This window comes from Janthinobacterium sp. GW456P (genome assembly GCF_002127655.1).
In the GTDB taxonomy this organism is placed as follows: domain Bacteria; phylum Pseudomonadota; class Gammaproteobacteria; order Burkholderiales; family Burkholderiaceae_D; genus Janthinobacterium.
Window position 1 is genome coordinate 1 of record NZ_NEHB01000039.1, and the last position, 57,671, is coordinate 57,671.

General features: G+C 62.0%; 44 protein-coding genes and 1 pseudogene (1 of these 45 running past the window's edge). 28 read left to right on the forward strand and 17 right to left on the reverse strand.

Translation table 11 applies throughout. The features are described from left to right. Positions 1-231: 231 nt before the first annotated feature. Complete coding sequence (gene uraH, locus CBW66_RS25505; protein WP_086140153.1) at positions 232-585, reverse strand: hydroxyisourate hydrolase; 354 nt, start codon at positions 583-585, stop codon at positions 232-234. Positions 586-706: 121 nt separating this feature from the next. On the opposite strand from uraH, the gene puuE reads away from it, so the two are divergent. From puuE to CBW66_RS25555, 10 genes are all read left to right on the forward strand, one after another. Continuing rightward, on the forward strand, positions 707-1,660 hold the full coding sequence (gene puuE, locus CBW66_RS25510; protein ID WP_086140154.1) for an allantoinase PuuE: 954 nt from the start codon (positions 707-709) through the stop codon (positions 1,658-1,660). Positions 1,661-1,759: 99 nt separating this feature from the next. After that, positions 1,760-3,226, forward strand: a complete 1,467-nt coding sequence (gene xdhA / locus CBW66_RS25515) for a xanthine dehydrogenase small subunit (RefSeq protein ID WP_086140155.1) — start codon at positions 1,760-1,762, stop codon at positions 3,224-3,226. A gap of 10 nt (positions 3,227-3,236) precedes the next feature. Beyond that, positions 3,237-5,582, forward strand: a complete 2,346-nt coding sequence (xdhB, locus tag CBW66_RS25520) for a xanthine dehydrogenase molybdopterin binding subunit (RefSeq protein WP_086140156.1) — start codon at positions 3,237-3,239, stop codon at positions 5,580-5,582. A gap of 9 nt (positions 5,583-5,591) precedes the next feature. After that, a complete protein-coding gene (gene xdhC, locus CBW66_RS25525) occupies positions 5,592-6,671 on the forward strand; it encodes a xanthine dehydrogenase accessory protein XdhC (protein WP_086140157.1) in 1,080 nt (359 codons plus the stop codon). 9 nt (positions 6,672-6,680) lie between these two features. Further along, positions 6,681-7,997, forward strand: coding sequence for a guanine deaminase (gene guaD, locus CBW66_RS25530; RefSeq protein WP_086140158.1), 1,317 nt, complete (start codon positions 6,681-6,683; stop codon positions 7,995-7,997). A 43-nt stretch (positions 7,998-8,040) separates the two neighbouring features. After that, complete coding sequence (locus CBW66_RS25535) at positions 8,041-9,543, forward strand: adenosine deaminase (protein WP_086140159.1); 1,503 nt, start codon at positions 8,041-8,043, stop codon at positions 9,541-9,543. A gap of 792 nt (positions 9,544-10,335) precedes the next feature. Continuing rightward, complete coding sequence (locus CBW66_RS25540) at positions 10,336-13,752, forward strand: TonB-dependent receptor (RefSeq protein ID WP_086140160.1); 3,417 nt, start codon at positions 10,336-10,338, stop codon at positions 13,750-13,752. Between the two features lie 108 nt (positions 13,753-13,860). Next, the gene (locus tag CBW66_RS25545; RefSeq protein WP_230492371.1) at positions 13,861-15,570 is read left to right on the forward strand and encodes a bifunctional UDP-sugar hydrolase/5'-nucleotidase; all 1,710 of its coding nucleotides are present in this window, start codon (positions 13,861-13,863) and stop codon (positions 15,568-15,570) included. A gap of 16 nt (positions 15,571-15,586) precedes the next feature. Beyond that, positions 15,587-16,816 (forward strand): phospholipase D-like domain-containing protein, encoded by a 1,230-nt coding sequence (locus CBW66_RS25550; protein ID WP_086140161.1) that lies wholly within the window; start codon positions 15,587-15,589, stop codon positions 16,814-16,816. 8 nt (positions 16,817-16,824) lie between these two features. Next, positions 16,825-17,895, forward strand: a complete 1,071-nt coding sequence (locus tag CBW66_RS25555; protein WP_086140193.1) for a S1/P1 nuclease — start codon at positions 16,825-16,827, stop codon at positions 17,893-17,895. 35 nt (positions 17,896-17,930) lie between these two features. Here CBW66_RS25555 and CBW66_RS25560 read toward each other — a convergent pair whose 3' ends face one another. Next, entirely contained in the window at positions 17,931-18,695 is a 765-nt protein-coding gene (locus CBW66_RS25560) for a DeoR/GlpR family DNA-binding transcription regulator (protein ID WP_086140162.1), read from the reverse strand. An 85-nt stretch (positions 18,696-18,780) separates the two neighbouring features. On the opposite strand from CBW66_RS25560, the pseudogene CBW66_RS29570 reads away from it, so the two are divergent. Beyond that, a pseudogene (locus tag CBW66_RS29570) lies at positions 18,781-19,365 on the forward strand (NUDIX domain-containing protein); the annotation flags it as partial. Between the two features lie 420 nt (positions 19,366-19,785). On the opposite strand, the gene CBW66_RS25570 reads toward CBW66_RS29570, so the two are convergent. From CBW66_RS25570 to CBW66_RS25605, 7 genes are all read right to left on the reverse strand, one after another. Next, complete coding sequence (locus tag CBW66_RS25570; RefSeq protein ID WP_034754516.1) at positions 19,786-20,757, reverse strand: ABC transporter permease; 972 nt, start codon at positions 20,755-20,757, stop codon at positions 19,786-19,788. A gap of 4 nt (positions 20,758-20,761) precedes the next feature. Next, positions 20,762-21,841, reverse strand: a complete 1,080-nt coding sequence (locus CBW66_RS25575) for an ABC transporter permease (RefSeq protein WP_086140163.1) — start codon at positions 21,839-21,841, stop codon at positions 20,762-20,764. Next, the gene (locus CBW66_RS25580; RefSeq protein ID WP_086140164.1) at positions 21,838-23,367 is read right to left on the reverse strand and encodes an ABC transporter ATP-binding protein; all 1,530 of its coding nucleotides are present in this window, start codon (positions 23,365-23,367) and stop codon (positions 21,838-21,840) included. The genes CBW66_RS25575 and CBW66_RS25580 overlap by 4 nt, the downstream gene beginning before the upstream one ends. A gap of 81 nt (positions 23,368-23,448) precedes the next feature. Beyond that, positions 23,449-24,444 (reverse strand): BMP family protein, encoded by a 996-nt coding sequence (locus tag CBW66_RS25585; RefSeq protein WP_086140165.1) that lies wholly within the window; start codon positions 24,442-24,444, stop codon positions 23,449-23,451. A gap of 514 nt (positions 24,445-24,958) precedes the next feature. After that, positions 24,959-25,861, reverse strand: coding sequence for a LysR family transcriptional regulator (locus CBW66_RS25595; protein WP_086140167.1), 903 nt, complete (start codon positions 25,859-25,861; stop codon positions 24,959-24,961). A gap of 85 nt (positions 25,862-25,946) precedes the next feature. Continuing rightward, positions 25,947-26,867 carry a pseudouridine-5'-phosphate glycosidase gene (locus tag CBW66_RS25600; RefSeq protein ID WP_086140195.1) on the reverse strand — a complete coding sequence of 307 codons (921 nt, stop codon included), beginning with the start codon at positions 26,865-26,867 and terminating at the stop codon, positions 25,947-25,949. Between the two features lie 12 nt (positions 26,868-26,879). Next, positions 26,880-28,049: a carbohydrate kinase gene (locus CBW66_RS25605; RefSeq protein ID WP_086140168.1), complete on the reverse strand. Its 1,170-nt coding sequence runs from the start codon at positions 28,047-28,049 to the stop codon at positions 26,880-26,882. A gap of 366 nt (positions 28,050-28,415) precedes the next feature. Between CBW66_RS25605 and xapA the strand changes: the two genes are divergently transcribed. From xapA to CBW66_RS25640, 7 genes are all read left to right on the forward strand, one after another. Next, complete coding sequence (xapA, locus tag CBW66_RS25610) at positions 28,416-29,255, forward strand: xanthosine phosphorylase (protein WP_086140169.1); 840 nt, start codon at positions 28,416-28,418, stop codon at positions 29,253-29,255. 118 nt (positions 29,256-29,373) lie between these two features. Next, positions 29,374-30,567 carry a phosphopentomutase gene (locus CBW66_RS25615; protein ID WP_086140170.1) on the forward strand — a complete coding sequence of 398 codons (1,194 nt, stop codon included), beginning with the start codon at positions 29,374-29,376 and terminating at the stop codon, positions 30,565-30,567. Further along, entirely contained in the window at positions 30,564-31,523 is a 960-nt protein-coding gene (gene deoC / locus CBW66_RS25620) for a deoxyribose-phosphate aldolase (protein WP_070219318.1), read from the forward strand. The genes CBW66_RS25615 and deoC overlap by 4 nt, the downstream gene beginning before the upstream one ends. A gap of 42 nt (positions 31,524-31,565) precedes the next feature. Then, positions 31,566-33,917, forward strand: a complete 2,352-nt coding sequence (locus tag CBW66_RS25625; protein WP_086140171.1) for an aldehyde dehydrogenase family protein — start codon at positions 31,566-31,568, stop codon at positions 33,915-33,917. Between the two features lie 76 nt (positions 33,918-33,993). Then, positions 33,994-35,316, forward strand: coding sequence for a thymidine phosphorylase (gene deoA, locus CBW66_RS25630; RefSeq protein WP_086140172.1), 1,323 nt, complete (start codon positions 33,994-33,996; stop codon positions 35,314-35,316). 100 nt (positions 35,317-35,416) lie between these two features. Further along, positions 35,417-35,824, forward strand: a complete 408-nt coding sequence (locus tag CBW66_RS25635) for a cytidine deaminase (protein ID WP_034754695.1) — start codon at positions 35,417-35,419, stop codon at positions 35,822-35,824. A gap of 4 nt (positions 35,825-35,828) precedes the next feature. Continuing rightward, a complete protein-coding gene (locus CBW66_RS25640) occupies positions 35,829-37,046 on the forward strand; it encodes a nucleoside deaminase (protein ID WP_170933030.1) in 1,218 nt (405 codons plus the stop codon). Position 37,047: 1 nt separating this feature from the next. Here CBW66_RS25640 and CBW66_RS25645 read toward each other — a convergent pair whose 3' ends face one another. The 4 genes from CBW66_RS25645 to CBW66_RS25660 form a co-directional block, all read right to left on the reverse strand. Continuing rightward, positions 37,048-38,211 carry a dipeptidase gene (locus CBW66_RS25645; RefSeq protein WP_086140174.1) on the reverse strand — a complete coding sequence of 388 codons (1,164 nt, stop codon included), beginning with the start codon at positions 38,209-38,211 and terminating at the stop codon, positions 37,048-37,050. An 11-nt stretch (positions 38,212-38,222) separates the two neighbouring features. After that, a complete protein-coding gene (locus CBW66_RS25650) occupies positions 38,223-38,645 on the reverse strand; it encodes a VOC family protein (protein WP_086140175.1) in 423 nt (140 codons plus the stop codon). A gap of 160 nt (positions 38,646-38,805) precedes the next feature. After that, a complete protein-coding gene (locus CBW66_RS25655) occupies positions 38,806-39,075 on the reverse strand; it encodes a hypothetical protein (protein WP_086140176.1) in 270 nt (89 codons plus the stop codon). A 142-nt stretch (positions 39,076-39,217) separates the two neighbouring features. Further along, positions 39,218-39,700: a hypothetical protein gene (locus tag CBW66_RS25660; protein WP_034754565.1), complete on the reverse strand. Its 483-nt coding sequence runs from the start codon at positions 39,698-39,700 to the stop codon at positions 39,218-39,220. A gap of 310 nt (positions 39,701-40,010) precedes the next feature. On the opposite strand from CBW66_RS25660, the gene CBW66_RS25665 reads away from it, so the two are divergent. After that, positions 40,011-40,946 (forward strand): choice-of-anchor A family protein, encoded by a 936-nt coding sequence (locus CBW66_RS25665; protein ID WP_170933029.1) that lies wholly within the window; start codon positions 40,011-40,013, stop codon positions 40,944-40,946. Positions 40,947-40,959: 13 nt separating this feature from the next. Here the strand turns inward: CBW66_RS25665 and CBW66_RS25670 are convergent, their stop codons facing one another. Both CBW66_RS25670 and CBW66_RS25675 read right to left on the reverse strand, forming a co-directional pair. Beyond that, positions 40,960-41,658: a TetR/AcrR family transcriptional regulator gene (locus CBW66_RS25670; protein ID WP_086140179.1), complete on the reverse strand. Its 699-nt coding sequence runs from the start codon at positions 41,656-41,658 to the stop codon at positions 40,960-40,962. 10 nt (positions 41,659-41,668) lie between these two features. Then, the gene (locus CBW66_RS25675) at positions 41,669-43,138 is read right to left on the reverse strand and encodes a PLP-dependent aminotransferase family protein (protein ID WP_230492370.1); all 1,470 of its coding nucleotides are present in this window, start codon (positions 43,136-43,138) and stop codon (positions 41,669-41,671) included. Positions 43,139-43,338: 200 nt separating this feature from the next. Here CBW66_RS25675 and CBW66_RS25680 point away from each other — a divergent pair, with 200 nt between their 5' ends. The 7 genes from CBW66_RS25680 (at position 43,339) to CBW66_RS25710 (ending at position 53,107) form a co-directional block, all read left to right on the forward strand. Beyond that, positions 43,339-44,655 (forward strand): aspartate aminotransferase family protein, encoded by a 1,317-nt coding sequence (locus tag CBW66_RS25680; RefSeq protein WP_086140181.1) that lies wholly within the window; start codon positions 43,339-43,341, stop codon positions 44,653-44,655. A gap of 8 nt (positions 44,656-44,663) precedes the next feature. Beyond that, positions 44,664-46,166: a CoA-acylating methylmalonate-semialdehyde dehydrogenase gene (locus tag CBW66_RS25685; RefSeq protein ID WP_086140182.1), complete on the forward strand. Its 1,503-nt coding sequence runs from the start codon at positions 44,664-44,666 to the stop codon at positions 46,164-46,166. A gap of 46 nt (positions 46,167-46,212) precedes the next feature. Next, the gene (locus CBW66_RS25690) at positions 46,213-47,580 is read left to right on the forward strand and encodes an NAD(P)-dependent oxidoreductase (RefSeq protein ID WP_086140183.1); all 1,368 of its coding nucleotides are present in this window, start codon (positions 46,213-46,215) and stop codon (positions 47,578-47,580) included. After that, positions 47,580-48,860 (forward strand): NAD-dependent dihydropyrimidine dehydrogenase subunit PreA, encoded by a 1,281-nt coding sequence (gene preA / locus CBW66_RS25695; RefSeq protein ID WP_205701190.1) that lies wholly within the window; start codon positions 47,580-47,582, stop codon positions 48,858-48,860. The genes CBW66_RS25690 and preA overlap by 1 nt, the downstream gene beginning before the upstream one ends. A 109-nt stretch (positions 48,861-48,969) precedes the next feature. Beyond that, positions 48,970-50,454: an NCS1 family nucleobase:cation symporter-1 gene (locus CBW66_RS25700; RefSeq protein WP_086140185.1), complete on the forward strand. Its 1,485-nt coding sequence runs from the start codon at positions 48,970-48,972 to the stop codon at positions 50,452-50,454. A 16-nt stretch (positions 50,455-50,470) separates the two neighbouring features. Beyond that, positions 50,471-51,862 (forward strand): dihydropyrimidinase, encoded by a 1,392-nt coding sequence (gene hydA, locus CBW66_RS25705; RefSeq protein ID WP_086140186.1) that lies wholly within the window; start codon positions 50,471-50,473, stop codon positions 51,860-51,862. A gap of 9 nt (positions 51,863-51,871) precedes the next feature. Beyond that, the gene (locus tag CBW66_RS25710) at positions 51,872-53,107 is read left to right on the forward strand and encodes a Zn-dependent hydrolase (RefSeq protein ID WP_086140187.1); all 1,236 of its coding nucleotides are present in this window, start codon (positions 51,872-51,874) and stop codon (positions 53,105-53,107) included. A 2-nt stretch (positions 53,108-53,109) separates the two neighbouring features. Here CBW66_RS25710 and CBW66_RS25715 read toward each other — a convergent pair whose 3' ends face one another. Next, the gene (locus CBW66_RS25715) at positions 53,110-54,864 is read right to left on the reverse strand and encodes an allantoate amidohydrolase (protein ID WP_086153685.1); all 1,755 of its coding nucleotides are present in this window, start codon (positions 54,862-54,864) and stop codon (positions 53,110-53,112) included. A gap of 73 nt (positions 54,865-54,937) precedes the next feature. Continuing rightward, entirely contained in the window at positions 54,938-55,876 is a 939-nt protein-coding gene (locus CBW66_RS25720) for a LysR family transcriptional regulator (RefSeq protein ID WP_086140189.1), read from the reverse strand. A gap of 131 nt (positions 55,877-56,007) precedes the next feature. Here CBW66_RS25720 and CBW66_RS25725 point away from each other — a divergent pair, with 131 nt between their 5' ends. Beyond that, the gene (locus CBW66_RS25725; protein WP_086140190.1) at positions 56,008-57,240 is read left to right on the forward strand and encodes a urate hydroxylase PuuD; all 1,233 of its coding nucleotides are present in this window, start codon (positions 56,008-56,010) and stop codon (positions 57,238-57,240) included. Beyond that, positions 57,237-57,671, forward strand: the 5' end (the start) of a protein-coding gene (locus CBW66_RS25730) for a M20/M25/M40 family metallo-hydrolase (protein ID WP_086140191.1). The gene runs 798 nt beyond the window's last position; the window shows 435 of its 1,233 coding nt (coding positions 1-435); the start codon lies at positions 57,237-57,239; its stop codon lies beyond the right edge, outside the window. Before CBW66_RS25725 ends, CBW66_RS25730 begins: the two co-directional genes overlap by 4 nt.

The following is a 57,671-nucleotide window of genomic DNA, read 5'->3' on the forward strand; positions in this document are numbered from 1 at the left end:
ACCCCTTCCCATCCCGAACAGGACCGTGAAACAACTTTGCGCCGATGATAGTGCTGCAACCAGTGTGAAAGTAGGTTATCGTCAGGCTTGTTATTCGCAGTAGAGAAAAACCCGATCAGCAATGGTCGGGTTTTTTTTCGTCTGGCGGTTTGTGGTGCTTGTTTGGCGCCGCTGGTGTTCGTCGGCTTACGCGCGCAGCGCTAATCCGACAACATTGTTGGTATCGTGGGATCAGCTGCCGCGGTAAGTGGAATACGACCACGGCGATACCACCAGCGGCACATGGTAGTTCTCATCAGTATGCGCGATGCCAAATGAAAGCGTCACCAGGTCGATGAAGCGGGGCGATGGCAATTCCACGCCCTGAGCGGCGAAATAGTCGCCAGCATTAAACACCAGCTCATACTGGCCAGCCTTCATACTGTCGCCTTCCAGCAATGGGGTGCTGCAGCGGCCGTCGCTGTTCGTCATATCCATCTTCAATAACACTTTGCCTTCCGGCGCGACTGAAAACAGGGCGACCTTGACGCCGGCTCCCGGCTTGCCGTGGGCGATATCGAGTACATGCGTGCTGAGTTTTCCCATTTGCTATCCTGTATATAGGGTGAGTGAATGTGCTTATCGTGTAAATCATATACCGGTGGCTGCGCGCGGCTATATGATTGGGCATATAGCCAACATTGTCCTCCTATAGGCGCGCCTCCGCATGAACAATTACGAATATTATCCACGCGACTTGATCGGCTATGGCCGCACGCCACCCCACCCTCAATGGCCGGGCAAGGCCCGCATCGCGCTGCAATTCGTCCTCAATTACGAGGAAGGGGCGGAAAACAGCGTGCTGCATGGCGATCCCGCGTCGGAAACGTTTTTATCGGAAATGATCGGTGCGGCCGCTTTTCCTGCGCGCCACCTGAGTATGGAGTCGATTTACGAATACGGTTCGCGCGCCGGGCTCTGGCGCTTGCTGCGCATGTTCGAGGAGCGGCGCCTGCCGCTGACGGTGTTTGGCGTATCGATGGCCTTGAAACGCAATCCCGAAGCCGTGGCCGCCTTCCAGCAAATGGGCCACGAGATTGCCTGCCACGGCTTGCGCTGGATTTCCTATCAAAACATGGATGAAGCGACGGAACGCGAACACATGCGCGAGGCCGTGCAGATCATCCGCGAATTGACGGGATCCGCCCCGCAAGGCTGGTACACGGGGCGCGATTCGCCGAATACGCGCAAACTGGTGGTCGAGCATGGCGGCTTCCGCTACGACGCCGATTATTACGGCGATGACTTGCCATTCTGGGAAAAAGTGGCGTACACGGATGCCGCCGGCATGCCTGCCGTGCAGCCGCAGCTGATCGTGCCTTATACCTTGGACACGAACGACATGCGCTTTGCCGCCATGCAGGGTTTTAATTCGGGCACGCAGTTTTTCGATTATCTGAAGGATGCCTTCGATGTGCTGTATGCGGAAGGCGATCCGAACGGCTTGAATCAGCCGAAAATGCTGTCCGTGGGCCTGCATTGCCGTCTGGTGGGGCGGCCCGGACGGGCTGCGGCGCTGGCGCGCTTCCTCGACTATGTGCAGGGCCATGAGCAGGTATGGATCACGCGCCGCATCGATATCGCCGAACACTGGCATGCGACGCATCCGTTCCAGGAATGAGTTTTATTGAGATAGGATGATAAGTAAAATCAGTCTTTGCATATAGTCGCCGCATATGCCGGTGTTAATCTCCTATACTGGGACTATACCGAGGCCAGCATGTCAGAACCGATCCGCTTTTACTACCGTGGTGCCGTACAGGAAGTGCGCAACGCCGCCCCTACGCAGACTGTGTTGCAGCACCTGCGCGAGGATTTGCATTGCACGGGCACCAAGGAAGGCTGCGCCGAGGGCGATTGCGGCGCCTGCACCGTCGTCATCGGCAGTCTGGTGGACGGCCAGGTCGAGATGAAGGCCGTCAATGCCTGCATCCAGCTCACACCTACCCTCGATGGCAAGGCCCTGTTTTCCGTGGAAGACTTGCAGCAGCCCGATGGCGCCCTGCACCCGGTGCAGCAGGCGATGGTTGAATGCCACGGTTCCCAGTGCGGTTTTTGCACGCCCGGTTTTGTCATGTCCTTATGGGGCATGTATCTGGAGAAAAACGGCGAGACGCCCACGCGCGGCGAAATCGACGATACGCTGTCCGGCAATCTGTGCCGCTGCACGGGCTACCGGCCCATCATCGATGCAGCCAAGCGCATGGGCGAACTGCCGCATGTCATCTTCGACCGCGACGCGTTACGCGTGCAATTGCAGGCGCTGCAGCGCGGCAGCCTGAGCACGTATGAACATGGCGGTCAGCACTTCCACGCGCCGCGCAGCATCGAGGAACTGGTGGCCTTGCGCGCGGACAAGCCGCAGGCGTGTCTGCTGGCCGGTTCCACCGACGTGGGCCTGTGGGTGACCAAGCAACTGCGTGATCTGGGCGACATCATTTATCTGGGCAACGTCGCGGCGCTGAAAACCATCGCCGAGGACAATGGCAAGCTGCAGATTGGCGCTGGCGCCAGCCTGAACGATGCGTATGCGGCGCTGCGCGAGCATTATCCGGAAGAATTGTCGGAACTGTGGCAGCGTTTTGCTTCCTTGCCGATCCGCAACGCCGGTACTTTGGGCGGCAATGTGGCGAATGGTTCGCCCATCGGCGACTCGATGCCGTGGCTGATTGCGCTGGGCAGCGATATCGTGCTGCGTGGCCCGGCCGGACAGCGGATCATGCCGCTGGAAAATTTTTATCTCGCTTACCAAAAGAAAGACTTGCAGCCGGGCGAATTCGTCGAAGCCGTGCGCGTGCCCTTGCCCCGTGCCGGCGTGCATTTCCGCACATATAAATTGGCCAAGCGCTTTGACCAGGATATCTCGGCCGTGTGCGCCGCGTTCGCCTTCCAGCTCGATGGCGAGCGTATCGTCGAGGCGCGCATCGCCTTTGGCGGCATGGCCGCTACGCCGCAACGCGCCGCGCGAACGGAAGCATTTCTGCGCGGACAGGCGTGGAATGAAGAAAATCTGACCATCGCCATGCGCTTGCTGGCCGACGATTACGCGCCCCTGTCGGACATGCGCGCGTCGAATACCTATCGCATGACGACGGCGCAAAACCTGTTGCGCCGCTTCTGGCTGGAAACCCGTCCCGGTGCGCCATTGCCCCCGACGTCCCTCAACGCCTACGCTTGCCGCGCCTGAAAGGACCAGCATGAACCATCCTGCCACGCCCGAACTGCAAGCGGCCGCCTGGAGCGCCGTGGGCAAGCCCAGCCCCCATGAATCGGCGCAATTGCATGTGCTGGGGCAAGCCACCTATACGGACGATATCGCCGAACTGCAAGGCACCTTGCACGCTGCGCTGGGCTTGTCGCAAAAGCCGCACGCGCGCATCACGGCCATGGATTTATCTGCCGTGCGCGCCGCTACCGGTGTCGTCGCCGTCTACACGGCGCAGGACATTCCAGGCACCAATGATTGCGGCCCCATCATCCACGACGATCCCATTCTGGCTTTTGATCTGGTGCAATACGTGGGCCAGCCCATCTTTATTGTTGTGGCCGATACGCACGACCATGCGCGCCGCGCCGCCCGCCTGGCGCAGGTGTCGTACGAAGAATTGCCTGCGATTATGACGCCGCAGGCGGCCAAGGCCGCGCAATCGTATGTGCTGCCGCCCATGCAACTGACACGCGGCAATTACCAGGCCGCATTCGAGAAGGCGCCGCACGTGGTCAAGGGCCAGCTGTATGTGGGCGGCCAGGAACAGTTTTATCTGGAAGGACAGATTTCCTACGCCATCCCGAAGGAAGCGCAGGGCATGCTGGTGCTGTGTTCGACCCAGCATCCGAGCGAGATGCAGCACGTGGTGGCGCATGCACTGGGAGTGCATTCGCACAACATCACCGTCGAATGCCGGCGCATGGGCGGCGGTTTCGGCGGCAAGGAATCGCAGTCGGCCCTGTGGGCGGCGGCCGCATCGATCGCGGCAGCCAAACTGAGGCGCCCCGTGAAACTGCGCGCCGACCGCGACGACGACATGCTGGTGACGGGCAAGCGCCACTGTTTTTACTATGAATACGAAGTGGGCTACGACGACGACGGTCAAATCCTGGCCGCCAAGGTCGACATGACCACGCGCGCCGGCTATTCCGCGGACCTGTCCGGTCCCGTCGCCACGCGCGCCGTCTGCCATTTCGACAACACCTACTATTTGTCCGACGTGGATATCCGCGCCGCCTGCGGCAAGACGAATACCCAGTCGAACACGGCTTTCCGGGGCTTCGGCGGTCCGCAGGGCGCCATCGCCATCGAATACGTCATCGATGAAATCGCCCGCCATCTGCAACGCGATGCGCTCGATATCCGCCTGCTTAATTTCTATGGCCGCAACGAGGTGGAAGGGCGCAACGTCACGCCGTACGGACAAAAAATCGTCGACAATGTGATCCATGAGCTCGTTGCCGAACTGGAAGAGAGCAGCGACTACCGCGCGCGCCGCCGGGCCATCGATGCGTTCAACGAAGCTAGTCCCGTGCTGAAGAAGGGCCTGGCATTCACGCCCTTGAAATTCGGCATCGCCTTCAACGTCACGCATCTGAACCAGGCCGGTGCCCTCGTGCACGTGTATGTGGATGGCTCCGTGCTGGTCAACCATGGCGGTACGGAAATGGGGCAGGGCATCAATACCAAGGTGATGCAGGTGGTGGCGCACGAGCTGGGCCTCGACCTGGACAGGGTGCGGGCCACGGCCACCGACACCAGCAAGGTAGCGAACACGTCGGCCACGGCGGCTTCTACCGGCGCCGACCTGAACGGCAAGGCGGCGCAGGATGCGGCGCGCCAGATCCGTGAACGCCTGGCCTATTACGCGGTCAAACTGTACGGTGGCGACGCTGACACCGTGCGCTTCTTCGACAACCATATCCACGTCAACGGTCATGTCGTGCCGTTTGCCGAACTGGTGCAGAAGGCGTATTTGGCTAGAGTGCAATTGTGGTCAGACGGTTTTTATGCCACGCCCGGGCTGTCGTGGGATGCGAAGACGATGACGGGCCATCCGTTTTCGTATTATGCGTATGGCGCGGCGGTGGCCGAAGTGGTGGTCGATACCCTGACGGGCGAGTGGAAACTGTTGCGTGCGGATGCCTTGTACGATGCGGGCCAGTCGCTCAATCCCGCGATTGATCTGGGTCAGGTGGAAGGGGCGTTTATCCAGGGCATGGGCTGGCTGACAACAGAGCAGCTATGGTGGAATGCGGCGGGCAAGCTGATGACGCATGCGCCATCGACGTACAAGATTCCCGGCATTTCCGATTGCCCGGAAGATTTTCGCGTCAAGCTGTTCCAGAACCGCAATGTGGAAGACAGCATCCACCGTTCCAAGGCCGTGGGCGAGCCGCCGTTATTGTTGCCGTTTTCGGTGTTCTTTGCCATCCGCGACGCCATTTCCAGTGTCGGCCATCACGCCGTGCAGCCACCGCTGAATGCACCGGCCACCAGCGAGGAAATCCTCAAGGCGGTCATGGCCGTCCAAGCGGCGCATGCCGGCGCCTAGGAGCAGAAGATGAGCGACTGGCTGACGGCGATGGAGAATGAGGCGCAGGCATCCGTGCTGGTGACGGTCGCCCTGGTGGAAGGTTCCGGCCCGCGGGAGGCGGGGGCGAAGATGCGCGTCACCCTCGATGGTCAAATGGACACCATCGGCGGCGGCCACCTGGAATTGCGCGCCGTGGAAATGGCCAAGACCATGCTGGCCACAGGCGACACCCGCGTGCGGCTCGAGCGTTTTGCGCTGGGCCCCAGTCTGGGGCAATGCTGCGGCGGCGTCGTCCACCTGGCGTTCGAGTATGTCGATGCCAGCCTGAAAGAGTCGCTGGCCGTCTTGCGCGAACGCCGCCAGCAGGACAGCTGGCGCCTGACGGCGCTCGATGGCGAACCCGCCTCTGCGCTGTTCGATGCTGACGGTAGCTTGATCGCCGGCACGCCAGGCCAGGCGCCCGATACGTTTTCACGCGAACGCAGTACCCATGTCGCGCAGGGGCGTGAAGGGCGGCGCTGGCTGGTCGATCCCTGCCTGGCGCCGCGCGCGCACCTGACCCTGTTCGGCGCCGGCCATGTGGGCGCCGCCATCGTGCGCGCGCTGGCCCACTTGCCCTGCAATATCACCTGGGTCGATGAGCGCGAAGACATGTTCTCCTCGGCGTTGCCTGCGGGTTTGCCTGATAATGTGCGCCTTGCCGCCACCGACACGCCCGAGGAATTTGTCGCCATGGCGCCGCCGGGCGGCAGTTTTCTCGTCATGACCCATAGCCATGCGCTCGATCAACGCTTGACGCAAGCTATCATGGAGCGCGCGGATGCGGGTTGGTTCGGCTTGATCGGTTCGTACACCAAGCGCAAGCAGTTCGAGCACCGCCTGCGGGCGCGCGGCGTGCCGGACGAGCGCATTGCCGCCATGGTGTGTCCGATCGGCATGCCCGGCATCCGCAACAAGGCGCCAGCCGTGATCGCCGCTTCCGTTGCCTGTCAGTTACTCATGGTGTGGGAAGAAGCGGCCGCTGCCGCCCTGGCCGCACCGCTGCGGCTGGCCTCTGCCAGCACGCCACCGCGCCGCCAGCCACGCGCCGCCATTCACCCGTTATAGAAAGAAGTCATGCCGATTGTTCCTGCCACATTGCAAGCTTACCGATCCAGCTTGCTGCACTTCCACGCCGATCCTGCTGTCAAAGAGGAGGCGCACGCCTGGCATGCGGATGGCTTGCTGATCGTGGCCGACGGCAAGGTCGTGGCGGCCGGCGATTACGCGCAGCTGCAACCGACTTTGCCGTCAGGCACGCATATTGTCGATTACCGGGGCAAGCTGATCGTGCCCGGCTTTATCGATACCCATCTGCATTTCCCACAGACGGAAATGATCGCCTCGCCCGCGCCGGGCTTGCTGCCATGGCTGGAAACGTACACCTTCCCTACCGAGCGCGCGTTTGAGGATCCGGTTCACGCGCGCAATGTGGCCGAGTTTTTCCTCGATGAACTGCTGCGCTGCGGCACCACGACGGCCATGGTGTATGGCAGCGTGCATCCGCAATCGGTCGATGCCTTCTTTGGCGCCAGCGAGGCGCGCGGCTTGCGCATGGTGGCGGGCAAGGTCATGATGGACCGCAACTGCCCCGGGTTCCTGCGCGACACGGCCGAGTCCGGCGCACGCGAAAGCGAAGAGCTGATCCAGCGCTGGCACAAGCACGGCCGCTCGCTGTACGCGATCACGCCCCGTTTCGTGCCGACGTCGACGAATGAACAGATGCATCTGGCGGGCGAGCTGGCGCGCGCCTATCCTGATACCTATCTGCAAACCCACGTGTCGGAAAACGAGGATGAGTGCCGCTGGGTGCGCGAACTGCATCCGCAGGCGCGCAGTTATCTCGACGTGTATGACCACTACGGCATGCTGCGCCCGCGCGCCATGTTCGGCCACTGCATCTGGCTCGATGAGCGCGACCGCGCGCGCATGGCGGAGACGTCTTCGGCGGCCGCAGTTTGTCCTACATCCAACCTGTTTTTAGGCAGCGGCCTGTTCGATTTCGAGCGCGCCGATGCGGCGAAAGTGCTGTTGTCGCTGGCCACCGATGTGGGCGGCGGTACTTCGTTCTCGATGTTGCAAACCATGAACGAAGCCTATAAAGTAGCACGCTTGAAAGGCAGCTATCTGCCCGCCTTGCGCATGTTTTACCTGGCGACCCTGGGCGCCGCGCGCGCCATGCAGCTGGAAGGCACCCTGGGCAATTTCGCCGCTGGCACGGAAGCGGACTTCATCGTGCTCGACAAGCAGTCGACGCCGCTGCTCGAGCGCCGCACGGCCGGCTGTCAAAGCCTGGAGGAATTGCTGTTTGCCTTCGCGCTGCTGGGCGATGACCGCGCCGTGGCCGCCACCTATTCGGGCGGGCAATGCGTGCATGTGCGGGGGCAGGGCTGACCTACCCGTTGTTCAACACGAATTATCCTGAGCGAGAACGCGAATGCACAAGAAACTCACTGGCCTGGCGCTTGGCGCCGCGCTGGCATTGACCGGAACGGCGCAAGCCGCCAAGGCCGTGGCCACTTCGTCTTCCAACGAAGCGGCCACGGCACGCCATTTTGCTGCCCTGGTTAGCGGTGCACAGCCGAAGACAGCCGAGTTGAGCCTGTTCTTTTCCATGATGCCCAAGGGCGGTGATTTGCATCACCATTACTCGGGCGCCATCTACGCCGAGCAATTTCTCGACTGGGTTGACAAGGAAAACTATTGCGTCAACAAGACGACCTACCGCATCGAAAGCAACAAGGACGTCGTCGCAGCCGAGCGCGCCAAGCCGGCCGCGCAGCGCAGCTGCCTGTCGTCCACGGAAGTGTTTGCCGACGCGGGCCTGTATGCGGAATTGCTGCAGCGCTGGTCGACCAAGGATTTCTATAACCATGGCGCCATCCAGACGCCGCCGGACCGCACCTTTTTTGACACCTTCGGCTACTTCGGTCCCGTTGCGTCGACGAATACGGCCGACGGCCTGAAGACCCTGAAGCAGCGCGCCATTGCGGAAAACCTCAGCTACATCGAGACGATCTTCGAGCTGTCGCCCTTCGTGCAAAACGCGCAGTTCGACCAGCAGGTGCTGGCGCCGGGCTTGCCGCCGGCCGCGTTGCAAGCCGTGCTGGCCAAGTGGACAGCCAGCCTGGAGCAGGATGCCAGCTTCCAGAAAAGCATCACCGCCTACAACGACAATGTGAACGCCAGCAGCGCCGGCATCGACGATGCGAACTTCACCATGCGCTACCAGGCGTATGTGCTGCGCTTCCTGTCGCCATCGCAAGTGTTCTCGTCCATGGTGGCCGCGTTCAAGGCAGCGAGCCTCAATCCGCTGCTGGTGGGCGTGAATATCGTGGGTCAGGAAAGCGTGAACGTGTCCATGCGCGATTACAGCCTGCACATGGAAATGTTCAAGTTCCTCAAGATAAAATATCCGAACGTCAAGATCGCCCTGCATGCGGGCGAGCTGGCGCTGGGCATGGTGCCGCCGGAAGGCATGGCGTTCCATATCGCCGAAGCCGTCGATGTGGCGGGCGCCGACCGTATCGGCCACGGCATGGATATCGCCTACGAGCACAATGCGCTGGCGACCATGCAAAAGATGCGCGAGCGGGGGATCCCCGTGGAAGTAAACCTGACCAGCAATGATTACATCCTTGGCATCAAAGGACAGGCCCATCCGGTTACCCTGTACCGCAAGTATGGCGTACCCTTCGTCATCTCCACCGATGACGCGGGCGTGTCGCGCAACACCTTGTCGAATGAATACGTGCTGTTTGCCAGCCAGTACAAGACCGACTATGCGGAAATCAAAAAGCTGTCGTATAACAGCCTGCGTTATTCCTTCCTGGCGGAAGCGGACAAGCAGCGTTTGCTGAAAGCGCTCGATTCCCGTTTCACCCGGTTTGAAGCGCAAATTGCGGCGGCCGACAAGGCAGGCAAGAGTGGCAAACCGTAAGTTGCACGAAGTTATCAACTGATACTCTCAGGGCGGCCGGATCTTCCGGCCGTTTTCCATTTCTACCTTCCCTCTCTCTCAATGTGTTTTTGTTAATATTGTGGCGGCCATGCGACACAATTAACGGCAGATACACGACTTTATCCAATTTCCTGGATGAATCAATTTCAAGTACATATTGCTCATTTATAATCTCGCGCCATAAGCCCGAACGCTGTCAGCACGATATCAATCCAGCTAGTTACCCTATGCTATTTATATTTTAAATATATAAATATGTAAAAAAAATCGTATTTGTCATCCATTTTTTGATGATGCATAGTGAGATGAAGATGATATTAAAAAGTCACAATTCATCTGGGCGATATCGTAAGAAGATGGGTATTTGCAGTAAATAAAGGTGAGATGCAGAATGAAACAAACAGTCGCGCAGCTAAATGACGACATTCTTCTGCATTTTGCCGCCGTGTCACAGTCTTGAAATATTTAACAATTACACTCGCGGCTTGCCATGTTAGCCGGCTCAGCATGTCGGGTGAATGACACAGATGCTAGCGCTCCGTGTTGTACGGCCAGGAAACATCGGTTTCCGTCGTTATTGCTTGAATTGCCATGGCTGTGATGTGTGGAGAGGCGTTTTGTGATGGTCTAGTCAGGACCGCAGCCAGTCCCGCCGGCGTAACAGTTGCAGCATCGTAAAGAGGAGATCTTGTGTTTGTGTTGCTGTGCGGCGCAGCCGGATGGTGGGCAATCCAGGATGTTCAAAAATAATAGTCTTTTCTGGGGTTAAAGATGATCAATCACAAGCGACTTCGGCTAACGCAAATCGCGTTCAGCCTGTCTATTGCACTGGCGGCGGCACCATCGTTCGCACAGAACACTACGTCGGCCATCAGCGGACGTATTTCGGCCAATGACGGCAAGCCTGCAGCTGGCGCCCAGGTCAATATCGTTCACGTTGAATCTGGCTCCGTCAGCAACGTGACCACCGATGCCGAAGGCCGTTATGTTGCACGTGGCTTGCGCGCAGGCGGTCCTTATACGATCACCATCACAAAGAATGGCGAAGTGGAAAAACGCGAAGGCGTCTTTATCCAGCTGGCTGAAACGGCCAGCGTCGATGCCACCTTGGGCGCGCAGATGCAAGTGGTGAAAGTCAGCACGAACGCCATCCGCAACCAGGTGTTTAACCGCAACAACATGGGCGCCGGCACCAATATCAGCCCGACCGAACTGGCAACCCAGGCATCGATCTCGCGCAGCTTGCAGGATTACGCCCGTGCTGACCCGCGACTGTCGCAAACGGACAAGGAACGCGGCGAAATTTCCGTCGCAGGCCAGAACTCGCGTTACAATTCGATGACGATTGACGGCGTGGCCGTGAATGACACCTTTGGCCTGGAAGCTTCCGGTACGGCTACTGGCAAACAACCGATCTCGATCGAAGCGATCCAGTCGGTGCAAGTGAACGTGGCCAACTATGACGTGACGCAAAAAGGCTACACGGGCGCCAACATTAATGCCGTGACCAAATCCGGTACCAATAAGGTCAAGGGCAGTGTTTATTACGTGTTCCGCAATGACAGCACCGCTGGTGACCGTTACAACGACACCACCGGCGCTTACTACGCACCGCCAAAATCGAAGGACACCACCAAAGGCATCACCCTGGGCGGCCCGCTGATCGAAGACAAACTGTTTTTGTTTGCTAACTACGAAGAAACCAAGAGCTCGCGCGGCGCGCCAGCCTTCGGCCCGGTCGGCAGCGCGCAGACCAACGTGGCGATCACCCAATCGGCCATCGATGGCGCCATCGCCATTGCCAAAGATAAATATGGTATCGATATCGGCAGCTCGGCCATTCCTAGCGGTTCGGCATTCACGGCCAAGGAAAAGCTGCTGAAGCTGGACTGGAACTTGACTGATACCCAACGTATCATGCTGCGTTACGCCAAGACCGAGCAGGCTGAACCTATTTACACGGGTTTCTCGCCGACGGGCCTGTCGTTGAGTTCTTACTGGTACAACCAGGAAAAGAACCTGGAAACGCTGGTTGGCCAATGGACGGCTGAATGGACGCCGACGTTCTCGACAGAAGTCAAGGTATCGTCGCGCAAGTATGATAGTGTGCCGAAAAACAATGCTTACCTGCCAGCCATGGGCTTGCAGTTTTCGGGTGCGTTGCCGGATGGCGCGCCAGCCAGCTTGGCTACCGGTAACCGTTTCCTGAACTTTGGTACCGAGCAAAGCCGTCAGATGAACGTGCTGGGCACCAAGACTAAAGATTTTTATGCGGCCGGTACCTGGGCGCTGGGCGATCACGAAATCAAGTTCGGTACGGATTACAGCAAGAACGATGTTTACAATGCATTCTTGCAAAACGTTAACGGTAATTACACCTTTGGCTGTATCAACAGCAGCGCCAAGGTTACGTATTCGTTCGGTGCTATCGATTGCGGCAACAAGGCAACGACCGCAGCGCAAATTCAGGCTGCCGTACTGGAAAACTTCAGACTGGGCCGACCAAGCTCGTATAGCTACCAGGTTCCACAGCCGGGCCGCACGTTGGCTGACGCCACTGCAACGTTCTCGCTGAAAAACATCGGCTTGTTCGTACAAGATACCTGGGACGTCAGCAAGCAGCTGACCATCAGCGCGGGCTTGCGCATCGATGGTACCCGCATCGGCGAAAAACCTATCTACAATCCGACTGCGGCGCTGCCAACGGTCGCGCGTACCAGCCAGTTCGGTCGTCAAACTGGCGGTTTTGGTGTGGACAATACGCGTACCATCGATGGTGAAAACCTGTACCAGCCGCGCGTCGGCTTCAACTACAAGTTTGACTCGGCACGTCCGACGCAAGTGCGCGGTGGCTTTGGCCTGTTCCAGGGCGCGGCAGCCAGTGTCTGGTTGGGCAATCCCTATCAGAACACCGGCATGGCCACGCAAAACTACACCTGCTCGTCTTCGGCCGGTACCTGCCTGGACACGCCTGGCTTCTTCAATCCAGATCCAACCAAGCAACCTACCAATCTGGGTCCAGTGATCCCGGCGATGAAAGTTGACTTGCTGAGCACTGATTTGGCGCAACCTTCGGTTTGGAAAGCCAACTTGGCATTCGAACACGAACTGCCATGGATGGGCCTGATCGTAGGTGCTGAGTACCTGCGTCTGCAAACCAAGAACTCGATCTACTACCAAGAGTTGAATTTAGGTGCGCCAACGGCAACCGGTAGCGATGGCCGTCCTCTGTACTATGGTGCGAATGCGTACAAGGCGTCGTGCTGGAATGCTTCGGGCAGCTTGATCGGCGGTTCATCTTGCAGTGCCTTGACCAAGGCGGGCAGCAATGCTGCGTTTGGTCAGGTTTTGATGGCCACGAACACCGACAAGGGCGCATCGAACGTGCTGACCCTGTCGCTGCGTAGCCCGCTGCGCGAAGGCCTGTCGTGGGGTTCGTCGTACACCTACAGCGATGCCACGGAAGTGTCGCCGCTGACGTCGTCGACCTCCAGCTCGAATTGGGGCGGCCGTGCCGTCTTCAACCCGAACGAAAACGTCGCGTCGAACTCGAACTACATGGTCAAGGACCGCTTCACGGCAAACGTCAACTGGCAAAAACGCTTCTTCGGCGAATACAAGACCACGTTCGGTCTGTTCTATGAAGGCCGTAGCGGCAAGCCATACAGCTGGACCATCAACAATGACTTGAACGGTGACGGTCTGGCCGGCAATGACTTGATGTACATTCCTAAAGCACCAGGTTCGGGTGAAGTCGTGTTTGCGGGCGCCACGCCAGCTGCACGTGCCGCCAACGAAGCAGCGTTCTGGAGCGTCGTCAATGCGAATGGCGACCTGCGTAAAGCCAAGGGCGGCGTGATTGGCCGTAACGAAAGCTTTGCACCATGGACCAACAGCTTCGACGTGCGTCTGAGCCAGGAAGTGCCAGGTCTCTTCAAGGGCCACAAAGGTATCTTTACTTTCGATATCCTGAACGTTGGCAACATGCTCAACCGTAAATGGGGCCGCATCAATGAGGTGGCCTTCCAGCCGGCCGGCGGTCAAGTGCGCAGCTTCGTCGACTACGTCGGTATGGAAAACGGCAAGTATGTGTACAACACCCGCGCTGTGGTGGAAGACTTGGAAACACGCCAAGCCAAGGGCGAATCGCAATGGGCACTGCAAGCAACGATCAAGTACGAATTCTAATGTCGTAGTTGCCTTTAGTTTGGCATGCTAAAAACGGCTGGTGGCGACACCAGCCGTTTTTTTTATAGGCAAGATCGTTTAACCTTTCCCTTTTTACATATTGATCCCATGGCTCACTTCCTACGCACTCCGGTCGCCACTGCGGCCCTGATCCTCAGCCTGTCCGGCTGCAGCAATTTAGCGTCCGCGCCACAGCTTGCGCCGAACGGCCCGATTGAAGTGAACCTGGTCGCCCTGAACGACTTCCACGGCAATCTCGACCGCAGCAAATTCACCTACACGAGCGTCGCCGATGCCGAACGCAAGACGGTGCAGGCCGGTGGTATCGATACCTTGTCCGGCGCATTGACGGCGTGGCGGCGCGAAGATGCGCAGCTGATTTTTGTCGGCAATGGCGACCTGGTCGGCGCCAGCCCCGCCATGTCGGCGCTGTGGGCTGACGAACCGAGCATCGTCGCCATGAACATGCTGGGCATGCAGGCCAGCTCCGTCGGCAACCATGAATTTGACCAGGGCAAGGCGGAATTGCTGCGCCAGCAGCGCGGCGGCTGCGCGTCGTCGCGTGCCGACAAGGCCTGCAAGTTCACGCCCGATTTCAAGGGCGCCAGCTATACCTATATGGCGGCCAATGTCATCGACACGCAGACGGGCAAGTCCCTGCTGCCGGCCTACCGCATCGTCGAGGCGCATGGCGTCAAGGTGGGGCTGATTGGCGCCGTGCTCAAGGATACGCCGTCCGTGGTGACGGCGGCCGGCATTGCCGGCCTGCGGTTTGGCGACGAGGCCGACGCCATCAACGCCACCTTGCCGCAATTGCGCGCGCAGGGCGTGGGCGTGTTCGCCGTGCTGCTGCACCAGGGCGGCGAGACGGTAGAGGCCGTCGACCAGCCCGACTGCAGCCAGTTGAAGGGGGAAGTGGTCGACGTGGTGAAACGCCTCGACCCGGCGATCCAGCTGGTCATCAGCGGCCATTCGCACCAGGGTTATCTGTGCCGTGTCGATGGCCGGCTGGTGACGCAGGCGCAGATGGGTGGGCACATGCTCACGCGCATCAAGCTCAAGGTCGATCCCGTCAAGAATGCTGTCATCGATGCCAGCGCGCAAAACGTCGTCATGCTGCCAGGCCAGTATGAACCGGACCCGGCCGTTGTGGCTTACCTGGACTCCGTGAAACAGCGCAGCGCGCAAGAATTGTCGCGTCCCGTGGCCGTCATCGCCGTGCCGAACGTGGGGCGCGGCACCAAGGGCAGCGGCGCTTCCCCGCTGGGCGACCTGGTGGCGGACAGCACCCTGTTCGGCGCGCGCGCTGCCGGTGCGCAAATCGGCTTGATGAACAATGGCGGCATCCGCAAGGACCTGGAAGCGGGCGCCGGCCTGATGACGAACGTGGGCCAGAACCAGGCTGTGGTGCCGTTTGGCAATACCCTGATCGTGATGAGTCTTTCCGGCGCGCAAATCCGTACCTTGCTTGAGCAGCAGTGGCCGGGTGCGGTAGCGGAAGACAACAACCTGCTGCAAGTATCCGAAGGTTTTAGCTACCGCTGGGACAGCACGCGCCCCCAGGGCCAGCGCGTGCTGCCGGGCTCAATCATGCTCAATGGCATTCCTCTGGAAGACAATCAACAGTATCGTGTCGCCGCCAACAGTTTCCTCGCCGGCGGCGGCGACCGCTTCACCGTGCTGGCGGCCGGCACGCGCCGGCTCGACACGGGCGTGCGCGACATCGATGCCTTCAGCGCTTACCTGATCGACCGCGCGCGCGCCGGCAAGCCGGCCGGCAGCACCACCACGGCCGGCCGCATCGTGCGCGTCAAATAATTTACAAGGAATAACCATGCGTCGCTTATTTGTTTCCGTTCTGCTCTCCAGCCTGTTCGCGGGCACGGCCCACGCCGATTTCACCATTCCCGGCTTTGAACTCGTGCACACCTCGCCTGTGGAAACCACCTTGACCAATCCCGACTTGCGCGAGCCCGTTGCCGTGTGGACGGAGCTGTTCGATTCGGCCAAGAAAGAGATCGTTATCGCCCAGTTCTATGCCGTCAGCAAGCCGGGCACGGCCTTTGAAAAGGTGCTGGCCAGTTTGGCGGCCGCCGGCCAGCGCGGCGTGAAGATCCGCTTCCTGCTGGACCAGAAGGGCGTGGGCCTGTCGGAAGCGGCCACCATCGCGCAGATCAAGGCGATTCCCAACCTGGACTTGCGCCTGATCGACTTCAATAAAATCACGGGCAATGGTATCGTGCACGCGAAATACCTGGCCGTCGATGGCCAGGTGGCCTACATCGGCAGCCAGAATTTCGACTGGCGCTCGTTCGAGCACATCCATGAGACGGGCTTGAGAATCACCGAGCCGGCCATGGTCAGCCAGGTGCAGGCGATCTTCGAGCAGGATTGGCAGGCCCAGGCATTGACGTCGCAAGGCAGCCGCGCCACTGTGCTTAACAGCAAGGTCGTACCGGCCAATTACGCGCAAGACGCCTTCCTGCTGGCCAGCCCGAATGCCTACAACCCGGCCGGCGTGGGTGACTCGGAAACGGGTTTGCCCGCCTTGCTGGCGCAAGCGCAAAGCGAAGTACGCATCCAGCTGCTCGATTACGCGCCGTTGTCCTACGGCCCGAACCGCACGCGGCCGTATTACGCCGTGATCGATAACGCCGTGCGCGCGGCCGCCCAGCGCGGCGTGAAGATCAAGCTGATGGTATCAAGCTGGAATACGGAAGCGCCTGCCATCGCCTACCTGAAGAGCCTGGCCCTGGTGCCGAACGTGGAAATCCGCATCGTCACGATACCAACGGCGTCCACCGGTTTCATTCCGTTTGCGCGCGTGATCCACAGCAAGACCATGAGCATCGACGGCAAGCTGGCCTGGGTCGGCACGAGCAACTGGGCCGGCGGCTATTTCGATTTGTCGCGCAACCTGGAAGTGGTGCTGCGCAACGATGCCATGGCACAGCGCATCGCCGCCTTGCATGAGCAGACGTGGAGCTCGGCGTATGCGCAGCCCATCGACATCAACAAGCAGTATCCGAAGCCGGCCAAGGCCGCGCCGCAAGGCAAGGAGTAACGGTGAACATGAAAAAATTATGCGGCGTGCTGGCGCTGGGGGCCGCATTCGCTTCCGGCAATGTGCTGGCCTGGGGCAATGACGGCCACCGCGCCGTCGGTGCCATCGCCGATCAATTGCTCAAGGGCAGCGTAGCCCAGGCGCAAGTGGCCAGGTTGCTGTTGCCGGGCGAAAGCCTGGAAAAGATCGCCAACTGGCCTGATTGCGTGAAGGGCACGTATTGCGGCCCGCAATCGCCGGAAATGCTGACGTATGTGGCGGCGAATCCCAAGCATGGTGAATACCATTACACGAACGTGCCTTTTCAAAATGAGCACTACCACGACCATGGCGTAGGCACGGCCGACGACGATATCGTGCAGACGCTCAAGCAGGCGATCCTGGTGTTGCAGGGCAAGGCCGATGCGGCCAGCAATCCGCACGGCTTCAGCCAGCGCGAAGCGCTGATCCTGATCACGCACCTGGTGGGCGATATCCACCAGCCGCTGCACGTGGGCAATGCGTTTGTCGGCAAGGATGGCCAGTTCTTCGTGCCCGCCACGCAGGCGCAGATCGACGACATCACCATTTTCAATGCGCGCGGCGGCAATGACTTGCTGCTCGACGATGCGAAGATGACGGTCCTGTCCGATGCCGTGATTCCCGCGCCGCTGCCGGCGGACGAGAGCGATGCCAAGCCTGCCAGCAGCTATCCGAAGTCGCCCACCAAGCCCCTGCATGCGTACTGGGATACGAGCGTGGTCGATTACGCCATGCGCCGCTTGAGCACGCGCACGCCGCAGCAGTTCGCCCGCACCGTGATCGCCAGCGCGCCCGTGGTGAGCGCCAATACGGGCGACCCCGTCACCTGGCCGTATCAGTGGGCCGATGCCGCGCTGGCGGCGTCCAAGATTGCTTTTACGGACGTGGTGACCGGCCCGGCCACGCAGCAGACCAGCCGCAAGGGCGAGGTCTATAAGGTCTGGAGCTTGACGGTGCCGGACAATTATCCCGTGCCCAGCTCGGCGCTGGCAAAGCAGCAGCTGACCGAGGCCGGCTATCGCCTCGCTGCCGTATTGCAGGCGGTTTGGCCGCAATAGGATGGGGAACACAAGGCGGCCTGCGGGCCGCTTTTTTACGCCAGGATCACGTTGATGCCCATCTTGCGGAAGGGCGCGACCAGGGCGTCTTCCACGTCGTGGTGCACAATGATGTCGTTGACCTGGCTCAAGGGCGCGATCTGGAACGGCGAGGCCGTGTTGAACTTTTCCGGCGAGGCCAGCACGATAGTGCGGCTTGACGCCTCGCTCAGCGCGCGTTTCACGCACGCTTCTTCATAGTCGCCCGTGGTGATGCCCGCTTGCGGATGCAGGCTGGACACGCCCATGAAATACAGGTCGGCGCGGATGCGGCCGATGGCTTCCACGGTCGCCGCGCCGACACCCACGATCGAGTGCTTGTACAGCCGCCCGCCCAGCATCAGCACCTCGATGAACGGGTAATTGACAAGCTCGACGGCAACCGACGGGCTGTGCGTGACGACGGTGGCGCGCAAGTCGCGCGGCAGCTGGCGCGCCAGCTGCACGGCGGTCGTTCCGCCATCGATGAACACCACTTGCCCCGTTTGTATCATGGCCCCCGCCGCGCGGCCGATGGCGGGCTTGGCTTCCGGCGAAATCTGTTCGCGCCCCGCAAACGGTGCCAGCGCTGGCGAACGGGGCAGCAAGGGCAGGGCGCCGCCATGCACGCGCTCCAGTAATCCTTCCTTGGCCAACTCGCGCAGGTCGCGCCGTATCGTGTCTTCCGACAAACCCAGAGTGTCGCTGACGGCCTTGGCGACGATCTGCCCTTCGCGCTGGAGCATGTCCAGCAAGTACTGTTTGCGTTGATGTGTCAGCATGGTTTTTCTTGAGTATTCTTGTATTTTCTTGATATTGCACGAGTTTGCATGATAAAGTCGACAAACACAAGCACAAGGAGATGATATGCGCGAAGAAAATAGCATGCAGCAACGGGTCCGCATCCAGGGCGTGCAAACCCTGTCGCACGACTGGTATCTGCTGCAAAAGACCACGTTCGACTATCTGCGCCACGATGGCCGGTGGCAGACGCAGACGCGGGAAACCTATGACCGCGGCGATGGGGCCACTATCCTGCTCTACAACAAGGTCAAGCGCACGGTGATCCTGATCCGCCAGTTTCGCTTTCCCACCTACCGCGAAGGCCACGATGGTTTCCTCATCGAATCGGCGGCCGGTTTGCTGGAAGAGGCCAGCGCCGAGCAGCGCATCCGCGCCGAAGTGGAAGAGGAAACCGGTTACAGGGTGGGGCAGGTGCACAAGATATTCCAGGCCTTCATGAGCCCCGGTTCCGTGACGGAGCGTTTGCATTTCTTCGTCGCCGAATACGATCCTGCCAGCCGCATTGGCGATGGCGGCGGCCTGGCCCATGAAGGCGAGGATATCGAAGTGCTGGAGCTGCCGCTGGCGCAAGCAATGCGCATGGTAGAGGACGGACGCATCTGCGACGGCAAGACCATCATGCTGCTGCAGCATGCGCAGCTGCACCTGATGCCGGTGAAACAGGGCATGCAGATCCTCGTGGCCGGCCCCTATCGTTCCGGCACGGGCGACGATCCCGCGCTGATGGCGGCGAACGTGGCGACCATGCAAGCCGTCTGCCTGCCCCTGTATGCCAAGGGCCACATGCCCGTGCTCGGTGAATGGCTGGCCTTGCCCATGCTGGCGCTGGCCGGTTCCAGCCGTGTGGGCGATGCCGTGTATGCAGAATTATTCCACGCGCACGCGACGCGTTTATTGAGTCATTGCGATGCCGTGCTGCGTATCGGTGGCGCCTCTCAAGGCGCTGAGCAGATGGTGGATGTGGCGCGCAGTCTTGGTTTGCCCGTGTATTTTTCGCCGGACGAGATTGCCCAGGCGTAAAAAAAGCGAAGCCCGGGGGCTTCGCTTTTTTGATGACGTCACAGTTTCTTAGCGGGACTTCACGAACGGGATACCGATAGCCTTTGGCGCGATGGATTTCGCCATCAAACCCGCCAGCACGATCACAGTGACCACGTACGGCACCATCTGGATCAGCGAGCCGGGGATGCGGCCCACGACGGGCAAGTCCACGCCTTCAATCTGGATCTGGATGGCGGCGAAGAAGCCGAACATCAAACAGCCGAGGAAGGTGTAGACGGGGCGCCAGTTGCCGAACACCATGGCCGTCAGGGCCAGGTAGCCGGCGCCAGCCGACATGTCGCGCAGGAAGAAGCCGCTTTGCACGATGGCCAGATACGCGCCCGAGAACGAACACAAAATGCCGGCCACCAGCATGGCCAGGTAGCGCGTCGCTTCCACGCTCACGCCAGCCGAGTCGGCCGCGTGGGGGTTTTCGCCGCAGGCGCGCAGGCGCAGGCCGAAGCGCGTGTGGTACAGCAGCCAGTGCACGAGCGGGATCAGCAGGAACGCCACGTAGACGAGGATGGAATGGCCGCCGATCAGGTGGGCATACACCCAGCCGATGAAGGGGATGTGCTCCACGTACTGCGTGCCCGGCAAGACCACGTCGAACAGCCGCGCCGAACCGAGGTCGGGCGTGCGGCCGCCTTGCTGGAAGAAAAATTGCGCCAGAACGAAGGTCAGTCCGCTCATGGCGATGTTGATGGCCATGCCGGCCACCAGTTGATTGCCCTTTTGCGTGATGCTGACATACGCCTGCAGCAGGGCCAGCGCGACGCAGACGAGCATGCCGGCAGCCATGCCGTAATACGGGTTTTGCGTCGTGTAGGCGACGGCGGCGGAAGCGAAGGCGCTGGCCAGGATCTTGCCTTCCAGGCCGATATCGATCATGCCGCTGCGTTCGGCGAACAGGCCGGCCATGGCGGCAAAGATCAGGACGGGCGCATTGCGCACGGTCGATACCAGGATGCTGGCGAATTGAAAGTCGTCGAGTGTCATGGTGTTAGCCTTTGGTGCGCTTGAGCAGGGCGGAAATGGCCGGTGCGTAGAAGTTTTCCATGGCGCCGCAGAACAGGATGATCAAGCCCTGGATGAAAATGAACGTTTCCGTCGGGATATTCGGTTTTTCCAGCGACAGGTCGAAGCCGCCCTGGATCAGCGCGCCGAACAGCACGGCCGACAGGAAGATGCCGACCGGATGCTGGCGGCCCATCAGGGCGATGGCGATGCCGATGAAGCCGGCGCCACCGACGAAGTTGAGCGACAGGTAGTGCGTCGACCCCATGATGGAATTGACGGAACCCAAGCCCGCCAGCGCGCCCGAGATCAGCATGACGATGATGATCATCTTGCTGATCGACACGCCCGCATAGTGGGCCGCATGCTTGTTCAGGCCCGTGGCGCGCAATTTGAAGCCCCACGACGAGCGCCACACCATCACGCCATAGATGACCAGCGCGAAGATGGCCAGAATAAAACTGATGTTCAGCGGCGTGTCGCCCAGCGACGGGAACCAGGTGGACAGGCGCGGCATTTCGCCGCTTTCCGCAAATACGCGGCTGGCCGTGTTCTGCTCGCCCGGCGGAATCAGGTACTTCACGATAATAAAATTCATCAGGCTGGCGGCGATGAAGTTGAACATGATGGTGGTCACCACGATGTGGCTGCCGCGCTTGGCTTGCAGGTAGCCGGGCAGGAAACCCCACAGGGCGCCGAACAGGGCCGCGCCGATCATGGCAACGGGAATCAGCAGCCAGGCGGGCAGGGTCTGGTCGAAGGCCAGCATGGCCGTCGTCAAGCCCAGGCCGCCGATATACATCTGGCCTTCGGAACCAATATTGAACAGCCCGGCCTGCATCGCCACGGACACGGACAGGCCCGTGAAGATGAAGGTGCTGGCGTAGAACAGGGTGTAGCTCAAGCCTTCAGGATTGAGGATGGCGCTGTGGACCAGGATCGACAGCGATTCGGCCGGGTCTTCGCCCAGCATATAAATCACCAGGGCCGCGACCAGCAAGGCCGACAGCAGGTTTAACATGGGCATGACAAAGGCTGTCGCCCAGCGTGGCAAGTCGTTATTCATGATTTATGCATTCCCCCCATCAAGAGACCGATGCGGGTGGTATCGAATTCTTCAATTTTCAGTTCGCCGGTGATGCGTCCGCCGCACATGACGAGAATGCGGTCGGCCAGCGCCCGCACTTCTTCCAGTTCGACGGACACCAGCAGGATCGCCACGCCCGCGTCGCGCAGGGCCAGCAATTGCGTATGGATGCTTTCGATGGTGCCGATGTCAACGCCGCGCGTGGGCTGGCCCACCAGCATCAGTTTCGGCTTGGCCAGCACTTCGCGCGCGATCACCACCTTTTGCTGGTTACCGCCGGACAACAAGCCGATGCGCAGGTCCGGATTGGCCGGGCGCACGTCGAAGGCTTTCAGCAGTTCAGCGCAGCGCGCGCCGATGGCCTTGAAGTTGAACAGGCCCCAGCGGTTCTTCAGGTGGTCCTGGTAACCGAGGATGGTGTTCTGCATGACGGAGAAATTTTTCACCACGCCATCGCGCAAGCGGTCTTCCGGGATGTGGGCGATGCCCAGCTCGCGGAAGGCCAGCGGCAAGCCGTCGGCATCGTGGCGCTTGGCAAATGGCAAGTCCTTGTCGAGAAAACGCAGCTTGCCGGACGTGGGCAAGCGCATGCCCGAGAGAATTTCCAGCAGTTCGCTCTGGCCATTGCCGGAAACGCCCGCGATGGCGACGATTTCGCCGGCGCGCAAGTTGAAGCCTATGTCGGCCAGCAATTTGACTTGCTGCTCGTCGGCCAATTGCAGATCAGCCACTTCCAGCACCGTGGCGCCCGGATTGTAGGGTGCACGCGGCAAATGGCTCTGGATGGGGCGCCCGACCATCATGTTGGCCAGTTCCTCTTTCGAAGTGCCGGCCGTCGCCACGGCGCCCACCACCGTGCCGCCGCGCATGACGGTGACGTTATCGGTGATTTCCAGGATCTCTTGCAGCTTGTGCGTGATCAGGATGATGGTCTTGCCCTGTTCCTTGAACAGGCGCAGGATTTCAAACAGCGAGGCCGTTTCCTGGGCCGTCAGCACGGCCGTCGGCTCGTCGAGGATCAGGATATTGGCGCTGCGGTAAATCTGCTTGAGGATTTCCACGCGCTGCTGCGCGCCGACGGAGAGGTCTTCGATCTTTGCCAGCGGGTCGACGTCGAGGCGGTAGCGCGCGCAAATCTCGCGCAGCTTGGCTTCCGCTTCCGTGCGGTGGCTGGCCAGGCGAAAACCGCCTTCCGTGCCCAGCATGATATTGTCGAGGACGGTGAAGTTCTCGACCAGCATGAAGTGCTGGTGCACCATGCCGATGCCGAGGTTGATCGCTTCCTGGCTGTTGCGGATAGGCTGTACTTTTCCGTCGAGCAGGATTTCTCCGCCGTCGGCACGGTAATACCCGTACAGGATGCTCATCAAGGTCGATTTGCCGGCGCCATTTTCCCCCACCAGGCCGTGGATACTGCCCTTGGCGATGGAGAAGCTGACGTCGGCGTTCGCCTTCACATGTCCAAACTGCTTGGAAATGCTGCGAAATTCTACTGCTGGCTGCATAGGTTCATAACTGGATAGTTTCATGGAAACGCGCCGCGCGGAGACAGGCCCCGGCGGCGCGCTAAAAGATACGGAGAAAGATTAAACCGGGCAGCTGCTGCCGACGCGGTAATCGATCACTTTGATCTTGCCATCGATAATGTCCTTACGCGCACCCAACACGCGTTTTTCGATTTCCGGCGTAATCAGCTTGCGGTTGTTTTCATCGAGCGCCCAATCCACGCCGCCTTCTTTCAAGCCTTTATAGCTGACGCCGCCCTTCCAGGTGCCGTTCTTGACTTGCATGAAGCTGTCGTAGACCGTGTTGTCGACGCGCTTGACCATCGAGGTCAGGATGCTGCCTGGATACAGATGATTCTGATTCGAATCGACGCCGATGGCCAGCTTGCCTTTTTCCTTGGCCATTTGCAGCGTGCCCATGCCGCTGCCGCCGGCGACGGCGAAGACGACATCGACGCCGCGCTCGAATTGCGAGCGGGCCAGTTCGCCGCCCTTGGCCGGGTCATTCCAGGCGCCGGACGTGGTGCCGACCATGTTTTGCGTGATTTCCGTCTTCGCATTGACGGCTTTGACGCCTTGCGCGTAGCCGCAGGCGAAGTTGCGGATCAGGGGAATATCGATGCCGCCGATGAAGCCCACTTTCTTGCTCTTGCTGGCCATGGCTGCAGCCACACCGACCAGGTAGGAGCCTTCTTCTTCCTTGAAGACGACGGAATTGACGTTGCTGCCGGCGGCCTGGCCGTCGATCAGCACGAATTTTACGTTCGGGAATTCCTTGGCGACCTTTTGTACAGCTTGCGTTTGCGCAAAGCCGATGGCGGCGATCATGTCGAGTTTCTTGCGGGCCAGCCCACGCATGACTTGTTCAGCCTGCGTATCGCTCGAGGCTTGCACTTCGATAAAGGAAATGCCCGTGTCTTTTTTGAAGCGCGATGCGCCTTCGAAAGCGGATTGGTTGAACGACTTGTCGAACTTGCCGCCCGCGTCATACACGACACCCAGTTTTGGGGTAGCCGCGGACGCTTGAGCAGTCAGAAATACGGCTGCGATCGTCAAACTAAATTGTGTAAGTTTCATGAATTGGCTCCTGGAAGATCGATATTGTATATTTTTTATAGGTGAAACATATAATTTGGGGCCGATTTAGCCTGTTTTTGATGCACGAGGTGATAATTCCTTATCAACATTGCACCGTATTGAACAAGATCATGCACAAGATCATTGCTGACCTTGCGTGCTTTCATGTCGACAGTGTGATGCTCATGCAACAGTCGCGCCCCGTCTCTTTTATAGGTACAACATCGAAGGGGGCTGCCGGAGCGGGCTGGGATGCGCCGTCAGTGGACGGGCAGGCAGGCACGGAACCGGCGCCGCGATGGGCGTCCGAATCACTATGCATCATGCCAGATATGTATGACAAATACGTTTTTGTTTATGTATTTATATGCAGCGCATATAAATAGGTTTTAAGAACGCAGAACAAAACCGTAGCGAGCGGCAGTGAGTTGTGGCCGAGAAGCGGAGCTGTGCGCATGCACAGTGAGCATCGGAGGCCGCGGCCCGCGACGCGCAGTAGGTTTTGTTCGCGTTCTCAGGCTGATGGGGGATTGATGATGTTAAGGAAAGCCCGCACGACGGGAGCGTCGTCGAGCGTGGTGTAGCTGATGTACAGATTGGCCGACGGCGGATTGGTCTTGATCGGTAGAAATACCACGCCGGGCCAGCCGATGCGGCTGGTCGTTTCCGGCACCAGGGTCACGCCCAGGCCCGCGCCCACCATGGCCAGCAGGGTTTGCGGTTCGCTTGCTTCCTGGAAAATCACGGGTTCGAAACCGGCATTGATGCAGCATTGCACCAGGTAGCGGGGGAAGGCAGACTTGTCCAGGTTGAGGGTGAGCATCGGCTCGTGGGCGATGTCGATCAGCTCGATGGCCGTGTTTTTCGCCAGCGGATGGTGTTCATTGACGGCCACGCAGACGTTTTCGCGGAAGCACAGTTCCTGGCGCAGGTTATCGTGGCGCAAGTCATCGTCATTGAGTTTCGGTTCGCGCCAGAAACCCACGTCGATCTGTTTGGCGCGCAAGGCTTCGTATTGCACCGTGGGGCCGAATTCATGGATGGTCCAGGTGACGCGGGGAAATTTGGTCTGGAACTCTTCCAGCAGGCTGGGGATGGGGCCCCACATGGCCGAGCCGACGATGCCCACGCGCAAGCGGCCCACTTCGCCACGGTCGATCTGGCGGATGGTGTCGATGGTCATGCGCATCTTGGCCAGCAGCTCGGCCGCCTCGTTCATCAGCGCCTTGCCCGCCACAGTCAGCTCGAAGGTGCGCGTGGTGCGCGCAAACAGGCGTACGCCCAGTTCGCTTTCCAGTTTCATGATCTGCTGGCTCAGGGGCGGCTGCGAGATATGCAGGCGCTCGGCGGCGCGGCTGAAGCTTTTCTCCTCGGCAACGGCAAGAAAATACTTTAACTGTTTCAGATCGATGGACATGCTTTCCTTGGCGTTGCGTGGTGCCTGGCGATGGAACGGCGCGCGGACCGGTAACGGCGCGCGCGCTTTCTTTACAGCGGTCCTATTATCGTGCCACGACCGCTTGCATGGCAATGGCCAGCGCGGTGCCGACTTGGGCATTGTGCTTGACCAGCGCGATATTCGTCGCCAGGCTGCGGCCATCCGTCAGTTGCTTGATGCGCGACAACAGGAAAGGCGTGACTTGCTTGCCCTTCACGCCGCCCGCGTCCGCTTCCTGCAAGGCTTGCGTGGTGATCGCATCGATTTCTTCCTTGGGCATCGCTTGCGCGGCGGGCACGGGGTTGCTGACGATCACGCCGCCTTTCAAGCCCAGCTGCCACTTGGTGCCGATGAAGGCGGCCTGCTCGGCGGCCGTGTCGAGACGGAAATCGGCCTTGAAGCCGCTTTCGCGCGTAAAGAAAGCGGGGAAACCTTCCTGGCCCACGCTGATGACGGGCACGCCGTGGGTTTCCAGGTATTCCAAGGTCAGGCCGATGTCGAGGATGGATTTGACGCCTGCGCAGACGACGGCCACGGATGTCTGCGCCAATTCCTGCAAGTCGGCCGAAATGTCGAAGCTCGTTTCCGCGCCGCGGTGCACGCCGCCGATGCCGCCCGTGACGAAGACGTCAATGCCGGCCAGTTCCGCGCAGATCATGGTGGCGGCCACGGTGGTGGCGCCCAGTTTGCCCTGCGACAGGACGAATGGCAGGTCGCGGCGGCTGACCTTCATCGCGTCGGGAGACGTGCCCAGCAGTTCCAGCTGCTCCGGCGACAGGCCTACGCAGATCTTGCCGTCGATGATGGCGATGGTGGCCGGAACGGCGCCGCCGTCGCGGATGATCTGTTCCACTTCGCGCGCCATTTCCACGTTTTGCGGATACGGCATGCCGTGCGAAATGATGGTTGATTCCAGCGCCACGATGGCCTTGCCGGCGGCGCGCGCGGCCAGCACTTCTTGCGAGAACGAGAGGAAGTTATTCAGTTGCGTCATGTGTCAATCCTGTTGAAAGAGGGTAGGGGGAGGCGGCGCCAGGTCGGCGTCGTCGATGTCGTCGAGGGCGCCGGCCGAAATCCGGGGCGAGACGGTGGCAGCCGATTCCAGGGTCATGGCCGCCAGCTTCAGGCCGCGCCGGCAGGCCAATTTCAAATCGCTGCTGTCGTGGTAGAGCGACCAGCAGACGGCGGCGGAAAACGCGTCGCCGGCGCCCGTCACGTCGACGGCGTCCACTTCGCGCGCGGCCAGGTGCTCGACAGGTGCGTCTACGCCGTCGCCATCGGTGAAATACACGCCTTCGCCGCCGCAGGTGACGATCACCTGGCGCGCGCCCTGGCGCAGCACTTCGCGGCAGGCGGCGCGCACTTCAAACGCGGTCGGCAAGGCGCGCGCCACGCGCGTTTCCAGTTCGCCCCGGTTGAGGATCAGCAGATGCAAGCCCGTCAGGTCTTGCGGCAGGTGCGCCATCTTCGGCTGCGAGACGGCGACGATGACGAGCGGCGTGGCCGGGCTATTTCCCTGGGCCGCATCCTGGCGCGCGTCGGCCAGCAGCGCCTGTATGCTGTCGTGGCCCAGGTTCAGGTCGCAGACGGTGAGGGCGGCGGCGGCGCGCTGCGGCTGGCGGCTGTGCAAAAAGGCCGGTGTCAGCTGTTCGTACAGCTGCATATTGGCCATCGCCAGCAGCATTTCGCCATGTTCGTCGAGCACGGCCGTGTAAGTGCCGCTGCTGGTGTTACTCAAGTGCAAGCTGCCGCGCATGTCGATGCCCGCGTCTTCCGCGTGCGTCTGCAAGGCGTGGCCGGCCGCATCGTCGCCCAGCGCCGTCAACAGGGCCACGGGAATCGACAATCGGGCCAGGTTTTCCGCGATATTGCGGCCCACGCCCCCAAACACTTCTTCCGAACGCACGGGGTTCGAGGTGCCCATCTGCAGGGTCGCCAGGGTGCGCATCTTGCGGTCGAGGTTGGCCGCGCCTATGCACAGCACGGGGCGGCTGTCGGGCAGCACGTAGGCGCGTCCCAGCAGGCGTCGCTCGCGGATCAATCCGGCGATGTGGCCGGCGACGGCCGAGCGCGACAAGCCCAGCTCGCTCGCCAGGTCTTGCTGCGAGATGAAGGGGTTGTTGCGGATCAGCGCGTATAACTGGTCTTTTTTATTGGTATCGGTCACAAGGTTTCACTGAAGGTATAAACATTTGTTTGAGACTTTAAACATTTGTCCTATTGGTGTCAAGCGTGTGCCAAGTACGCATAACAAACCTTCGTATGGAGCTTGTATGCATGCATTTCCCGGGCATGGCAGGCCCGGGCTAGCCTCGACTATAATATCGGCCATTTATATTTGAATTGTATAAATGGGTAAGAAAAATGGTATTTGCCATACATATTCCGTTTGATGCATAGTGGCGGCAAATAGAGGCATACGCATTTCGATATACCAGTAACACCATACATACCCGCTACCTGGGCCGCAGTCCATACCGGGCTCGCCCTTGCAGGCAGCAACCAATCATCATTAGTCAATCAGAGGATAACCATGTCGAACAACACCCCTTTCCACGCCGCCGAAATCATCCGTGCCCGCGCTCCTGAAAATTTCAAGCCGCGCGTGGCGATGATCCTCGGCTCCGGCCTGGGCGTGTTGGCCGAGCAGATGGCGGACGCCGTCAGCATCAGCTTCGACGAATTGCCAGGTTTCCCGATCAGCACCGTGCACGGCCATGCCGGCGAACTGGTGCTCGGCACCCTGTCGGGCGTTGCTGTCGTCTGCATGAAGGGCCGTGGCCATTTCTATGAAGGCTATGGCATGGGCGTGATGACGAGCGCCATCCGCACCCTGAAACTGCTGGGCTGCGAAATGCTGTTCGTTACCAACGCCGCCGGCTCCCTGCGTCCTGAAGTGGACGCCGGCAGCCTGGTCGCCATCAGCGACCATATCAACCTGCTGCCAGGTACGCCGATGGTCGGCCCGAACGACGACCGCTTCGGCCCGCGCTTCTTCAGCATGGCCAACGCCTACGATGCGGACCTGCGCAAGCTGGTCGCGGATACGGCCGCGTCGAACGGCATCACCCTGCATGAAGGCGTGTTCGTCGCCTACCCCGGTCCGAACTTCGAGACTGCCGCCGAGATCCGCATGATGGCGCGCCTGGGCGCCGACACGGTCGGCATGTCCGTGGTGCCGGAAGTGGTCTCGGCCCGCCATTGCGACCTGAAAGTGGTGGGCGTGTCCGTCATCACCAACCTGGCCGAAGGCATGTCGCCATTCGCCCTGTCGCACGAACAAACCCTGAAATACGCGGCCATCGGCGCGAAAGACCTGGTCAAGCTGATTCTGGCTTTCCTGGCCAAGGTCGCTGAAAAGCCGCAAGCCTAAGCACTTTTTTATGCAGTAGCGGCGCGCCGGCCACCGGCGCCGCCGCGCGGCAGGCCGGAAAAATCAGGCCTACACTGTCCGCATCATCTTTGCATCATTCCATAAAGCGAGCCTTATCATGTCACGCGCATTTATCCTCCTGCTTGATTCCTTCGGCCTTGGCGCGACGCCAGACGCCGCCAAGTATGGCGACGCAGGTGCCAATACCTTTGGCCACATTGCCAGCACTGTCGCCAAAAGCGGCAAGACCTTGAAACTCCCGAACATGGAACGCCTGGGACTGGGCGCCGCGGCGCACCTGGCCAGCGGCGAATGGGCCACGGGCTTCGACCAGCGCGACGGTTTCACCGGCGCCTACGGCACGGCGCGCGAGCGCTCCACCGGCAAGGACACGCAGAGCGGCCACTGGGAAATCGCCGGCGTGCCCGTCGAATTCGACTGGGGCTATTTTCCCCGTACCACGCCATCGTTCCCGGCCGACCTGACCGACAAACTGAAATCCCTGTCCGGCGTGCCCGGCTTCCTGGGCGACTGCCATGCCTCGGGCACGGACATCATCAACAAGCATGGCGACGAGCATGTCGCCACCGGCAAGCTGATTATCTATACCTCGGGCGACTCGGTGATGCAGATCGCCGCGCACGAAGAATCGTTCGGCCTCGAGCGCCTGTACGAAGTGTGCGAAATGGCCTTCAAGCTGGTCGAACCGTACAACATCGGCCGCGTCATCGCCCGCCCGTTCACTGGCAGCCATGGCAACTACACGCGCACTTCCAACCGCCACGACTATGCGGTGGCGCCGCCCGCGCCGACCCTGCTCGACCACGTCAAGAACGCGGGCGGCGAAGTCGTCGGCCTGGGCAAGATCAGCGATATTTTCGCCACCCAGGGCATCTCGCGCGTCGTCAAGGGCGTCGACAACATGGCGCTGTTTGAAGCGCTGTTGAAGACGGCCGATGAAGTGCAGGAAAAGTCGCTCACTTTCGTGAACTTCGTCGATTTCGACCAGGCGTTCGGCCACCGCCGCAACGTCGAAGGCTATGCCGAGGCGCTGCGCGAAATGGATGCGCGCCTGCCGGAATTCATGGCCAAGCTCAAGGAAGGCGACCTGGTCGTGATCACCGCCGACCATGGCTGCGACCCCACCTGGCACGGCTCCGACCACACCCGCGAACACATTCCGATGATCTTCTTCGGTCCCGGCGTCGCCCCGCGCGCACTGGGTATTTCCGAGACGTTCTCCGATATTGGCCAAACCCTCGCCAAGCACCTTGGCGTACCACCACTTGCTAATGGAACCAGCTTGTTATGACACTCATGCACCCCGAATTCAAGCGTAACGAGGCCGTCGGCCTCGACCTGGGCTGGATCAACCAGATCCGCGTCAACCGCGCCGCGACGGACCGCCGTGCGGCCAGCCTGGCGAACCGCCGTACGGTGAAAAAGGAATACCAGGCCGCCTGGCTGGTGAAAGCCATCCAGATGATCGACCTGACCACCCTGGGCGGCGACGATACGCCGGGCCGCGTGGAGCGCTTGTGCATGAAGGCCATGCGCCCGCTGCGCGCCGACCTGATGGACGCGCTGGGCCTGACACAGCTGAGCACCGGCGCCGTCTGCGTGTACCACGAGATGATTCAACCGGCCGTGAAAGTCATCCAGGGCCGCTTGCCTATCGCCGCCGTGTCGACCGCCTTCCCGGCCGGCCTGACGAACATGGAAACGAAGCTGCGCGAGATCGAACTGTCGGTCGCCGCGGGCGCTTCCGAGATCGATATCGTCATCACGCGCCAGCATGTCCTGAACGGCAACTGGCAAGTGCTGTACGACGAAATGCTCGCTTACCGCAAGGCGTGCGGCGAAGCGCACGTGAAGGCGATTCTCGCCACGGGCGACTTGCTGACCATGGAAAACGTGGCCAAGGCGTCGTGGGTGTGCATGATGGCCGGCGCCGATTTCATCAAGACCTCCACCGGCAAGGAAAGCGTCAACGCCACCATTCCCGTGGCCCTGACGATGGTGCGCACGGTGCGCGAATACTATGAACAGACGGGTTTCAAGGTGGGCTTCAAGCCGGCCGGCGGCGTCAGCTCGGCCAAGAGCGCGCTGCAATACCTGACCCTGATGAAGGAAGAGCTGGGCAACGAATGGCTGCAGCCGCACCTGTTCCGCATCGGCGCTTCCAGCCTGCTGACCGACATCGAGCGCCAGCTCGAGCACTACGTCACCGGCAGCTACTCGGCCAATCATCGTCACGCACAACCTTAAAGAACAATCGTCATGCCAACAATTAACGAGATTCTCACTACTATGGACTACGGCCCTGCTCCCGAAAGTCAAAAAGAAGCGCAAGCGTGGCTCGACGGCCATCAGCGCAAGTTCGGCCTGTTCATCGACAATGCCTGGAGCGAGCCTGCTGAACTGTTCGCCTCGACCAATCCGGCCGACGGTACGCAGCTGGCCGAACTGACGCAAGCGACCGATGCGGACGTGGAACGCGCCGTGGAAGCGGCGCGCCGCGCGCTGCCCGTATGGCAAGGCATGGGAGGCCATGGCCGCGCCAAGGTCATGTACGCGCTGGCCCGTCTGCTGCAAAGGCATTCGCGCCTGTTCGCCGTGCTGGAAACCCTGGACAACGGCAAGACCATCCGTGAAACGCGCGATATCGACCTGCCGCTGGCCGCGCGTCATTTCTACCATCACGCCGGCTGGGCGCAGCTGCAGTCGGAAGAATTCGCCGACTACCGCGCCGTGGGCGTGGTGGGCCAGATCGTGCCGTGGAATTTCCCCCTGCTGATGCTGTCGTGGAAAATCGCCCCGGCCCTGGCGGCCGGTAACACGGTCGTCTTCAAACCGGCCGAATTCACCTCGCTGACCGCCATGCTGTTCGCCGAATTGTGCCTGCAGGCGGGCGTGCCGGCCGGCGTGGTCAACATCGTCACGGGCGACGGCAAAGTGGGTTCGGCCATCGTCAACCACCCTGGCGTCGACAAGATCGCGTTTACGGGTTCGACCGAAGTGGGCCGTTTGATCCGCGAGGCGACGGCCGGCAGCGGCAAGAAGCTGTCGCTGGAACTGGGCGGCAAGTCGCCATTCATCGTCTTCGAAGACGCGGACCTGGACGGCGCCGTGGAAGGCCTGGTCGATTCGATCTGGTTCAACCAGGGGCAAGTGTGCTGCGCCGGTTCGCGCCTGTTAGTGCAGGAATCGATTCAGGAGCGCTTCCTGAACAAGCTGCGCGCGCGCATGGAAAACCTGCGTCTCGGTTCGCCCCTAGATAAATCTATGGACGTGGGCGCGCTGGTCGACCCCGTGCAGCGCCAGCGTATCGCCGCGCTCGTCGATTCGGCCCGCGCCGAAGGCTGCGACGTGTGGCAGCCGGCGTGCGAACTGCCGGCTGACGGCTCGTGGTTTCCGCCGACCCTGATCACGGGCGCGTCGACCTCGGCCGCCGTGGCGCAGGCTGAAATCTTCGGCCCCGTGCTGGTGGCGATGAGCTTCCGCACGCCGCCTGAAGCGGTGCAGCTGGCGAACAACACGGTGTACGGCCTGGCCGCCAGCGTGTGGACCGAGTCGATCAGCCTGGCCCTCGATATCGCGCCCGCCATCAAGGCCGGCGTGGTATGGATCAACAGCGCCAACCAGTTCGACGCCGCCTGCGGCTTCGGCGGCTACCGCGAATCGGGCTTCGGCCGCGAAGGCGGCCGCGAAGGCATGCTGGAATACATGACGGCCCTGGCCGAAGATGCGCGCCCGGCCTTGCCGTTGGTGGAAGCGAAAGCCAAGGGCAATGTGAAGCCGGCGGCCGCCGATCCGTTCGCCATCGACCGCACGGCCAAGATGTACATCGGTGGCAAGCAGGCGCGCCCTGACAGCGCCTACAGCGCGCCCGTCTTCGGCGCGAATGGCGCCTTGCTGGCCGAAGTGGGCGTGGGCAGCCGCAAGGACATCCGCAACGCCGTGGAAGCGGCGCACAAGGCTGCCGGCTGGACCAGCGCCACGGCGCACAACCGCGCGCAAGTGCTGTACTACATCGCTGAAAACCTGGCGGCGCGCGCCGACGAATTCGCCGCCCGTATCGCCGCCATGACGGGCAGTAAAAACCCGGAGAAGGAAGTGCAGGCATCGGTCGAACGCCTGTTCTACTACGCCGCCTGGGCCGACAAGTACGACGGCCTGGCGCACCAGCCGCCGACCAAGGGCATCACCGTGGCGCTCAATGAAGCGGTCGGCGTGATCGGCATTGTCTGCCCGAATGAAGCGCCTTTGCTCGGCTTCATCTCGCTGGTGGCGCCGGCCATCGCGCTGGGCAACCGCGTGGTGGTGGTGCCGTCGGAAGCGCATCCGCTGTCCGCGCTGGACCTGTACCAGGTGTTCGACACGTCCGACCTGCCGGGCGGCGTCGTCAACATCATCAGCGGCAACGCCGACGAACTGGCGCGCACCCTGGCCACGCACGCCGACATCGACGCCGTCTGGCGCCATGACGGATCAGGCGACGGCTGCGCGGAAGTCGAGCGCCTGTCGGCCGGCACCCTGAAGCGCACCTGGGTCGGCGGCGCCAAAGGCCGCGACTGGTACAGCGCCGCCCAAAGCGGCGGGCGTGCCGTGCTGGCGCATGCGTCGCAAGTGAAAAACGTGTGGATTCCTTACGGCGTCTGATGGGCAAATAGCGTTGCAAAGTTGGGGTCAGAACCGTAGGGACTGACCCCAAATTTATTATGATCGGAGTTGATCCATGTTTTTAACCCAGGAAATCATCCGCAAGAAGCGAGACAAGGGCGTGCTGAGCGCCGAGGAAATCCAGTTTTTCGTGCGCGGCATCACTGACGGCAGCGTCAGCGAAGGGCAGATCGCGGCGCTCGGCATGGCCGTCTATTTCAACGACATGAACATGGACGAGCGCGTGGCGTTCACCCTGGCCATGCGCGATTCCGGCCAGGTGCTGGACTGGCGCGCGCTGAACCTGCCGGGCCCCATCGTCGACAAGCATTCGACGGGCGGCGTGGGCGACGTCGTTTCCTTGCTGCTGGGCCCCATGGTCGCCGCATGCGGCGGCTACGTGCCGATGATCTCGGGCCGCGGCCTGGGCCACACGGGCGGCACCCTCGACAAGTTCGACGCCATTCCCGGCTATTGCACCGTGCCGGACAATGCATTGTTCCGCAAGGTGGTGCAGGAGATCGGCGTGGCCATCATCGGTCAGACGGCGCAGCTGGCGCCGGCCGACAAGCGTTTCTACAGCATCCGCGACGTCACCGCCACGGTGGAATCGGTGGCCATGATCACCGGCTCCATCCTGTCGAAGAAACTCTCGGCCGGCCTGGACGCGTTGGTGATGGACGTGAAAGTGGGCACCGGCGCCTTCATGCCGAGCTACGACAAGTCGGTGGAACTGGCCGAGAGCATCGTCGCCGTGGGCAATGGCGCGGGCATGCAGACATCGGCGATTCTGACGGACATGAACGAATCGCTGGCGCCGTATGCGGGCAATGCGCTGGAAGTACGCGGCGCCATGGACTACCTGACGGGCCGTTCGCGTCCCGCGCGCCTGCACGAAGTGACCCTGGCGCTGTGCGCCGAGATGCTGGTGCTGGGCGGCCTGGCCGCCACCGAAGCGGAGGCGCGCGTGAAATTGCTGGCGGCCCTCGATTCGGGCGCTGCGGCCGAGCGCTTTGCGCGCATGGTGTCTGCCCTGGGCGGCCCGGCGGATCTCGTTGAGCATCCTGATAAACACCTGGAACAGGCGCCGTTCGTCGTGCCGGCGCCAGCGCTCGCCGCCGGCTACGCCAACGTGCGCGATTGCCGCGCCATCGGCCTGGCAGTCGTGGCATTGGGCGGTGGCCGCCGCCGTCCGAGCGACAGCATCGATTTTGCCGTCGGCCTGACGGACCTCGTGGGCTTGGGCGAGCAAGTGGCTGTCGGCCAGCCGCTGGCCATGGTGCACGCGCGCACGGAAGCGGCGGCGCAGCAAGCCGTCAGGGAAATCCAGCAAGCGTATGCAATCAGCACGGTGGCGCTGGCGGCCAATCCGGTGATTTACCGTACCATTCGTTCGTAATTTAAATCTGGGGTCAGACCCCCGTTCGTGATAGCGCTGAGCTATGTGTCAGCGGTGTTGAGGGTCTGACCCCGGTAGTTGCCTAGCGTAGAAAGAATAAATGAACAACCAAGAACTGATCGCCGAAGCCAACGCCGGCCGCGAACTGGCTTACGCGCCATACTCGCGTTTCAAGGTGGGCGCGGCATTGCTGTGCAAGGATGGCCGCGTCTTCCGCGGCTGTAACGTGGAAAACGCCGCGTATGGCCTGTGCAACTGCGCCGAGCGCACGGCGTTTTTCAGCGCCATCGCGCATGGCTGCAAACCGGGCGACTTCGCCAAACTGGCCGTCACGGGCGACACGGCCGAGCCGATTTCGCCATGCGGCGCCTGCCGCCAGGTGATCTTCGAGATGGGCGGCGCCGACCTGCCCGTGATCCTGACGAACCTGAAAAACGATGTCATGGAAGTGACGGCGGGCTGGCTGCTGCCGCACGGCTTCGGCAATTCCGATCTGGACATGAAGTAACAGGATCCGCTTGAACAAGACGATTGACATCCAGGCCGCCGTGGCGATAGCCGCGGCCGAAGCCATGGCAGCGAAGACGCAGGGCACCTTTGGCGTGGGCGGCGTGCTGCTCGATGGCGCCGGCAACGTGCTGCAATCGATGCATAACAACGTCGTGCGCCAGGGGCTGGTGTTCGACCCGACGGCGCATGGCGAGCGCCAGCTGGTCGACTGGTATTTCGCCGAGCGGGCCAAGGGTACGCCCTTGCCGCCGCCGGGAGAACTGACCATCGTCACTTCGCTCGACCCCTGCTGCATGTGCACGGGCGCCATCCTGGCGTCAGGCTTCAACGTGGTGGTGGCCGCACCCGACGTCAAGGCGGGCATCAATTACGATGGAAGCGCCACGTTTACGGCCTTGCCGGCGCCGCTGCAGGCGCAGGCCGGCCGCAGCTTTTGCTATCCGGCCGTGCGCGGCGCCACCGAGTATGCGCGCCCCCCGTCCGGCGCCGCGCCCAAATCTTTTTTCATTGGCAAGAGCATCCACGAGGCGACGCAGGCACTGTGCTCGCTCGTGTTCGAAGCGACATCGGCGCAGGTGATGCAGCTGCTGAACGCCGGCGACGACGTGCTTCTGCGCGATCCGGCCGCCTTGCCGCCCGAGCATATCGTGGTGCGCGCCTTGCGCCGCCGCTATCCCGACGCCCTGACTTACCGCTGCGACCCGCACGCGCCCGGCGCGGGCCTGGCGCCATTTCTGCAGGCGGCCATGGAGCAGGACGCGCGCGATGGCGGCCAGGGCGATGCGGCCGCCTTGCTCGATTCCTTCGGCAACCTGTTGCTGTGCATGCCCGGCAAGTTGAGCCAGTCGGCCATCCGCACGCCGTTCATGGAGTGCACGCGCCAGTACGCGCAGCTGCGTTTTGAATTGATGGCGAATGCGGCGCCGGCGCTGCAGGAGGAAATCAAAAGCTACCTGGGCCACCCCAAGCACGGCACCTTCGTGCTGGCCACCGGCCCGGACGACAGCGCCGCCAGTTTCATGACCCTGGGCGCCTACGGCTCCACCATGGAAGGGGCGCTGCCGGAGAATAATCCCGCGCAGTTCCAGTATGTGCGCCCGGCCATGGCGCAAGACGCGCTGCTGGCGCTGTGCGAGTCGATGCCGCCGCTGTACCGCAAGCTGATATGCATCCGGCCGCGCCAGGTGGCGGACCAGGCGCTGATCCAGGCGCTAGGCTAGTCTAGGCGTCATCGTCCGGCAGGTTCTTCAGCAAGAAGTCGCGCACGTTTTCGCCGGCCACGCGGCGTATCTGCGCTTCCGACAGGCCCGCGTCGAGCAGCGCCTGCGTCAGTCGCGGCAAGCCCGTCGCGTCGATGGCCGTGGTGACGGCGCCGTCGAAGTCCGAACCATAGGCCACGTGTTCGGCGCCGATCAGCTTGACCGTGTACTTGATGGCGCGCGCGATGGAGGCCACGTCCTTGCCGCAGACGGCGGTATTCCAGAAGCCGATGCCCACCAGGCCGCCCTGGGCGGCGATGCGTTTCAGCTGGGCGTCGCTCAGGTTGCGCCCGTTGGCGCAGGTGCCGCGCACGCCCGTGTGCGACACCATCACGGGGCGTTTCGCCAAGGTCAGCACGTCGTCGATGGTGGCCGGCGAGGCGTGCGCCAGGTCGACGATCATCTTGCGCTGCTCCATGGCGCGCAGCCATTGCTTGCCCAGCGGCGTCAGGCCGCCTTTTTTCAAGCCGTGCTGGGAGCCGGACAGTTCCGTGTCGAAGAAATGCGTGGGCGCGGCCATGCGGTAGCCGGCCCGGTACAAGGTATCGAGATTGTCCAGCTTGCCTTCGAGCGCATGCGCGCCTTCCAGCGTCAGCCAGCCGGCCAGCAGGGCGGGGTCTTTTTCGCGCGCGGCGATGAAGCTGCGCAGCTGGGCGCGGCTGCCGATGACGCGCACCTGGCCATGGCTCTTGGCCGTTTGCTGGCGCAGTTCGTCGGCCTGGTAAGTTGCGCGCGCCAGCAGGCTGTTCCAGGTGGCGGGCGGCAAGCCTTGCGCCACCACCAGGGCCGTGATGTTGTCCGTGTCGCTGCCATTGCGCTCGATATTCATCTTGCGCGGCGTCTTGGTGACGACGGAAAAGGCTTGCAGCGCCACGTTGGCCCGCTGCAGGCGGGGAAAGTCGACGTGGCCGCGTTGGCTGTCGCGGTTCAGATCGCGTTGCCACAGCAAGCTGTCGGCGTGCAGGTCGGCGATCCACAGGCTCTGATGCAGGGCCACGGTGCCTGCCGACGGCGCCTTGCCGGACGGGGGATGAATGCGGTTGAGATGTTCGTCGACGAGGACGGGAGCGGACAGGAAACCGCCGATCAGCGCAAGGCTGGCGGCGGTGAGGGTGCTGATAATCATTGTTCTCCGTTTTACCATGGATCGTAGGTGCCCAGGCTCCAGATGTGGCCTTCCGGGTCGCGGCAGGTAAAGCCCCGTCCGCCGTAATCTTCATCCTTGATGTCGAGCACAATCTCGGCGCCGGCTTCGCGCGCGCTGCGGTAGACGGCGTCGGCGTCGTTGACGACCAGGTAGCAGTTTTGCGTGTTGGCGCCGCCGATGTCGCCAGGCAGCTTCATCAGGCGGCCATAGTCGCTGTCGAGGGCGGGTGCCACCATGACCATGCCATTGCCAAAGCTCAGTTGCGCATGGGCGACGCCACCATTGCCGTCAGGCACGATCAATTGTTTTTCAAAACCGAGCGCTTTGCACAGCCATTCGATGGCGGCGGGCGCGTCGCGGTAGCGCAGGCAGGGAATGGTCGTATTTGTTGTGTTTTTTGCTATCGTGGTCATCAGAAAACTCCTATGGCTGAGGGGGAGTAGCTTCGATCATGGATACTGCGTGGCGTTCCGTATCAAATCCCTCCATTTGGATGGTTTTGATGCCCGTCAGTGCCGCGCCCATCCATAGTGCCATAGAACCATCATTGCACTCTTGCCACGACGCAAATTTTTATTGCGGCGAATGCTGCGAGCCCGACGCTTTCTGATCTGCGCCGGCATCGTCGTTGTTGCTTGCCCATCTCAGCAGCATGACGAGGGCAAACAGCATGATGGCCAGCGGCAAGATGGTGATCAGGAACGCCAGGCCCAGGCAGCAGACCAGCAGCATGGGCCAGGACATGGCGCGCAGGGCGGCCATCCCTTGGCGCGCGTAAGCGCACAGCTCGTTCCAGAAAGCGCTGAAGGAAGTGCTGCCTGGTGCCGAATTGATGTCTTTCATGCCGTTCTCCTGTCGTGTGGGTGCCGCTGCCGTATGCATGCTGGCAATGAAACCACTATAGGCAAATCCTTGCTGCCGGGTATGGCGTATGCGACGAATGGCAGGAATGACGGACCGAACGGCGACAGGCAACGACAAACGGTTATTCGAATACCTTCAGTTTCAGCTGGAAACTGAGGGCGCCGTACAGGCGGTCCTTGTAGGACGGCACGATGGCGATATTCACGCCCACGCGCTGGTATTCATAGCTGATGGTGGGCACCAGGGCAGGGAACCAGCCGCCATCGCGCATCTTCGGATAGCCGCTGAAGCCGCCAACGACGGCGCCGATGCGCAGCGGGCCCACCTTGATCGGCTGGTAGTACACGCCCAGGTAATTCGAGTAGGCGCGGTCGCTATTGTAGAAACGGCCGGCCGTGACCGACGCGACCGTGGAGAAGCGGTATTCGGCGCCCAGGCCCGGATTGCTGTCGTTTAGGTTCTTGTCGCGCTGAAAGTGATATGAATAAAATCCCGCGTTGAGCCAGGTTTCGCTGAGCGGCTGGTTGTCGATCATGTTAAACACATCGGCGTGTGCGCCGCAGGCATATGCCAGCATCAGTGCGCCTAGGGACAATCGTTTCATACGTGCTTCATCCTTATGATTTCATACTCTGTGGACTCGCCTGGTCTGGCGCTGCCGCGATCGTATCACCAAGTTGGCTGCGCTTCTAAGCAATATTGAAAGTGCAGAACAGACGGCTGTTTGCCCGTCTGTTTTCAGCGTCATCCAGATGGCTAGGGCGTTCTCCGGGCAGCCTCCGGGGAGGAATTTCAATTTGGCAACTATGTTTTCATTATTGTTACTAAAGTTGTTGGTTTGCGACATATCAAAGCTGATGGATATGATATTCTGGCGTCAAGTTAATTTTCTTTTTAGAAATAAAATGTCAATCATGCCTAAATCATCATTCGTTCTCGTTTTGTCGACCGTGTTTGCCGCCGGCGCCGCGCAAGCCGGTGTTGTCGATTTGGGCATCGGTGGCGCCAATTTGTATTCCCTCAGCAACTTCAGCGCGAGCGGCAGCGATGTCGAAGGCGGCGTGCTGGTTGCCGGTAACTTGTCGGCATCGAGCTATTCGATCAATGACAAGAACAAGGATGCCTACGTCACGCATGGCAACACCGGCTATGCGCTGGTGGTTGGCGGCAACCTGAACTACAGCTCCGGCTCGATCAAGAACGGCAACTACTTCGTGGGCGGCAGCACGACGACGAGCAGCGTGGGCCTGAACACGGCAAGCAAGACGACGACGTCGCCCGTGTCGTTCGCCACGACGTCGGCGCAGCTGAAAAACACCTCGACCTCGCTGGCCAAAGTGGCGTCCACGGGCAGCAGTTCCGTGGCCTACGGCGGCATGACCCTGAAGGGCGGTACGGGCAATGTGCAAGTGTTCGACCTGACTTCCGCGGCGCTGGACTCGGTGAACAACTTCAAGTTCAGCAATCTGCACACGAACGACACCCTGATCCTCAATATCAGCGGCAAGGACGTGAACCTGAGCGGCGGCTACGGCGGTTTCAGCAAATACAATGTGCTGTACAACTTCTATGAAGCGCAAACCATCACCTTGAACGGCGTGGGCCTGTACGGCAGCGTCCTGGCGCCGCTGGCGACCCTGGCTGGCGGCAATGGCCAGATCAACGGCAGCGTGGTGGTGGGGAACTGGGCCTCGAACATCCAGGTCAATGCGAACCATTATTTCAACCCTACCAACGTGGCCGGTTATGTGTCGGCCGTGCCGGAACCGGAAACCTATGCGATGCTGCTGGCAGGCCTGGGCATGATCGGCTTCATGGCGCGCCGCCGCAAGAACAGGACGGCTGCGTAAGCGTTCGCGCTGTTCAGAAAACCGCCTGTCGAGGCGGTTTTTTTTCGTCTGCCGGCGGCATGGCCACCGCCGCCAGCACCATGTGCGCGATCAGGGTTTCCGCATCCTCGTAATCCTTGCGCGTGAGCTGCTTGCGCTCCAGCACCAGGGCCATCTGCGCCGAAAAATCCGCATACGATTGCGTCATGGCCCAGATGGCGAACATCAGGTGCGTGGCGTTGACGGGCGCGATCCTGCCTGCCGCGATCCAGGCTTCGAAGACGGCGATATCCTTGCGCAGCAGGGGCACGACCCGGTCGCGTATCTGCGCGCCATACAGGGGCGCGCCATTGATCACTTCCAGCGCATACACGCGCGAAGCCCATGGCTGTTCGCGTGAAAAACGCAGCTTGGCGCCGATATACGCGCGCAGCACGTCGCACGGCTCGTCGTGCGCATTGGCCAGCATGTCCATGCGCGCCAGCCAGTCGTCGAGCACGTCGTCGAGCACGCGCTGGTACAGCAGCTGCTTGGAAGGGAAGTAATACATCAGGTTCTGCTTCGACAGGCCGGCCCGCTCGGCGATGGTGGCGATTGACGCGCCCTCATAGCCGCATTCGGCGAACGCGCGCACGGCTTGCTCCAGGATGTCCGCTTCCAGGCGGTCGCGGTTTTGCAAACGCCGGCCGCCGGCATTTTTTACGGGAAGGGCAGGGGATTTGTCGCTGGCCATGGCGGTTTCTTTAGCGTGGGCGTATCGATTGCAGGAAGGCTTGCAGCACGGGGGTATCGGTGTAGGCCACGTTGAAGCGGAACCACACCGTCTCGGGCGCGCGCAGCATGAAAAATTCGTTCGGCGACAGCAGGATGCCCGCCTTCAAGGCCATGTCGGCGATGATCTTGCCATTCCATTCCGGCGTTTGCACGTCGGGCCAGCCGGCGCTGACGAACATGCCGCCACGCGGACGCGCCACGGGCGCCATGCCCGCCTGCGCCAGGCAGTCGATGCTGCGCTCGCGGGCCGCATCGAGCTGCGCCACCAGCCGTTCGACCATGCGCTTGTAGGGGCGCGCGGAGATGGCGTGGTAGACGGCGCGCTCGTTGATTTCCGACGTCGTCAGTCCCGCCAGCATTTTTACGCGCACCAGTTCCGCCACCAGCGGCGGCGAGCCGCAAATCGATCCCACGCGCAGCACGGGCGACAGGGTCTTGGAAAAACTGCCCACGCGGATCACGCGGCGCAAGCCGTCCATCGCCGCCAGCGACGCTTCGCCGCGCGCCGCCAGTTCGCGGTAGATATCGTCTTCCACCAGCCAGAAATCGAATTGCTCGGCCAGCGCCAGCAGGCGGTGCGCCTGCGCCTGGCTCAAGGAAGTACCGAGCGGATTTTGCAGCACCGTGTTGACGAACATCAGTTTCGGCTGCGTGCGCGCGGCTTCAACGGCCAGCGCATCGAGATCGAGGCCCGCCTCGCCACGCTTGACGCCGACGGGGATGCAGCCGTGGTGGCGGATTAGCGACTGCAGGTTGCTGTAGCCGGGGTCTTCCACCAGCACCGTGTCGCCCGGCTTGGTCAGGCTGCGCAGGATCAGGTCGAATGCATGCGTGGCGCCGTGCGTCAGCAGAACCTGGTCCGGCTCCACCTGGAACAGCTCTTCCGACAGGCTGCTTGCCAGGTGCTGGCGCAGCGAAGGAAAACCCAGCGGATGGCCGTAGCCGCGCAGCCGGCTGGCGGGAATGCGCATGGCCTGGCGCACGGCGTCGAGCACCGTCGCTTCGCCATACATCTCGGGCGGCAGCCAGCCCGCGCCCACGGGCAGTGCGTCGGACACCCCTGAATACAGGTCGGGCGTGAGGGCGTCGATGGCGGCGGGGCTGGCAAGGGTGTTGGCAATGAGCGCCGCCTGCGGCGAGGCGGCGATATCGTGGCGCGCGACGAAGTAGCCGGAGCCGCGGCGCGATGACAGCAGGCCCAGGTTGACCAGGCGGTCATACGATTCGACGACGGTAAAGGTCGACACCCCATTGCAGCGGGCGAACTGGCGCACGGACGGCATGCGCGTGCCGATGCGCAGGGCGCGGCTGCCCACCATGACGCTGATGGCGATGACGATCTGTTCGACGAGGCCGCCCTTTTTCTGGCGGTCGATGTCGAGCACGGGCCAGCCGCTGGCGTTACCTTCGCCCTCGTCCTGCTTCACGTTGTGTGTCACCGGTGGCTCCATATGCTGCCTTGCACAAAACTGTAGTGGTTTTTCGACCTGTACGGTTGGGATACTTTGCCGTTTGTGTATCTGTGCCATTGGGGATGGCCTGTCTATTATTACATCAGATTTTTGCCAACTGGTAAATTATTTTACGCTTCGTCAAAAACGATCCTGGCGCCGCGCCAGCCCATCCCAAGGAGAAGGTCATGAACGAAACAAGGCCGGAATCGATGTCGGCATTCTGGATGCCGTTTACGAATAACCGCGATTTCAAGGCCCATCCGCGCCTGCTGGTGTCGGCCGAAGGCATGTACTACAAGGACGTCGATGGCAACGCCATCCTCGATGGCACGGCCGGGCTGTGGTGCGTGCCGTGCGGCCATGCGCAGCCGAAGATCGTCGGCGCCATCCGCGAGATGGTGGGGCAGCTCGACTTCGCGCCCACTTTCCAGATGGGCCATCCGGCCGCCTTCGACCTGGCGGAAAAACTGATGGATTACACGGGGCATAAATTTGGCCACGTGTTCTATACCAACTCCGGTTCCGAAGCAGTGGACACGGCCTTGAAGATCGCGCTGGCGTATCACCGGGCACGCGGCGAGGGCGCGCGCACGCGCCTGATCGGCCGCGAACGCGGCTACCACGGCGTGGGTTTCGGCGGCATTTCCGTGGGCGGCATCGGCGGCAACCGCAAGACCTTCGGCCCGCTGCTGCCGGGCGTGGACCATTTGCCGCACACGCACAACCTGGAGCAGAACGCCTACACGGTGGGCGAGCCCGAATACGGCACTCACCTGGCCGATGAACTGGAACGCATCGTCGCCCTGCACGACGCCTCGACGATCGCCGCCGTCATCGTCGAACCGGTGGCCGGCTCCACGGGCGTGCTGATTCCGCCGAAAGGCTATCTGAAACGCTTGCGCGAACTGTGCACCAAGCACGGCATCCTCTTGATCTTCGATGAAGTCATCACGGGTTTCGGCCGCATGACGACGCCGTTCGCCGCCGACTATTTCGACGTCGAGCCTGACCTGATGACGACGGCCAAGGGCCTGACCAACGGCATGGTGCCGATGGGCGCCGTCTTCAGCAAACAATACATCCACGACGCCTTCATGGATGCGCCGCCGGGCATCGAACTGTTCCACGGCTATACCTATTCCGGCCACCCGCTCGCCTGCGCCGCCTCGCTGGCCACCTTGCAGGTGTTCGAGGAGCAGGACATCCTCGGCCACGCGAAAGCGATGCAGGCGTATTGGAGCGACGCCGTGCATTCCCTGAAGGGCTTGCCGCACGTGATCGACCTGCGCAGCATCGGCCTGATCGCCGGCATCGAACTCGCTCCCATCGCGGGCAAGCCGGGCACGCGCGCCTTCAACGCCTTCAAGCAGGCCTTTGCCGACGGCGTGCTGATACGCACGACGGGCGACATCATCGCGCTGTCGCCACCGCTGGTGCTGGAAAAACAGCATGTCGACGAGCTGTTTGGCAAGCTGGCCAAGGTACTCAAAAATCTCGACTAAGGAACACCATGAACGATCTCGATACCATCACCCACTTCATCAACGGCGCCAAAGTCGACACCCGAAGCGGCCGCTACGGCGACGTGTATAACCCTGCCCTGGGCGAACCGGTCGCCCGGGTGGCGCTGGGCACCGTGGAAGACGTGGACGCTGCCGTGCAGGCGGCTGCCGCCGCCTTTCCCGCGTGGTCGGCCACGCCGCCGCTGACGCGCGCCAGGGTCCTGTTCCGCTATCTGCAGCTGTGCCAGCAGCACACGGACGAATTTGCCGCCATGCTCACGCGCGAGCATGGCAAGACCTTTGCCGATGCGCAGGGTGAAGTGGCGCGCGGCATCGAGATGGTGGAATTTGCCGTCGGCATACCGCAATTGCTGAAGGGCGAATTCACGGACCAGATTTCGCGCGGCATCGACGCCTGGTCCATGCGCCAGGCGCTCGGCGTGGTGGCCGGCATCACGCCTTTTAACTTTCCCGTGATGGTGCCGATGTGGATGTTCCCGGTGGCGATTGCCTGCGGCAATACCTTCGTCTTGAAACCGTCCGAGCGCGATCCGTCCGCCTCTTTGCTGCATGCAAAACTGCTGAAAGAAGCGGGCTTGCCCGACGGCGTCTTCAACGTGGTACAGGGCGATAAAGTGACGGTCGACGCCTTGCTCGACCACCCCGTGGTGCAGGCGATCAGCTTTGTCGGCTCCACGCCGATCGCCGAATACATCTATGCGCGCGGCAGCGCCAGCGGCAAGCGCGTGCAAGCCCTGGGCGGCGCGAAAAACCACATGGTCGTGATGCCCGACGCGGACATGAACATGACGGTCGACGCGCTGATCGGCGCGGCCTACGGATCGGCGGGCGAGCGTTGCATGGCCATCTCGGTGGTGGTGGCCGTGGGCGATGCGGGCGACAAGTTGATCGACGCACTCGCAACGCGCACGACTGCACTGAAAGTGCGCGACGGCATGGAAGATGGTGCGGAAATGGGCCCCGTCGTGTCCTTGGCCGCCAAGCAGCGGATCGAAAAACTGATCGCCTCGGGCGTGGAGCAGGGCGCCACCTTGGTCGTCGATGGCCGCAACCACGTGGTGCCGGGCCGCGAGAACGGTTTCTTCGTCGGCGGTACCTTGTTTGACCATGTGACGCGCGACATGAGCATCTACAAGGAAGAAATTTTCGGCCCCGTGCTGTGCGTGCTGCGGTGTCCTGACGTGGTGCACGCGGTGGAACTGATCAACGCCAACGAGTATGGCAACGGCGTGGCCATCTATACGCGCGACGGCGGCGTGGCGCGCGAATTCGTGCGTCAGATCCAGGTCGGCATGGTGGGCGTCAACGTGCCCTTGCCCGTGCCGATGGCCTTCAACAGTTTCGGCGGCTGGAAGCGCAGCATGTTCGGCGACCACCACGCGTATGGCCCCGAGGGCGTGCGTTTCTACACGCGCCACAAGGCCGTGATGCAGCGCTGGCCGAATACGGCAAGCGCTGGTGTGGAATTTGCTTTTCCCCAGATGAAGTAAGGGTTTCAAATTACAAGCCGGCCGCACATAACAAGAGGAATACGCGATGATCGAGTCTTTGAACTATTTGCCGCATCCCGCCCTGCCCAACGAGGAACTGGCGGGCCACTTCACGGACCTGGCGCCGCCCCTGACGGGGCGCCAGGCCGCCATCGAAAGCGCCCGCTGCCTGTACTGCTACGACGCGCCGTGCAGCCGCATCTGTCCGTCGGAAATCGACGTGGCCAGCTTCATCCGCAATATCCACGAGAAGAACATCAATGGCGCCGCCGCCGGCATCCTGAAACAGAACATCCTGGGCGGCAGCTGCGCCCGCGTCTGCCCGACGGAAATCCTGTGCGAAGACGTCTGCGTGCGCAACCACGACGGGGAAGGCCAGCCCGTCAAGATTGGCCTGTTGCAGCGCTATGCCGTCGATCATGCACATTTTGCGGCGCATCCATTCCGGCGCGCGGCCGCCACCGGCAAGACCGTCGCCGTCGTCGGCGCAGGACCGGCGGGACTGTCGTGCGCGCACCGCCTGGCCATGCTGGGCCACGACGTGGTGATCTTTGAAAAAGAAGGCAAGGCGGGCGGCCTGAATGAATACGGCATCGCCAGGTACAAGCTGACGGACGATTTCGCGCAAAAGGAAATCGACTTCCTGCTGGGCATCGGCGGCATCACGATCCGATGTAGTCAGGTGCTGGGTGGGAATGTGCAGCTGCGCGACCTGCACGCGCAGTACGACGCCGTCTTCCTGGGCCTGGGCTTGGGTGCCAGCCGCAAGCTGGGCTTGACGGGCGAGGATGCGCCGGGCTTGCTGGCCGCCGTCGACTACATCGCCGCGCTGCGCCAGGCGGACGACCTGGCCGCGCTGCCCGTGCCGAAACGGGCGATCGTGATTGGCGCCGGCAATACGGCCATCGACATGGCCGTGCAGATCCAGCGCCTGGGCGCCGAGGAAGTCACGCTCGTGTACCGGCGCGGTTCCGACGCCATGACGGCCACCCACCATGAGCAGGAGATCGCCAAGGCGAACCAGGTGCGCATGCTGACGTGGGCCCAGCCGCAGCAGGTGCTGCTCGATACTGCCGGCAAGGTGGCCGGCATGCGCTTCGAGAAGACGCAGATGCAGGGCACGCGCCTCGCGGGCAGCGGCGAAACGTTCGACGTGGCGGCAGACGCCATCTTCAAGGCCATCGGCCAGAGCCTCGATGCGCAGGTGCTGCATGACCCGATGGCATCCTTGTTGCGGCGCGAAGGCGACAAGATCGCCGTCGACGCGCTCTTTCGCACGGTGCTGCCGGGGGTCTACGCGGGCGGCGACTGCGTGGCGCCGGGGCAGGACTTGACGGTGCAAGCCGTCCAGCATGGCAAGCTGGCCGCACTGGCCATCCATTCCGATTTGTTGAATAAAGTGGAGGCTGCATAATGGCTGATCTCAGCATCGAATTTTGCGGCATCAAGGCGCCGAACCCGTTCTGGCTGGCGTCCGCGCCGCCGACCGACAAGGCGTATAACGTGGTGCGCGCCTTCGAGGCGGGGTGGGGCGGCGTCGTGTGGAAGACGCTCGGTGAAGACCCTGCCGCCGTCAACGTCTCGTCGCGCTATTCCGCTCTGTACGGCAAGAACCGCGAAGTGGTCGGTTTCAATAACATCGAGCTGATCACCGACCGCTCTTTGGCAATCAACCTGCGCGAAATCACGCAGGTGAAAAAGGACTGGCCCGACCGCGCCATGATCGTCTCCCTGATGCTGCCCTGCGAAGAGCACTACTGGGCCGACATCCTGCCCAAGGTCGAGGCGACGGGGGCGGACGGCATCGAGCTCAATTTCGGCTGCCCGCACGGCATGCCGGAGCGGGGCATGGGCGCGGCCGTGGGCCAGGTGCCCGAGTATGTGCAGATGGTCACTGCCTGGTGCAAGAAACACAGCCGCTTGCCCGTCATTGTCAAGCTCACGCCCAACATCACGGACGTGCGCATGCCGGCGCGCGCGGCCAAGGCGGGCGGCGCTGATGCCGTCTCGCTGATCAATACCATCAATTCGATTACCTCGCTGGACCTGGACCGCATGGTGGCCCTGCCGATTGTCGGTGGCGCCAGCACCCACGGCGGCTATTGCGGGTCTGCCGTCAAACCGATTGCACTCAACATGGTGGCGGAAATCGCCCGCGATCCGCAGACGCGGGGCTTGCCCATTTCCGGCATCGGCGGCATCGGCAACTGGCGCGACGCGGCGGAATTCCTCGCCCTGGGCGCCGGCTGCGTGCAGGTGTGCACGGCCGCCATGCTGCATGGTTTTCGCATCGTCGACGAGATGAAGGATGGCCTGTCGCGCTGGATGGATGAAAAGGGCTATGCGCGCATCAGCGACTTTTCCGGCAAGGCCGTGGCCAACACGACGGACTGGAAATACCTGGACATGAATTACCAGGTCATCGCGCAGATCAACCAGGACGACTGCATCAAATGCGGCAAGTGCTACGTGGCTTGCGAAGACACGTCGCACCAGTCGATTGCGCAACTGATCGACGACGCCGGCACGCGCACGTATGAGGTGATCAAGGAGGAATGCGTGGGCTGCAACCTGTGCGAAATCACCTGTCCGGTGCAGGGCTGCATCACGATGGTGCCGCAAGCAACGGGCAAGCCATACATGAACTGGACGCAGGATCCGCGCAACCCTCGGGCAGTGGCGGAGTCGGCATAGGGCACGTTTTTTGCGTGCGCATATTTTATAAACGGTTGCCCAACTTTGCAGTAAGCTAGGCCGCAGCCGTTTGTAAAACGCCCAACCTCCCAACCGATGGAGCAACCCTGTGAACCACGACTATTCTGGCAATACGCAACTCTGGAATGAAGACCTTGCGCCCACCACGGCGGCGCAACGCACCTGGCGCTGGTACCACTTCGCCGCGCTGTGGGTCGGCATGGTGATGTGCATTCCCGCCTACACCCTGTCGGCCAGCCTGATCGACAGCGGCATGTCCGGTTACCAGGCCGTGCTCACGGTGTTTCTCGCCAACGCCATCGTGCTCCTGCCCATGCTGCTGATCGGCCATGCGGGCACCAAGTACGGCATCCCGTATGCGGTGCTGGCGCGAGCCTCGTTCGGCACCATGGGCGCGCGCCTGCCGGCACTGATGCGCGCCATCGTCGCCTGCGGCTGGTACGGCATCCAGACCTGGTTCGGCGGGCAGATGATCTACACGCTGATGGGCGTGCTGATGGGGCATGAACTGGGCGGTGAGAAGATCGCGGGCCTGGGCATCAACGGCAGCCAGCTGCTGTGCTTCCTGGCTTTCTGGGCCATCCAGTTCTATTACATCCTGCATGGCATGGAATCGATCCGCAAGCTCGAAACCTATACGGCGCCCCTGAAAATCCTGATCTGCTTCGTGCTGCTGTACTGGGTGCACAGCAAGGCGGGCGGCGTGGCCAGCTTGCTGGACCAGCCATCGCAGTTCATCCCCGGCGGCAAAAAGGCGGGCCAGTTCTGGAGCGTCTTCTGGCCATCGCTGACGGCCATGGTGGGCTTCTGGGCCACCCTGGCCTTGAACATTCCCGACTTCACGCGCTTCGCCAAGACGCAGCGCGACCAGATCGTGGGGCAGTCCGTCGGCTTGCCCGTGCCCATGGGTTTGCTCGCCATGCTGGCCGTGATCGTCACCGCCGGTTCCGTCGTCATGTACGGCAAGGCCATCTGGGACCCCGTCGACCTGGCCAGCCGCATGACGGGCGCCGCCGTGCTGATCGCCCTGATCATCCTGCTGATCGACACGGTCAGCGTCAACCTGGCGGCCAACCTGGTGGGGCCGGCCTACGACTTTTCCTCGCTGGCGCCGAAGCAGATTTCATACAAGATGGGCGGCTACATTACGGCCTTCATCGCCATCGTCATGATGCCGTGGAAGGTTCTCGAATCGACGCAGGGCTATATCTTTACGTGGCTGATCGGCTATTCGGCCCTGCTGGGTCCCATCGCCGGCATCCTCATCGTCGACTATTATTTCGTGCGCAAGACGCAGCTCGACGTCAGGCAGCTGTACCGCGACGACGGCGTCTATTCGTATGGCGGCGGCTGGAACATGGCGGCGCTGATCGCCTTTTTCATCGCCGTGCTGCCGAACATCCCGGGCTTTTTGAACGCGGCCTTTCCCACGGCGTTTCCCGGCGTGGCCGAAGGCTTTAAAACCATCTATACCTACGCCTGGTTCGTGGGCGTGGCCATCGCCGCCGTCGTGTACGGCGTCATGATGAAGGGCAAGGCCGTGGCGCACGTGCAGCAGGCGCCGCAGTTGTAATCACTGAGGAGACAAGATGACTACACTGATACGTGGCGGTACCGTCGTCAACGCCGATCGCGCGTTTCGCGCCGATGTGCTGATCGAGGGCGGCACGATCGCCGCCGTCGGCGAGAACCTGGCCGCGCCGGCCAGCGCCACCGTGATCGACGCGGGCGGCCTGTACGTGATGCCGGGCGGGATAGACACGCACACGCACATGAACCTCCCTTTCATGGGCACCGTGACGGCCGACGATTTTTTCACGGGCACGGCGGCGGGCCTGGCGGGCGGCACCACCACCATCATGGATTTCGTCATTCCCGCGCCGAAGCAGTCGCTGATCGAGGCGTATCACCAGTGGCGCGAGTGGTCGGCCAAAGCGGCCGGCGACTACACCTTCCACGTGGCGATCACCTGGTGGAGCGAGCAGGTGCATGAAGAAATGGGCGTGCTGGTGCGCGAGCATGGCGTGAACAGCTTCAAGCACTTCATGGCCTATAAAAACGCCATCATGGCCGACGATGAAACCCTGGTGAAAAGCTTTACCCGCTCGCTGGAACTGGGCGCGCTGCCCACCGTGCATGCGGAAAACGGCGAGCTGGTTTTCCAGTTGCAGCAAGCCTTGCTGAAGAAGGGCATCACCGGGCCGCAGGCGCACCCGCTGTCGCGCCCACCGGCCGTGGAAGCGGAGGCGGCCAACCGCGCCATCGCGATTGCCAACGTTTTGAATACTCCCGTGTATATCGTGCACGTCTCGTGCGCCGAGTCACTGGACGCCATCACGCGGGCGCGCGCCAACGGCCAGCGCGTGTATGGCGAAGCGCTGGCGGGTCATCTGGTGATCGACGACAGCGTCTACCAGAGCGACGATTTCGATTATGTCGCGGGCCACGTCATGAGCCCGCCGTTCCGCAGCAAGCACCATCAATCGGCCCTGTGGCACGGCCTGCAAAGCGGCAATCTGCACACGACGGCCACCGACCACTGCACCTTTTGCGCCGAGCAGAAGGCGGCCGGAAAACAGGATTTCACGCGCATCCCGAACGGCTGCGGCGGCGTCGAGGAACGCATGGCCGTCGTATGGGATGCGGGCGTCAATTCCGGCATGCTGACACCGTCCGAATTCGTCAAGGTGTCATCGACCAATGCGGCGCAGATCTTCAATATGTATCCGCGCAAGGGCGTCATCGCCGCGGGCAGCGATGCCGATATCGTGCTGTGGGACCCGCAGGGCACGCGCACCATTTCCGCCGCCACGCAGTTCGCCAAGGGAGGCTTCAACGTCTTCGAAGGGCGCACCGTGCGCGGCATTCCCAGCACCACGATTGCCGCCGGCAAGGTGGTGTTCCACCAGGGCGAACTGATGGCCGTCGAAGGGGCGGGGCGCTATATCGAACGGCCCGCCTTTTCCGCCATCACCGCATAAGGAGTTACGATGGATGCATTGCGTATCAACGGCGAACGCTTGTGGGCAGCGCTGATGGAACTGGCGCGGATCGGCGCGACAGCCAAGGGCGGCGTCAAGCGCCTGGCCCTGACGGACCTCGACAAGGAAGGCCGCGACCTGGTGGTGCGCTGGGGCCGCGAAGCGGGCATGAGCATCACCATCGACCAGATCGGCAACGTCTTCATGCGCCGCGACGGCACGGACAATAGCTTGCCACCCGTGATGACAGGCAGCCATATCGACACCCAGCCCACGGGCGGCAAGTTCGATGGCAATTACGGCGTGCTGGCCGGCCTGGAGGTGGTGCGCACCCTGAACGATTTACAGATCAAGACGCGGGCACCCATCGAGGTGGCCTTCTGGACCAATGAAGAGGGTTCGCGCTTCGTGCCCGTGATGATGGGTTCCGGCGTCTTCTGCGGCGCCTTTTCGCTCGAAACGGCCTATGCGGCGAAAGACACGGAGGGAAAAACGGTAGGCGAGGAACTGGCGCGCATCGGATACAAGGGTGAGCAGGTACCGGGCGATCATCCGATCGGCGCCTATTTTGAAACGCATATCGAGCAGGGTCCCGTGCTGGAAGACGCCGACAAGGTGATCGGCGTGGTGCCGGCCGTGATGGGCCTGTCCTGGTACGACTGCGTGGTGACGGGCATGGAAGCGCATGCGGGTCCCACGCCCATGGGCTTGCGCAAGGATGCGCTGCAGGTGGCCACCACCATCATGCAGGAAGTCGTGGCGATCGCCAACCGCTACCCGCCGTATGGGCGCGGCACGGTGGGCATGGTGCAGGTGTTCCCCAACAGCCGCAACGTGATCCCGGGCGAAGTCAAATTCAGCATCGACCTGCGCAACGTGAACGATGCACTGCTCAACACCATGCATGGCGAGATCACGGCCTTCATCGACGCCACGCGCGAAAAAACAGGCTTGGGCATTTCACTGGAAAGAGTCTCTTATTACCCGCCATGCCCGTTCCACCCCGATTGCGTGGGCGCCGTGCGCAACGCGACTGAAAAACTCGGCTACTCCGTGATGGACGTGGTCTCGGGCGCCGGCCATGATGCCATCTATGCGGCCCGGCTGGCGCCGGCTGGCATGATCTTCGTGCCGTGCAAGGACGGCATCAGCCACAATGAAATCGAGGACGCCAAGCCCGAGCACCTGGCAGCGGGCTGCAATGTGCTGCTGCACGCGATGCTGGAACGGGCCGTGGCGGTGTAAGCTCAGGGCTTGGGCTGGAAGCCGCGCAAAAACGCCAGCAGCGCGCGCGCCGCGATGTCGGCGTCGTCCGCCGTCATGGTTTCCAGCGGATTGTGGCTGATGCCGCCATTGCCGCAGCGGGTAAACAGCATGGCCACGTCGGTGATGGCGGCCATGGCCATGGCGTCGTGGCCGGCGCCCGACAGCAACGCATGCGGTTCGATGCCGACCGATTCCACGGCCTGCGCCAGTTGCGCCATCAGCCAGGGCGCGCACGGCGCCGCGCGCGCCGACAGCAGCAGTTCCAGCTGGTAGTCGATCTGGCGCCGCGCGCAGATGGCGGCGATGCCATCCAAAATATCGTCGACGGCTGCCTGGCGTACCGTGTCGCTGGCCGCGCGGATATCGAGCGACAGGGTGCAGGCGCCGGCGATCACGTTGACGGAGCCGTTGGGCACCTGCAGCTGGCCCACGGTGCCCACCAGTGCCTCGCCCTGGTTGCAGCGCTGCTCCACCAGCAGGATGATTTCGGCGGCCGCGCTGGCCGCGTCCTTGCGCATGGTCATGGGCGTGGTGCCCGCGTGGCTGGCCACGCCGCCAAGATTGACCAGGTAGCGCGAGCTGCCGGCGATCGCCGTGACGATGCCCAGCGGCAGGTCGCGCTCGAGCAGCACGGGACCCTGTTCGATATGCACTTCCACATAGCCGAGCAAGTCGGCCGGGTCGCGCGCGATGGCGCCGATGGCGCTGGCCTCGTGGCCGGCGGCGGCCAGCGCCTCGCGCATGCTCACGCCGTCCGCGTCACGCTGCTCCAGCAGCGACACGTCGAACTTGCCCGTGACGGCCGTGCTGCCCAAAAACGTGCTCTTGAAGCGCACGCCTTCCTCTTCCGCGAAGCCGACGACCTCGAAATGAAACGGCAGCTTTTCGCCCCGTTCATGCAGGTGGCGCACGACGGCGATCGGCAGCACGATGCCGAGGCGGCCATCGTACTTGCCGCCGTTGCGCACCGTGTCGTAATGCGATCCCGTCATCAGGGTTTTTGCGCCCGGCGTGTCGGACAGGTAGCGCCCGACGACATTGCCGACGGCGTCGATGTGTACCTGCATGCCCGCGTCCCGCATCCAGTCGGCCAGCTGCGCGGCCGTTTGCCGGTGCGCCGGCGTCAGATAGGCGCAGGTCAGGTTGTAATCGCTGTCGCTCCAGCCGGCCAGGGTTTCCGCCTGCTGCATGATGACCGGGCCGAAGTCCAGGCGCACGTCGAACAGGTCGTTCAGGCGCAGCTCGGCGATGCGCTTGATCTGCCGCAGCGATTCGGCCAGTTCATCGGCGTGGCGGKTTTTCAGGCGGCGCGCAAAGGTGGCGATGATGTCCTGGCGCGTCAAGCCTTCGCCCGTCGGGCCCTTGACGGCCAGGATGAAGGGAAAGCCGAACTTGGCGTTGTAGTCGCTGTTGAGGCGCTGCAGGGTGGAAAATTCCTCGGCGCTGCACAGGTTCAGGCCGGACTTGGCCTGTTCCCGCGTCGATTCCGCCGTCAACTGCCCGGCGATGGCGGCCTTGCCGGCCAGTTCCGGGTGGGCGCGGATCAGCCCCAGCTGCTCTTCGGGCGAGGCTTGCGCCAGCACGCGCTGCAGTTCCGTCTTGAGTGCCGTCTGGCTGGCAAACGGCCGGGCGGGGGCCGCGCGCTGGGCGATCCAGGGCGAGTGTTCGTAGATGCCGTGCAGCTGCGCGATAAAATCGGCCTGGCTGCCGGCGTTCAGGTCTGAAAGGGTGGTCATGGTTTTCCGATCATGCAAGCGGTGATGATAGCGCCCCGTTCCTGCGTTCATTATATGCGCGCGCTGATAGCGGCTATCGCAGCACCAGCGCCTTGGCCGCCGCGCTGACCTGGTCGCGCAGCCATTTGTGTTCGGGCGCCTGGTGCACGCGCTGGTGCCACAGCTGGTAAAAGCGCATCGGCGGGAACTTCAAGGGCACGGTGTAGGTTTTCAGCGGCAAGGTCTTTTCATAGAAGCGCATGAACTGGCGGCCTGTGGTGAGCACCAGGTCCGTCTGCGTCAGCATGTAGGGAATCAGGCCGAAATACGCCGATTCCACCACCACGTTGCGCTGCAGGTTTTGCCGCTCCAGGAAGGAGTCGATCACGCCGTGGTAGCCGGGCATCATCTGCGATGGCGCCACGTGTGGCAGGCTCAGATAGTCGTCGAGGGTCATGGCGTCGCTGGCCGTGCGGCGCGCATAGGCGTTTTCCGCATGCATGGCGCAGATGATGGGGTCTTCGAACAGTTTCGAGATGTGCAGATGCGCGGGCGGCTCGTCCCAGTTGGCGATGACCAGGTCCAGGCCTCCGTCGGAAAGCTGGCGGATATGGTCGATGCCCGGCCCCAGGCTATGCAGCACGACGCGGCTTTTCGGCGAGCCGCGGCGCAGCAGGGCCACCACATTGGGCAGGAACTGGCTGTCCAGGTAGTCGGGCGCGGCGATATGGAAGGTGCGCGCCTCTTCCTGCGCCACGAACGGCGTTTTCTTGACGAACAGGCTCTCCGTCTGGTCGAGGATGCGCTTGGCCGGATTGAGCAGGCTTTCGCCATGCTGGGTCGGCACCATGCCGCGCGCGCCGCGCACGAGCAGCGGGTCGCCCGTCAGTTCGCGCAGCTTGCGCAGCGAGGCGGAAATCGAGGGCTGCGGCTGATTGAGTTTCAGTGCCACGCGCGAGACATTCTTTTCCACCAGCAGCAGGTAGAGGATGCGGATCAGGTGCAGGTCGAGGTGTTGCGGCAGGCTGGACATGTGGCGGCGGCTTTGTTGTATATCGATTTGAATATGTCAAATATACGATATTTTTCATGTGATGGGCGGTAAATCCGTTTATCTTGTGTAGATTGGCACGAATATTGGTTCGGTCTGACTAGAGGAAATTTATGGAAGTATTTGCCTACCTGATCCCGTACGGCCTTGAGTGGCTGAACCTGATCGTCCGCTGGCTGCATGTCATCACGGGCATCGCCTGGATCGGTGCTTCCTTTTATTTCGTCTGGCTCGACAACTCGATCCGCCCGCCCGCGCCCGGCTCCGAGCTGGCGAAGAAGGGCGTGTCGGGGGAATTGTGGGCCGTGCATGGCGGCGGCTTCTACAACCCGCAAAAATACCTGGTGGCGCCCGCCGAACTGCCGAAGGAACTGCACTGGTTCAAGTGGGAAGCGTATTCCACCTGGCTGTCCGGCTTTGCGCTGCTGACCATCGCCTACTATTTCAATGCGCAGGCCATGATGATCGACAAGTCCGTGATGGAGCTGTCCAGCGGCCAGGCCGTCGGCATCGGCATCGCCACCCTCGTCATCGGCTGGACCGTGTACGACCTGCTGTGCCGCTCGAAGCTGGCGCAATATGAACTGTGGTTCGGCGTGACGGTGTTCGCGCTGATCGTCGGCGCCGCGTATGTGCTCACGCATTTGCTCAGCGGGCGCGCCGCCTACATCCACGTGGGCGCCATGATCGGCACCATCATGGTGGCCAATGTGCTGATGCTGATCATTCCCGGCCAGCGCAAGATGGTCGAGGCCATGGCCGCCGGCAAGCTGCCCGACCCGAAGCACGGTCTGAAGGCCAAGCAGCGCAGCGTGCATAACAATTATTTCACGTTACCCGTGCTGTTCATCATGATCAGCAACCACTACGCGATGACCTACCGCAACGACCACGCCTGGCTGGTGCTGGCGCTGATCATGGCGGCCGGCGTCTTCATCCGCCACTTCTTCAACCTGCGCCACAAGGGACGTGTCGAGTGGCGTTATCCTGCCATCGGCGTGGCCTTGCTGGTGGCCGTGGCCGTGGCCATCGCGCCGAAAGCGCCCGTGGCCTTGGCGGCCGCGCCGGCGGTGGACCCTGCGGCGCAGTTCAAGAGCGTGCATGCCATCATCGCCCAGCGCTGCGCCACCTGCCATTCGGCGCATCCCACGCAGCCGGGCTTCGCCACGGCGCCGGCCGGCATGATGCTGGATAATGAGACGCAAATCCGCCAGCACGCGGCGCAAATCTACAAGCAGGCCATCGAGCTCAAAGCCATGCCGATCGGTAACCTGACCAATATGACGGAGGCCGAGCGCAGCGAATTGGGCGCCTGGCTGCAACAGACCATGCAAGGAGCAAAATGACGACGCACGCAGAAAGAATCACGGCCTGGATCGACGCGCACTTCGACGAGGAGATCGCCTTCTTACAGCAGGTGGTGCGGCAGCCGACGGATACGCCGCCAGGCAATAACGCGCCGCATGCGGACCTGGTGGCGCAGCTGCTGCAGGCGTATGGCTGGAACGCCGAAAAGCACGCCGTGCCGGCCGACCAGGTCGAGGCGTACGGCATGCAGAGCATCACCAACCTGATCGTGCGCCGGCCATATGCGGCGGGCGGGCCGACGGTGGCCCTGAATGCGCATGGCGACGTGGTGCCGCCCGGCGACAACTGGACGTATCCGCCATACGGCGGCCAGATCGACGGCGGCTATATCTACGGCCGCGCGACGGCCGTCTCGAAGGGCGATTTCGCCACCTATGTGTTTGCCGCGCGCGCGCTCGAAGCGCTGGGC

Excerpts from the sequence above, each read along its gene's own strand:
- uraH (WP_086140153.1), bottom strand. The coding sequence starts at position 585 with ATGGGAAAACTCAGCACGCATGTACTCGATATCGCCCACGGCAAGCCG.
- puuE (WP_086140154.1), top strand. The coding sequence starts at position 707 with ATGAACAATTACGAATATTATCCACGCGACTTGATCGGCTATGGCCGC.
- xdhA (WP_086140155.1), top strand. The coding sequence starts at position 1,760 with ATGTCAGAACCGATCCGCTTTTACTACCGTGGTGCCGTACAGGAAGTG.
- xdhB (WP_086140156.1), top strand. The coding sequence starts at position 3,237 with ATGAACCATCCTGCCACGCCCGAACTGCAAGCGGCCGCCTGGAGCGCC.
- xdhC (WP_086140157.1), top strand. The coding sequence starts at position 5,592 with ATGAGCGACTGGCTGACGGCGATGGAGAATGAGGCGCAGGCATCCGTG.
- guaD (WP_086140158.1), top strand. The coding sequence starts at position 6,681 with ATGCCGATTGTTCCTGCCACATTGCAAGCTTACCGATCCAGCTTGCTG.
- CBW66_RS25535 (WP_086140159.1), top strand. The coding sequence starts at position 8,041 with ATGCACAAGAAACTCACTGGCCTGGCGCTTGGCGCCGCGCTGGCATTG.
- CBW66_RS25540 (WP_086140160.1), top strand. The coding sequence starts at position 10,336 with ATGATCAATCACAAGCGACTTCGGCTAACGCAAATCGCGTTCAGCCTG.
- CBW66_RS25545 (WP_230492371.1), top strand. The coding sequence starts at position 13,861 with ATGGCTCACTTCCTACGCACTCCGGTCGCCACTGCGGCCCTGATCCTC.
- CBW66_RS25550 (WP_086140161.1), top strand. The coding sequence starts at position 15,587 with ATGCGTCGCTTATTTGTTTCCGTTCTGCTCTCCAGCCTGTTCGCGGGC.
- CBW66_RS25555 (WP_086140193.1), top strand. The coding sequence starts at position 16,825 with ATGAAAAAATTATGCGGCGTGCTGGCGCTGGGGGCCGCATTCGCTTCC.
- CBW66_RS25560 (WP_086140162.1), bottom strand. The coding sequence starts at position 18,695 with ATGCTGACACATCAACGCAAACAGTACTTGCTGGACATGCTCCAGCGC.
- CBW66_RS25570 (WP_034754516.1), bottom strand. The coding sequence starts at position 20,757 with ATGACACTCGACGACTTTCAATTCGCCAGCATCCTGGTATCGACCGTG.
- CBW66_RS25575 (WP_086140163.1), bottom strand. The coding sequence starts at position 21,841 with ATGAATAACGACTTGCCACGCTGGGCGACAGCCTTTGTCATGCCCATG.
- CBW66_RS25580 (WP_086140164.1), bottom strand. The coding sequence starts at position 23,367 with ATGCAGCCAGCAGTAGAATTTCGCAGCATTTCCAAGCAGTTTGGACAT.
- CBW66_RS25585 (WP_086140165.1), bottom strand. The coding sequence starts at position 24,444 with ATGAAACTTACACAATTTAGTTTGACGATCGCAGCCGTATTTCTGACT.
- CBW66_RS25595 (WP_086140167.1), bottom strand. The coding sequence starts at position 25,861 with ATGTCCATCGATCTGAAACAGTTAAAGTATTTTCTTGCCGTTGCCGAG.
- xapA (WP_086140169.1), top strand. The coding sequence starts at position 28,416 with ATGTCGAACAACACCCCTTTCCACGCCGCCGAAATCATCCGTGCCCGC.
- CBW66_RS25615 (WP_086140170.1), top strand. The coding sequence starts at position 29,374 with ATGTCACGCGCATTTATCCTCCTGCTTGATTCCTTCGGCCTTGGCGCG.
- deoC (WP_070219318.1), top strand. The coding sequence starts at position 30,564 with ATGACACTCATGCACCCCGAATTCAAGCGTAACGAGGCCGTCGGCCTC.
- CBW66_RS25625 (WP_086140171.1), top strand. The coding sequence starts at position 31,566 with ATGGACTACGGCCCTGCTCCCGAAAGTCAAAAAGAAGCGCAAGCGTGG.
- deoA (WP_086140172.1), top strand. The coding sequence starts at position 33,994 with ATGTTTTTAACCCAGGAAATCATCCGCAAGAAGCGAGACAAGGGCGTG.
- CBW66_RS25635 (WP_034754695.1), top strand. The coding sequence starts at position 35,417 with ATGAACAACCAAGAACTGATCGCCGAAGCCAACGCCGGCCGCGAACTG.
- CBW66_RS25645 (WP_086140174.1), bottom strand. The coding sequence starts at position 38,211 with ATGATTATCAGCACCCTCACCGCCGCCAGCCTTGCGCTGATCGGCGGT.
- CBW66_RS25650 (WP_086140175.1), bottom strand. The coding sequence starts at position 38,645 with ATGACCACGATAGCAAAAAACACAACAAATACGACCATTCCCTGCCTG.
- CBW66_RS25655 (WP_086140176.1), bottom strand. The coding sequence starts at position 39,075 with ATGAAAGACATCAATTCGGCACCAGGCAGCACTTCCTTCAGCGCTTTC.
- CBW66_RS25660 (WP_034754565.1), bottom strand. The coding sequence starts at position 39,700 with ATGAAACGATTGTCCCTAGGCGCACTGATGCTGGCATATGCCTGCGGC.
- CBW66_RS25665 (WP_170933029.1), top strand. The coding sequence starts at position 40,011 with ATGCCTAAATCATCATTCGTTCTCGTTTTGTCGACCGTGTTTGCCGCC.
- CBW66_RS25670 (WP_086140179.1), bottom strand. The coding sequence starts at position 41,658 with ATGGCCAGCGACAAATCCCCTGCCCTTCCCGTAAAAAATGCCGGCGGC.
- CBW66_RS25680 (WP_086140181.1), top strand. The coding sequence starts at position 43,339 with ATGAACGAAACAAGGCCGGAATCGATGTCGGCATTCTGGATGCCGTTT.
- CBW66_RS25685 (WP_086140182.1), top strand. The coding sequence starts at position 44,664 with ATGAACGATCTCGATACCATCACCCACTTCATCAACGGCGCCAAAGTC.
- CBW66_RS25690 (WP_086140183.1), top strand. The coding sequence starts at position 46,213 with ATGATCGAGTCTTTGAACTATTTGCCGCATCCCGCCCTGCCCAACGAG.
- preA (WP_205701190.1), top strand. The coding sequence starts at position 47,580 with ATGGCTGATCTCAGCATCGAATTTTGCGGCATCAAGGCGCCGAACCCG.
- hydA (WP_086140186.1), top strand. The coding sequence starts at position 50,471 with ATGACTACACTGATACGTGGCGGTACCGTCGTCAACGCCGATCGCGCG.
- CBW66_RS25710 (WP_086140187.1), top strand. The coding sequence starts at position 51,872 with ATGGATGCATTGCGTATCAACGGCGAACGCTTGTGGGCAGCGCTGATG.
- CBW66_RS25720 (WP_086140189.1), bottom strand. The coding sequence starts at position 55,876 with ATGTCCAGCCTGCCGCAACACCTCGACCTGCACCTGATCCGCATCCTC.
- CBW66_RS25725 (WP_086140190.1), top strand. The coding sequence starts at position 56,008 with ATGGAAGTATTTGCCTACCTGATCCCGTACGGCCTTGAGTGGCTGAAC.